The organism is Escherichia sp. MOD1-EC5950, assembly GCF_002965345.1.
Taxonomy (GTDB): domain Bacteria; phylum Pseudomonadota; class Gammaproteobacteria; order Enterobacterales; family Enterobacteriaceae; genus Escherichia; species Escherichia marmotae.
The window spans coordinates 1-57,671 of sequence record NZ_PTSR01000009.1 but is presented as its reverse complement, the minus strand read 5'-3'; the positions used below and the strand labels follow the sequence as shown (position 1 = coordinate 57,671).

General features: G+C 52.4%; 55 protein-coding genes, 1 tRNA gene and 1 pseudogene (1 of these 57 running past the window's edge). 41 read left to right on the top strand and 16 right to left on the bottom strand.

From position 1 onward, the window contains the following. Positions 1-1,896: pseudogene (locus tag BEA93_RS11750) on the top strand (autotransporter outer membrane beta-barrel domain-containing protein) (its annotated part extends 150 nt beyond the left edge of the window); the annotation flags it as partial. A 108-nt stretch (positions 1,897-2,004) separates the two neighbouring features. Here the strand turns inward: BEA93_RS11750 and narQ are convergent. Continuing rightward, entirely contained in the window at positions 2,005-3,705 is a 1,701-nt protein-coding gene (gene narQ, locus BEA93_RS11745) for a nitrate/nitrite two-component system sensor histidine kinase NarQ (RefSeq protein ID WP_010378985.1), read from the bottom strand. Positions 3,706-3,910: 205 nt separating this feature from the next. On the opposite strand from narQ, the gene aegA reads away from it, so the two are divergent. The 3 genes from aegA (at position 3,911) to BEA93_RS11730 (ending at position 7,702) form a co-directional block, all read left to right on the top strand. Next, positions 3,911-5,890, top strand: coding sequence for a formate-dependent uric acid utilization protein AegA (gene aegA, locus BEA93_RS11740; protein WP_105224831.1), 1,980 nt, complete (start codon positions 3,911-3,913; stop codon positions 5,888-5,890). Positions 5,891-5,957: 67 nt separating this feature from the next. Beyond that, positions 5,958-6,533, top strand: coding sequence for a GDP-mannose pyrophosphatase NudK (gene nudK / locus BEA93_RS11735; protein ID WP_000193712.1), 576 nt, complete (start codon positions 5,958-5,960; stop codon positions 6,531-6,533). Positions 6,534-6,658: 125 nt separating this feature from the next. Further along, entirely contained in the window at positions 6,659-7,702 is a 1,044-nt protein-coding gene (locus tag BEA93_RS11730; protein ID WP_105224832.1) for a DUF1176 domain-containing protein, read from the top strand. A 128-nt stretch (positions 7,703-7,830) separates the two neighbouring features. Here the strand turns inward: BEA93_RS11730 and tkt are convergent, their stop codons facing one another. Together tkt and tal are read right to left on the bottom strand one after the other, a co-directional pair. Next, positions 7,831-9,834, bottom strand: coding sequence for a transketolase (tkt, locus tag BEA93_RS11725; RefSeq protein WP_105224833.1), 2,004 nt, complete (start codon positions 9,832-9,834; stop codon positions 7,831-7,833). Between the two features lie 19 nt (positions 9,835-9,853). Continuing rightward, a complete protein-coding gene (gene tal, locus BEA93_RS11720; protein ID WP_061090366.1) occupies positions 9,854-10,804 on the bottom strand; it encodes a transaldolase in 951 nt (316 codons plus the stop codon). A gap of 285 nt (positions 10,805-11,089) precedes the next feature. Between tal and maeB the strand changes: the two genes are divergently transcribed. The 18 genes from maeB (at position 11,090) to eutR (ending at position 28,634) form a co-directional block, all read left to right on the top strand. Further along, complete coding sequence (gene maeB, locus BEA93_RS11715) at positions 11,090-13,369, top strand: NADP-dependent oxaloacetate-decarboxylating malate dehydrogenase (protein WP_000342663.1); 2,280 nt, start codon at positions 11,090-11,092, stop codon at positions 13,367-13,369. A 291-nt stretch (positions 13,370-13,660) separates the two neighbouring features. After that, a complete protein-coding gene (gene eutS, locus BEA93_RS11710) occupies positions 13,661-13,996 on the top strand; it encodes an ethanolamine utilization microcompartment protein EutS (RefSeq protein WP_000356954.1) in 336 nt (111 codons plus the stop codon). A 12-nt stretch (positions 13,997-14,008) separates the two neighbouring features. Continuing rightward, entirely contained in the window at positions 14,009-14,488 is a 480-nt protein-coding gene (gene eutP, locus BEA93_RS11705; protein ID WP_000820743.1) for an ethanolamine utilization acetate kinase EutP, read from the top strand. Beyond that, positions 14,463-15,164, top strand: coding sequence for an ethanolamine utilization acetate kinase EutQ (gene eutQ, locus BEA93_RS11700; protein ID WP_000733938.1), 702 nt, complete (start codon positions 14,463-14,465; stop codon positions 15,162-15,164). Before eutP ends, eutQ begins: the two co-directional genes overlap by 26 nt. Beyond that, positions 15,161-15,964 carry an ethanolamine utilization cob(I)yrinic acid a,c-diamide adenosyltransferase EutT gene (gene eutT, locus BEA93_RS11695; protein WP_105224834.1) on the top strand — a complete coding sequence of 268 codons (804 nt, stop codon included), beginning with the start codon at positions 15,161-15,163 and terminating at the stop codon, positions 15,962-15,964. The genes eutQ and eutT overlap by 4 nt, the downstream gene beginning before the upstream one ends. Then, the gene (pta, locus tag BEA93_RS11690) at positions 15,961-16,977 is read left to right on the top strand and encodes a phosphate acetyltransferase (protein WP_000583002.1); all 1,017 of its coding nucleotides are present in this window, start codon (positions 15,961-15,963) and stop codon (positions 16,975-16,977) included. The genes eutT and pta overlap by 4 nt, the downstream gene beginning before the upstream one ends. A gap of 38 nt (positions 16,978-17,015) precedes the next feature. After that, positions 17,016-17,309: an ethanolamine utilization microcompartment protein EutM gene (gene eutM / locus BEA93_RS11685; protein ID WP_000387719.1), complete on the top strand. Its 294-nt coding sequence runs from the start codon at positions 17,016-17,018 to the stop codon at positions 17,307-17,309. Between the two features lie 106 nt (positions 17,310-17,415). Beyond that, positions 17,416-17,703, top strand: a complete 288-nt coding sequence (eutN, locus tag BEA93_RS11680) for an ethanolamine utilization microcompartment protein EutN (protein ID WP_000762196.1) — start codon at positions 17,416-17,418, stop codon at positions 17,701-17,703. A gap of 11 nt (positions 17,704-17,714) precedes the next feature. Beyond that, positions 17,715-19,118, top strand: a complete 1,404-nt coding sequence (locus BEA93_RS11675) for an aldehyde dehydrogenase family protein (RefSeq protein WP_038355468.1) — start codon at positions 17,715-17,717, stop codon at positions 19,116-19,118. Positions 19,119-19,128: 10 nt separating this feature from the next. Further along, positions 19,129-19,965 (top strand): ethanolamine utilization protein EutJ, encoded by an 837-nt coding sequence (gene eutJ, locus BEA93_RS11670; RefSeq protein ID WP_000929697.1) that lies wholly within the window; start codon positions 19,129-19,131, stop codon positions 19,963-19,965. Beyond that, positions 19,955-21,142 (top strand): ethanolamine utilization ethanol dehydrogenase EutG, encoded by a 1,188-nt coding sequence (eutG, locus tag BEA93_RS11665; protein WP_105224835.1) that lies wholly within the window; start codon positions 19,955-19,957, stop codon positions 21,140-21,142. Before eutJ ends, eutG begins: the two co-directional genes overlap by 11 nt. 316 nt (positions 21,143-21,458) lie before the next feature. Continuing rightward, entirely contained in the window at positions 21,459-22,685 is a 1,227-nt protein-coding gene (gene eutH / locus BEA93_RS11660; protein ID WP_000512411.1) for an ethanolamine utilization protein EutH, read from the top strand. Further along, the gene (gene eutA / locus BEA93_RS11655; RefSeq protein ID WP_105224836.1) at positions 22,682-24,085 is read left to right on the top strand and encodes an ethanolamine ammonia-lyase reactivating factor EutA; all 1,404 of its coding nucleotides are present in this window, start codon (positions 22,682-22,684) and stop codon (positions 24,083-24,085) included. The genes eutH and eutA overlap by 4 nt, the downstream gene beginning before the upstream one ends. Positions 24,086-24,096: 11 nt before the next feature. Continuing rightward, complete coding sequence (gene eutB, locus BEA93_RS11650) at positions 24,097-25,458, top strand: ethanolamine ammonia-lyase subunit alpha (RefSeq protein WP_001516843.1); 1,362 nt, start codon at positions 24,097-24,099, stop codon at positions 25,456-25,458. A gap of 20 nt (positions 25,459-25,478) precedes the next feature. After that, positions 25,479-26,366 carry an ethanolamine ammonia-lyase subunit beta gene (eutC, locus tag BEA93_RS11645; protein ID WP_016249048.1) on the top strand — a complete coding sequence of 296 codons (888 nt, stop codon included), beginning with the start codon at positions 25,479-25,481 and terminating at the stop codon, positions 26,364-26,366. A gap of 9 nt (positions 26,367-26,375) precedes the next feature. Then, a complete protein-coding gene (eutL, locus tag BEA93_RS11640) occupies positions 26,376-27,035 on the top strand; it encodes an ethanolamine utilization microcompartment protein EutL (RefSeq protein WP_001111029.1) in 660 nt (219 codons plus the stop codon). Between the two features lie 12 nt (positions 27,036-27,047). Next, complete coding sequence (eutK, locus tag BEA93_RS11635) at positions 27,048-27,536, top strand: ethanolamine utilization microcompartment protein EutK (RefSeq protein WP_001516840.1); 489 nt, start codon at positions 27,048-27,050, stop codon at positions 27,534-27,536. A gap of 45 nt (positions 27,537-27,581) precedes the next feature. Next, complete coding sequence (gene eutR, locus BEA93_RS11630) at positions 27,582-28,634, top strand: HTH-type transcriptional regulator EutR (protein ID WP_001516839.1); 1,053 nt, start codon at positions 27,582-27,584, stop codon at positions 28,632-28,634. Positions 28,635-28,639: 5 nt separating this feature from the next. On the opposite strand, the gene hemF is transcribed toward eutR, so the two are convergent. Next, positions 28,640-29,539 carry an oxygen-dependent coproporphyrinogen oxidase gene (hemF, locus tag BEA93_RS11625; RefSeq protein ID WP_105224837.1) on the bottom strand — a complete coding sequence of 300 codons (900 nt, stop codon included), beginning with the start codon at positions 29,537-29,539 and terminating at the stop codon, positions 28,640-28,642. A 3-nt stretch (positions 29,540-29,542) separates the two neighbouring features. Next, the gene (gene amiA / locus BEA93_RS11620; protein ID WP_000102900.1) at positions 29,543-30,412 is read right to left on the bottom strand and encodes an N-acetylmuramoyl-L-alanine amidase AmiA; all 870 of its coding nucleotides are present in this window, start codon (positions 30,410-30,412) and stop codon (positions 29,543-29,545) included. A 213-nt stretch (positions 30,413-30,625) separates the two neighbouring features. On the opposite strand from amiA, the gene BEA93_RS11615 reads away from it, so the two are divergent. The 4 genes from BEA93_RS11615 to yfeX all read left to right on the top strand — a co-directional run bounded on the left by BEA93_RS11615 (position 30,626) and on the right by yfeX (position 33,116). Continuing rightward, positions 30,626-31,051: a GNAT family acetyltransferase gene (locus BEA93_RS11615; RefSeq protein WP_000405994.1), complete on the top strand. Its 426-nt coding sequence runs from the start codon at positions 30,626-30,628 to the stop codon at positions 31,049-31,051. Next, positions 31,038-31,487, top strand: a complete 450-nt coding sequence (locus tag BEA93_RS11610; protein WP_010379003.1) for a DUF2919 domain-containing protein — start codon at positions 31,038-31,040, stop codon at positions 31,485-31,487. The genes BEA93_RS11615 and BEA93_RS11610 overlap by 14 nt, the downstream gene beginning before the upstream one ends. 60 nt (positions 31,488-31,547) lie before the next feature. Further along, positions 31,548-32,123, top strand: a complete 576-nt coding sequence (locus BEA93_RS11605) for an RpoE-regulated lipoprotein (protein WP_000838961.1) — start codon at positions 31,548-31,550, stop codon at positions 32,121-32,123. A gap of 93 nt (positions 32,124-32,216) precedes the next feature. Then, positions 32,217-33,116 (top strand): porphyrinogen peroxidase, encoded by a 900-nt coding sequence (gene yfeX, locus BEA93_RS11600; RefSeq protein ID WP_000084587.1) that lies wholly within the window; start codon positions 32,217-32,219, stop codon positions 33,114-33,116. A gap of 265 nt (positions 33,117-33,381) precedes the next feature. Here yfeX and murQ read toward each other — a convergent pair whose 3' ends face one another. Continuing rightward, positions 33,382-34,278 (bottom strand): N-acetylmuramic acid 6-phosphate etherase, encoded by an 897-nt coding sequence (gene murQ, locus BEA93_RS11595; protein ID WP_001175637.1) that lies wholly within the window; start codon positions 34,276-34,278, stop codon positions 33,382-33,384. A 229-nt stretch (positions 34,279-34,507) separates the two neighbouring features. Here murQ and ucpA point away from each other — a divergent pair, with 229 nt between their 5' ends. The 6 genes from ucpA (at position 34,508) to cysM (ending at position 40,313) form a co-directional block, all read left to right on the top strand. Next, positions 34,508-35,299 (top strand): SDR family oxidoreductase UcpA, encoded by a 792-nt coding sequence (gene ucpA, locus BEA93_RS11590; RefSeq protein WP_105224838.1) that lies wholly within the window; start codon positions 34,508-34,510, stop codon positions 35,297-35,299. A gap of 157 nt (positions 35,300-35,456) precedes the next feature. Next, positions 35,457-36,473 carry a thiosulfate/sulfate ABC transporter substrate-binding protein CysP gene (gene cysP, locus BEA93_RS11585; RefSeq protein ID WP_000290223.1) on the top strand — a complete coding sequence of 339 codons (1,017 nt, stop codon included), beginning with the start codon at positions 35,457-35,459 and terminating at the stop codon, positions 36,471-36,473. After that, positions 36,473-37,306 carry a sulfate/thiosulfate ABC transporter permease CysT gene (gene cysT, locus BEA93_RS11580; protein ID WP_000458417.1) on the top strand — a complete coding sequence of 278 codons (834 nt, stop codon included), beginning with the start codon at positions 36,473-36,475 and terminating at the stop codon, positions 37,304-37,306. The genes cysP and cysT overlap by 1 nt, the downstream gene beginning before the upstream one ends. After that, complete coding sequence (gene cysW / locus BEA93_RS11575; protein ID WP_000852694.1) at positions 37,306-38,181, top strand: sulfate/thiosulfate ABC transporter permease CysW; 876 nt, start codon at positions 37,306-37,308, stop codon at positions 38,179-38,181. Before cysT ends, cysW begins: the two co-directional genes overlap by 1 nt. Further along, complete coding sequence (cysA, locus tag BEA93_RS11570; RefSeq protein ID WP_105224839.1) at positions 38,171-39,268, top strand: sulfate/thiosulfate ABC transporter ATP-binding protein CysA; 1,098 nt, start codon at positions 38,171-38,173, stop codon at positions 39,266-39,268. The genes cysW and cysA overlap by 11 nt, the downstream gene beginning before the upstream one ends. A gap of 133 nt (positions 39,269-39,401) precedes the next feature. Beyond that, complete coding sequence (gene cysM, locus BEA93_RS11565) at positions 39,402-40,313, top strand: cysteine synthase B (RefSeq protein ID WP_105224840.1); 912 nt, start codon at positions 39,402-39,404, stop codon at positions 40,311-40,313. Between the two features lie 203 nt (positions 40,314-40,516). Here cysM and BEA93_RS11560 read toward each other — a convergent pair whose 3' ends face one another. Both BEA93_RS11560 and BEA93_RS11555 read right to left on the bottom strand, forming a co-directional pair. After that, a complete protein-coding gene (locus BEA93_RS11560) occupies positions 40,517-41,251 on the bottom strand; it encodes a WGR domain-containing protein (protein ID WP_061090374.1) in 735 nt (244 codons plus the stop codon). 32 nt (positions 41,252-41,283) lie between these two features. Then, positions 41,284-41,658, bottom strand: coding sequence for a YfeK family protein (locus BEA93_RS11555; protein ID WP_000719937.1), 375 nt, complete (start codon positions 41,656-41,658; stop codon positions 41,284-41,286). Between the two features lie 104 nt (positions 41,659-41,762). On the opposite strand from BEA93_RS11555, the gene pdxK reads away from it, so the two are divergent. Further along, positions 41,763-42,614, top strand: coding sequence for a pyridoxine/pyridoxal/pyridoxamine kinase (pdxK, locus tag BEA93_RS11550; protein ID WP_016262230.1), 852 nt, complete (start codon positions 41,763-41,765; stop codon positions 42,612-42,614). A gap of 42 nt (positions 42,615-42,656) precedes the next feature. Here the strand turns inward: pdxK and crr are convergent, their stop codons facing one another. From crr to cysZ, 5 genes are all read right to left on the bottom strand, one after another. Continuing rightward, positions 42,657-43,166: a PTS glucose transporter subunit IIA gene (gene crr / locus BEA93_RS11545; RefSeq protein WP_000522247.1), complete on the bottom strand. Its 510-nt coding sequence runs from the start codon at positions 43,164-43,166 to the stop codon at positions 42,657-42,659. Positions 43,167-43,206: 40 nt separating this feature from the next. Then, positions 43,207-44,934 (bottom strand): phosphoenolpyruvate-protein phosphotransferase PtsI, encoded by a 1,728-nt coding sequence (gene ptsI, locus BEA93_RS11540; RefSeq protein WP_000623129.1) that lies wholly within the window; start codon positions 44,932-44,934, stop codon positions 43,207-43,209. A gap of 44 nt (positions 44,935-44,978) precedes the next feature. Beyond that, complete coding sequence (ptsH, locus tag BEA93_RS11535) at positions 44,979-45,236, bottom strand: phosphocarrier protein Hpr (RefSeq protein ID WP_000487600.1); 258 nt, start codon at positions 45,234-45,236, stop codon at positions 44,979-44,981. A gap of 382 nt (positions 45,237-45,618) precedes the next feature. Then, positions 45,619-46,590, bottom strand: a complete 972-nt coding sequence (cysK, locus tag BEA93_RS11530) for a cysteine synthase A (protein WP_000034402.1) — start codon at positions 46,588-46,590, stop codon at positions 45,619-45,621. A gap of 183 nt (positions 46,591-46,773) precedes the next feature. Continuing rightward, positions 46,774-47,535: a sulfate transporter CysZ gene (gene cysZ, locus BEA93_RS11520; protein WP_000626012.1), complete on the bottom strand. Its 762-nt coding sequence runs from the start codon at positions 47,533-47,535 to the stop codon at positions 46,774-46,776. Positions 47,536-47,764: 229 nt separating this feature from the next. Between cysZ and zipA the strand changes: the two genes are divergently transcribed. From zipA to BEA93_RS11505, 3 genes are all read left to right on the top strand, one after another. Then, positions 47,765-48,757 carry a cell division protein ZipA gene (gene zipA, locus BEA93_RS11515; protein ID WP_105224841.1) on the top strand — a complete coding sequence of 331 codons (993 nt, stop codon included), beginning with the start codon at positions 47,765-47,767 and terminating at the stop codon, positions 48,755-48,757. Between the two features lie 70 nt (positions 48,758-48,827). Then, on the top strand, positions 48,828-50,843 hold the full coding sequence (gene ligA / locus BEA93_RS11510) for an NAD-dependent DNA ligase LigA (RefSeq protein WP_105224842.1): 2,016 nt from the start codon (positions 48,828-48,830) through the stop codon (positions 50,841-50,843). Between the two features lies 1 nt (position 50,844). Continuing rightward, a complete protein-coding gene (locus tag BEA93_RS11505) occupies positions 50,845-51,063 on the top strand; it encodes a DUF3820 family protein (RefSeq protein WP_105224843.1) in 219 nt (72 codons plus the stop codon). On the opposite strand, the gene BEA93_RS11500 is transcribed toward BEA93_RS11505, so the two are convergent. Beyond that, positions 51,060-52,055, bottom strand: a complete 996-nt coding sequence (locus BEA93_RS11500) for a bile acid:sodium symporter family protein (protein ID WP_000765619.1) — start codon at positions 52,053-52,055, stop codon at positions 51,060-51,062. The two genes, BEA93_RS11505 and BEA93_RS11500, sit on opposite strands and share 4 nt — an antisense overlap. 89 nt (positions 52,056-52,144) lie before the next feature. Here BEA93_RS11500 and BEA93_RS11495 point away from each other — a divergent pair, with 89 nt between their 5' ends. Then, positions 52,145-53,071, top strand: coding sequence for a LysR family transcriptional regulator (locus BEA93_RS11495; RefSeq protein WP_105224844.1), 927 nt, complete (start codon positions 52,145-52,147; stop codon positions 53,069-53,071). 38 nt (positions 53,072-53,109) lie between these two features. Here BEA93_RS11495 and BEA93_RS11490 read toward each other — a convergent pair whose 3' ends face one another. Then, positions 53,110-53,874 (bottom strand): nucleoside-specific channel-forming Tsx family protein, encoded by a 765-nt coding sequence (locus BEA93_RS11490; RefSeq protein WP_000716416.1) that lies wholly within the window; start codon positions 53,872-53,874, stop codon positions 53,110-53,112. 248 nt (positions 53,875-54,122) lie between these two features. On the opposite strand from BEA93_RS11490, the gene xapA reads away from it, so the two are divergent. Genes xapA through xapR form a run of 4 tightly spaced genes read left to right on the top strand, consistent with a single transcriptional unit; the run spans position 54,123 to position 57,408 of the window. Next, positions 54,123-54,956 carry a xanthosine phosphorylase gene (gene xapA, locus BEA93_RS11485; protein ID WP_000084579.1) on the top strand — a complete coding sequence of 278 codons (834 nt, stop codon included), beginning with the start codon at positions 54,123-54,125 and terminating at the stop codon, positions 54,954-54,956. Between the two features lie 59 nt (positions 54,957-55,015). Next, the gene (gene xapB / locus BEA93_RS11480; protein ID WP_000020394.1) at positions 55,016-56,272 is read left to right on the top strand and encodes a xanthosine/proton symporter XapB; all 1,257 of its coding nucleotides are present in this window, start codon (positions 55,016-55,018) and stop codon (positions 56,270-56,272) included. A 52-nt stretch (positions 56,273-56,324) separates the two neighbouring features. Then, the gene (locus BEA93_RS11475; protein ID WP_000651752.1) at positions 56,325-56,483 is read left to right on the top strand and encodes a DUF1427 family protein; all 159 of its coding nucleotides are present in this window, start codon (positions 56,325-56,327) and stop codon (positions 56,481-56,483) included. Positions 56,484-56,523: 40 nt separating this feature from the next. Continuing rightward, positions 56,524-57,408, top strand: coding sequence for a DNA-binding transcriptional regulator XapR (gene xapR, locus BEA93_RS11470; RefSeq protein WP_001516822.1), 885 nt, complete (start codon positions 56,524-56,526; stop codon positions 57,406-57,408). A 109-nt stretch (positions 57,409-57,517) separates the two neighbouring features. On the opposite strand, the gene BEA93_RS11465 is transcribed toward xapR, so the two are convergent. Further along, positions 57,518-57,593, bottom strand: a tRNA-Lys gene (locus BEA93_RS11465). Between the last annotated feature and the right edge of the window lie 78 nt (positions 57,594-57,671).

Sequence of the window (57,671 nt, the reverse complement as noted above, 5' to 3'; positions counted from 1 at the left end):
CTGGACGGTACGCTGAATATTACTGGGGTGGGTAATATTCAGGAGCCGCTCAGCCATGATCCCTACACCTTCACGCTGATCGACACCGATGGCACCATCAACGGCGACTTTGACGACCTGACCGTCGCCGGAATGAAGACGAGAGCGATCGACTTCCTGACGGTCGCGGGTCGTATTAACCCCACGGATAACTCGCAGTACGAGCTCGCTACCTCGCTGTCCTGGTACGCAGATGAAAACAGTGCGGTCACAGATGCTCACGGAACCTTCACCCTGAGCGATCCCGATGGCAGCTTTACGCTGAACACCATACTGGCCGATGTTGCCCCGAACGACGCCACTCGCTGGGATGGTTCAACGCTGACCAAAGCGGGTGACGGCACGTTGATCCTGAACACTGCCAACACTTACAGCGGTGAAACTCGCGTCACCGAAGGCACATTGTGGCTGACGGATACCGGAGTAATTGGCGTGCCGGATGCGTCTGGCCAGGGGGCTGTAAATGTTGACTCTGGTGCCACTTTCGGCGGCAGCGGCGTAGTGAACGGCGATGTCTACAACAGTGGCAAGATTGCTATGAGCCATGAAGGCGAAACGGGCAACACACTAACCATCAACGGTAACTACACTGGCGACAACGGTAATCTGTATTTCAACACGCAACTGGGCGACGACAGTTCACCAACCGATAAACTGGTCATCTCCGGTGATACTTCGGGTAACACGACGGTCTATGTTGCTAACGTCAATGGTAAAGGCGCACAGACGAAAAATGGTATTGAAGTGATCGATGTCGGCGGCCAGTCAGAAGGTGCCTTTACCCAGGGTAACCAGGTGCAGATTGGGCTGTATGAATACCGTCTGTATGAAGATGAAGGCGACTGGTATTTACGCTCACAATCCACCGTTCCACCGGAACCGGATGATAGTGGCGATGTCCCGGTAACGCCGCAATATCGCCCTGATATCGGCGCTTACCTCGGTAACCAGTGGATGGTGCGTAACCTGCAAATGCAGACGTTGTACGATCGCGAAGGTAGTCAGTACCATAATGAAGATGGCAGTGTCTGGATGCGTTTCAAGGCGGGTAATGCCGGGTCGCAGGCGGCTGACGGCAATGTTGATATCAACAACAACTATTCGCAGTTTCAGTTGGGCGGCGATATCCTGGCGTGGGATAACGACAGGCAGAGTCTGAAAGTCGGCGTGATGGCCAGTTACATCAACGCAGACACCGACAGCGAGGGTAATCGTGGCGCGGACGGCAGTCGGTTCAGCGCGACAGGTAATGTTGATGGCTACAATCTCGGAGTATATGCGACCTGGTTTGCTGATGCGCAAAACCATCAAGGGGTTTATGTCGATAGCTGGTATCAGTATGGCTTCTACAACAACAGCGTGAGTAACGGTGACGTAGGTTCTGAGGGTTATGACTCCACGGCACATGCCATCTCGCTGGAGACGGGCTACCGCCACGATATTGCGCTGAGTAACCAGAATACAGTGAGCCTGATACCACAGGCGCAGGCGACCTGGCAGAAGTATGATGCTGACAGCGTTATCGACAATAACGGCACTCGTATTGACGATCAGGATAGTGATAGCTGGACCACCCGTCTGGGGCTGCGTGTGGATGGTAAATTGCACAGGAACGCAACATCCATGATCCAGCCATTTGCCGAAGTGAACTGGTTGTACACTAGCGGTGATGTTTCAGTTTCGTTCGATGGCGCGGAGATGAAACAGGATAGCCCGACTAACCGGGCGCAGGCGAAAGTAGGGATTCAGGCGAACCAGGACTGCCAGTGGAGTATTACTGGCCAGGTTGTTGGTGAGACAGGAAGCCATAACTATAACGATCTTAATGGCAGTCTGAACCTGCGTTACAGTTGGTAAAATACAGAGGGCTTACCCGGTGTTGTTTCGCCGCCGGGTAAGTAAATGTATCAGGCTTATATCAGTCGTAGAGCCTTATTTAAAGTCGGCTTATTTCGAGCATGGATGTCAAATAAGCTGGCTTTCCTCACCCTCCGCAGAGCGAAAGCTAATACTCACTAACGTGCCACCGCCAGAAGGTTGCGAAAAAGTCAGCGTACCACCCAGCCGTTCTGCACGCTCGCGCATGATATTCAGACCATAATGACCTTCGGGTTCTTTCGGTTCACCGATGCCGATACCGTTATCACGGATATAGACCGTGTGATTGCCGTCCGGCGCGGTGACGCAACTGACGGCAATTTCGCTGGCGTTGGCGTGCTTCATCGCATTCAGCACCGCCTCGCGAATAATTTGCAACAAATGCACTTGCATTTGTGCATCCAGCGCCAGGGTTGGCAGACGGCAGTCGAGCGTCAGTCTGGCACTGGTTTGGTTTTGCAACGCATCCAGCATTTCACGCAGCGCAGAGGGGAGATCCGCCTGCTGGAGTGTCAGACGGAAAGTGGTCAACAGCTCGCGCAACTGCCGATAAGCATCATTCAACGCCTGGGAAAAATCGGCCATGATACTTTGTGCGGTGGCGTTATCTTCCGGTATCGAACGCTTCAGTAATGTCAACTGGATACGTAAGTAAGAAAGCACCTGTGCCAGCGAGTCGTGCAACTCGCGGGCGATGGTTGCGCGTTCTTCCATCAACAGCAACTGCTGAAAATGCTTCTGCGCCTGATTAAAGTACAAACCACGGCCCAGCATCGACGAAACGCTGTTAAGCAGCGGTTCTGACGCTGACACGTTACTATTTTGCCAGTGTAGTTCGCCATACACTGTCTCTTGCATGGTCACCGGCAAAATTTGCATCGGCAGTTCAGGGTTTGGCTTTCCTTCGCTAATCCGCCAGTTTTCACCAACGTTAAGCTCCAGGTAATCAGCCGCTTCATTGTCGCGAACAATCTGCAAAATATGACGGAAACAATGTACATCAATCTGGCTGGTATTTAGCGCCTGCGAGCATTGGTACAGCACTTCCAGACGGCGCTTCGCTTCGTGGAGATCGCGGGTTTTTTCTTCTACTGACGCCTCCAGCGAGCGGTACAACTTATGCAGCTCGCTCGACATCTGGTTAAAGGTTTTTGCAAGCAGCCCCAGTTCATTCGGCAGGCTGGTATCCAGTGGCGGTGAGTCGAACTGCCCGTGTTCAATACGCTGACTGGCGGTCACCAGATGATTCAGCGGAGCAACCACCTGATGGCGTATGCGGCGCAGAGTAAAAAAGACCAGCGTGAAAATACCGATGCCGCCAGCCAGAGAAATCGCCACCACCAGCAGCATTTTGCGTTCAGCGTAGTGCTGCAAAGCCAGCACGAACAGGTCTATCTGATTGACATAACTATTGATATTAGCCTGATACCACGGCAAATCGCCGTTAATGAGCCGGTTATTCATCTCCAGCCAGTTGGCATTTAAATGCGCATAGCGAGTTTTTACCGCTTCTGGCACATACCAGACGTTGAGATTGGTTAATACCGGTGAATGCAGTGCCTGCTGGAACAGTTGGCGATGCGCATTGAGCTGCGGGCTGCCGCGTTGCAGATCGTAACCCAAACGATAACTTTGCATACGTAGCGATCCGGCAATATTGATCGCTTCGGCATCGCGCAAACTGCTCGCCAAAGTTAGCAGAGCAATACCAGTGGAAAGGATCGACAGCAGCACAATGTAAAAAAAGGCCCGGGCCAGACTGGCCGAGACGGGTCGTTTGACAATCACACGCGTCTTCTCCACATAAAATAATTAATGTTTCAGGTCGCTGAAACGCAATTTAATAAGCGATGAGATTATTTGATCTGCCACAGTTTATAGCGAAATAGTTACTTGCCCTGGGCAAATGAATATTGCCGATTCCCCTGTAAGTCGGGTAATAACAACACTCATATAAAGAATAAGGTTTTTACAACCAAAAAAGAAGGTCGTTATGAATCGTTTTATTATGGCCAACAGTCAGCAATGTCTGGGTTGTCATGCTTGTGAAATCGCCTGTGTCATGGCTCACAATGATGAACAACATGTCTTGAGCCAACACCATTTTCACCCCCGAATTACGGTTATTAAACATCAGCAACAGCGTAGTGCGGTAACCTGCCATCACTGCGAAGATGCGCCCTGTGCCCGTAGCTGCCCCAATGGCGCGATCAGCCATGTTGATGACAGTATTCAGGTCAATCAACAAAAGTGCATTGGCTGTAAATCCTGCGTGGTGGCCTGTCCGTTTGGCACCATGCAAATCGTCCTGACCCCCGTCGCTGCGGGTAAAGTGAAAGCTACAGCGCATAAATGCGACCTGTGCGCAGGGCGAGAAAACGGCCCCGCCTGTGTCGAAAACTGCCCGGCGGATGCGTTGCAACTGGTCACCGACTCCACATTATCCGGCATGGCGAAATCCCGCCGCTTACGCACCGCTCGTCAGGAACATCAACCCTGGCATGCCAGTACAACGGCACAAGAAATGCCGGTGATGAGTAAAGTTGAGCAAATGCAGGCAACGCCCGCGCGCGGCGAGCCGGATAAACTGGCAATTGAAGCGCGTAAAACTGGCTTTGATGAGATTTATCTACCGTTTCGTGCCGATCAGGCGCAGCGAGAAGCCTCGCGCTGCCTGAAGTGCGGTGAACACAGCGTCTGTGAATGGACTTGCCCGCTGCATAACCATATTCCACAGTGGATTGAACTGGTGAAAGCCGGAAACATCGACGCAGCGGTCGAGCTTTCTCACCAGACCAACACCCTGCCAGAAATTACCGGGCGTGTCTGCCCGCAAGACCGCCTGTGTGAAGGTGCCTGCACCATTCGCGATGAACACGGCGCGGTAACCATCGGCAACATTGAACGCTACATTTCGGATCAGGCGCTGGCGAAAGGCTGGCGGCCTGACTTAAGCCACGTCACCAAAGTCGACAAGCGGGTGGCGATTATCGGCGCGGGGCCGGCGGGGCTGGCTTGTGCGGATGTCCTGACGCGTAACGGTGTTGAGGTGACGGTGTACGATCGCCATCCGGAAATCGGCGGCCTGCTCACCTTTGGCATTCCTTCTTTTAAACTGGATAAATCTCTGCTGGCGCGTCGTCGGGAAATCTTCAGCGCGATGGGAATTCACTTCGAACTCAATTGTGAAGTGGGCAAAGATGTCTCTTTGGATGCGTTGCTGGAACAGTATGATGCGGTTTTCGTTGGCGTAGGTACTTACCGTTCCATGAAAGCGGGCTTACCCAATGAAGATGCGCCGGGCGTTTATGACGCTCTGCCGTTCCTCATTGCTAACACCAAACAGGTGATGGGGCTTGAAGAATTACCGGAAGAGCCGTTTATCAATACCGCCGGACTAAATGTCGTGGTACTGGGCGGTGGCGACACCGCAATGGACTGTGTGCGCACCGCGTTGCGTCACGGCGCGAGTAACGTCACCTGTGCCTATCGTCGTGACGAAGCTAACATGCCTGGCTCGAAAAAAGAGGTGAAAAACGCCCGCGAAGAGGGAGCGAACTTCGAATTTAACGTCCAGCCGGTGGCGCTTGAGCTGAATGAACAAGGTCACGTTTGCGGAATTCGTTTCCTGCGCACGCGTCTTGGTGAAGCGGATGCACAAGGACGTCGACGTCCGGTGCCGGTTGAAGGCAGTGAATTTGTCATGCCAGCCGACGCGGTGATTATGGCGTTTGGTTTTAACCCGCACGGGATGCCGTGGCTGGAGTCGCACGGTGTCACTGTGGATAAATGGGGCCGCATTGTGGCGGACGTTGAAAGCCAGTACCGTTACCAGACGACGAACCCGAAAATCTTCGCCGGTGGCGACGCCGTGCGTGGTGCGGATCTGGTGGTTACCGCAATGGCGGAAGGGCGTCATGCGGCGCAGGGAATTATTGACTGGCTGGGGGTAAAATCAGTCAAATCTCACTAATTTCATACACAGACAAACCCGACTTCACAGCGTAAGATAACAGTTCATTTCGCGCTGTGGAGTCGGTATGACGCAACAAATCACCCTCATCAAAGACAAAATTCTCTCCGATAACTATTTCACCCTGCACAACATTACTTATGATCTTACGCGCAAAGATGGCGAAGTGATCCGCCATAAACGTGAGGTTTATGATCGCGGTAATGGCGCGACGATCCTTCTGTACAACGCGAAGAAAAAGACCGTGGTGCTGATTCGTCAGTTCCGCGTTGCCACCTGGGTTAATGGCAATGAAAGTGGGCAGTTGATTGAAACCTGCGCCGGGCTGCTGGATAACGATGAACCGGAAGTCTGTATTCGCAAAGAAGCGATTGAAGAGACGGGTTATGAAGTTGGTGAAGTACGCAAATTATTTGAACTGTATATGTCGCCTGGCGGTGTGACCGAGTTAATCCACTTTTTTATCGCGGAATACAGTGACAGTCAGCGCGCTAACGCGGGTGGCGGCGTAGAAGATGAAGATATTGAAGTGCTCGAGCTGCCGTTCAGCCAGGCGCTGGAGATGATCAAAACTGGCGAGATACGTGACGGTAAGACGGTGTTATTGCTTAACTATTTGCAAGCGTCACATTTAATGGACTGAAAAGTAACAATAATATTTCGCTGATTATTATTGGCTCAATCCGATAAATCCGATTGAGCCGCGCTATCTGCGCAACGAAGATACGACTTGTGCTGTTTGTTTGAACTTCTGGGGTCGTACCGTCCATGCGCTATCGCATTTTCCTTCTCATGTTTATCGCTTTGTTGCCGACGTCTTTAGCGTGGGCAGCACCAGCGCAACGGACGTTTTCCGACTGGCAGGTCACTTGTAATAATCAAAATTTCTGCGTAGCGCGCAACACAGGCGATCACAATGGGTTGGTGATGACTCTTAGCCGCAGTGCCGGGGCGCATACCGACGCCGTTTTACGTATTGAGCGTGGTGGTTTGAAATCACCGGATGCGTTGGAAGAGGAGATAGCGCCACGACTACTATTAGATGGCAAGCCGCTGGCATTAATAGGAGATAAGTGGCGAATTTCGCCGTGGTTATTAGTGACCGATGATACGGCGACCATCACCGCGTTTTTAAAGAGGGTTCAGGATGGGAAGGCAATCACCTTACGTGACGGCGAGCAGACCATTTCTTTGAGCGGTTTAAAAGCGGCGTTGATATTTATTGATGCCCAACAAAAGCGCGTTGGTAGTGAAACCGCGTGGATCAAGAAAGGGGATGAGCCGCCGCTTAGCGTGCCGCCTGCGCCTGCACTGAAAGAGGTCGCAGTAGTGAATCCAACGCCAACGCCACTCTCACTTGAAGAACGTAATGATTTGCTGGATTACGGTAACTGGCGGATGAAGGGGCTGCGTTGTTCGCTTGACCCGTTGCGTCGTGAAGTGAGCGTCACGGCGCTGACCGACGACAAGGCATTAATGATGATTGGCTGTGAGGCTGGCGCGTATAACACCATTGATCTGGTGTGGATCGTTTCGCGTAAAAAACCGCTGGCATCGCGCCCGGTAAGGTTGCGCTTACCGTTCAACAACGGTCAGGAGACGAATGAACTGGAGTTGATGAACGCGACATTTGATGAAAAGTCGCGTGAACTGGTGACGTTAGCGAAAGGGCGTGGGTTAAGCGATTGTGGTATCCAGACTCGCTGGCGTTTTGACGGCCAGCGCTTTCGTCTGGTGCGTTACGCCGCAGAGCCAACTTGCGATAACTGGCATGGACCAGACGCCTGGCCCACGTTGTGGATCACCCGTTAAACATCATGGCGGGAACATGTAAGCCTGATAAGACGCGCCAGGCCGGATAAGACGCGGTAGGCCGGATAAGACGCGTCAGCGTCGCATCCGGCAATCAGCATCCGGCAATCAGCATCCGGCAATCAGCATCAGACGCCTTTTACCCCAAGCACCTTATGCGCTTTTTCCACAATATTCTCGGCAGTAAAGCCAAAGAACGGGAATAGTTTATCCGCCGGAGCAGATTCGCCATAACCTGTCATTCCGACAATCGCCCCTTTCAGACCGACATATTTGTACCAGTAATCGGCAATACCTGCTTCTACCGCTACGCGGGCAGAAACGTTTGAGGGCAGCACCGACTCACGATATTCCTCATCCTGGGCGTCAAAAATATCCGTCGAGGGTAAGGAAACCACGCGCACATTGCGTCCTTCGCCCGCCAGTTTCTCTGCCGCTTGCAGGGTAATCTCCATCTCTGAACCGGTAGCAATCAAGATAATATCCGGCTTGCCGCCGCTGTCTTTCAACACATAACCGCCACGAGCAATCTCTTTCACCTGCTCCGGAGTGCGTTCCACCTGGGCCAGATTTTGTCTGGAGAGGATCAGCGCCGTCGGTCCGTTATGGCGCTCAACCGCCAGTTTCCAGCCCACCGCCGCTTCTACCTGATCGCACGGTCGCCAGGTGCTGAAATTCGGCGTTAAGCGCAAACTGGCCAGTTGCTCAACCGCCTGGTGCGTCGGGCCATCTTCCCCCAGACCAATCGAGTCATGGGTATAAACCATAATCTGCCGCGCTTTCATCAGTGCCGCCATACGCGCGGCGTTGCGGGCATATTCAACAAACATCAGGAACGTTGCGGTATACGGTACAAATCCACCGTGGTGCGCGATGCCGTTGGCGATAGCGGTCATACCAAATTCACGCACCCCGTAGTGAATATAATTCCCTGCCGGATCTTCCTTCAGCGACACAGAACCTTTCCAGATGGTGAGGTTGCTGGGAGCCAGATCCGCTGAACCGCCAAGCAGCTCCGGCAGCATTGGGCCGTAAGCGTTAAGCGTATTTTGCGAGGCTTTGCGGGTCGCGATTTTCGCCGGATTCGCCTGCAACTCATTGATATATTTCTGAGTCGTTTTCTCCCAGTCTTTCGGCAAACCGCCACTCATCCGGCGGGTAAACTCTTCTGCCAGTTGTGGATGGGCTTTTTTATACGCGGCAAACTTCTCATTCCAGCTCTGCTGCGCTTTTTCGCCTTTTTCGCGGCCATCCCAGGCGTGGTAAATCTCTTTGGGGATCTCAAAGGGTGGATGATGCCAGCCCAGTTTTTGCCGTGCCAGCGCCACTTCTTCTTCACCCAGTGGGGCGCCGTGCGCCTCTTCTTTACCCGCTTTATTAGGCGAGCCAAAGCCAATCACCGTGCGGCAGATAATCAGCGACGGCTTATCTTTCACGCTTTGTGCTTCGAGAATAGCTTCCTTCACCGCTTGCGGATCGTGACCGTCGATTTCGTGGACAACATGCCAGTGATAGGCTTCAAAGCGTTTTGCCGTATCGTCGGTAAACCAGCCTTCAGTTTCACCATCAATCGAAATCCCGTTGTGATCGTAAAAACCAATCAGCTTACCGAGTCCCAGCGTTCCCGCCAGTGAACAGACCTCATGGGAGATGCCTTCCATCAGGCAACCATCACCCATAAACACATAAGTGAAGTGATCGACAATCTCATGATCCGGCTGGTTAAACTGCGCCGCCAGCGTGCGTTCTGCTATCGCCAGTCCGACTGCGTTCGCCAGCCCCTGACCCAGCGGCCCCGTGGTGGTTTCTACGCCCGGCGTATAGCCAATCTCCGGGTGACCTGGTGTTTTTGAATGTAGCTGACGGAAGTTCTTCAGCTCTTCCAGCGGCAGGTCATAACCGGTCAGATGCAGCAAACTGTAGAGCAGCATCGATGCGTGACCGTTAGAGAGAATAAAGCGGTCGCGATCATACCAGGTCGGGTCGGTGGGGTTATGTTTAAGAAAATCGTTCCACAGCACTTCGGCAATATCGGCCATGCCCATCGGCGCGCCGGGATGACCAGAATTGGCTTTTTGCACCGCATCCATACTGAGCGCGCGAATCGCATTGGCAAGGTCTTTTCGGGACATAGAACACTCCGTGGCTGGTTTACAGTTTGGCGGCAAGAAGATCTTCCAGTTTGCGTTGATCGACAGCGAACAGGCGGATGCCTTCAGACAGTTTTTCTACCGCCATCGCATCCTGATTGTGTTCCCAACGAAATTCCGCTTCGCTCATAGGGGTAGGGCGCGGGAAATGCTGAGAAGGCGGGATTAATTTACGTACCACCGGCGAGACTTTTTCCTGCAACTCTTTCAGCAAGTTCGGCGCGATGGTCAGACGGTCACAACCGGTTAAAGCGAGGATTTGCTCGGTACGGCGGAAACTTGCGCCCATCACGATGGTTTCGTAACGGTGCTGTTTATAGTAGTCGTAGATATTGCGTACTGATTTGACGCCCGGATCTTCTTCTACCACATATGGGTCCATTGGTTTGCGCGCCTGATACCAGTCATAAATACGGCCCACAAACGGTGAAATCAGAAAAACGCCTGCTTCTGCGCAGGCTCGTGCCTGAGCAAAGGAAAACAGCAGCGTCAGATTGCAATTAATACCTTCTTTTTCCAGCTCTTCTGCCGCGCGAATTCCTTCCCATGTCGAAGCCAACTTGATCAGAATGCGTGACTTCTCAACGCCCTGCTGCTGGTACAAATCCACCAGATGGCGCGCTTTCTCAATACTCTTTTCTTTATCAAAAGAGAGGCGTGCATCAACTTCTGTCGACACACGACCGGGTACGATTTGGAGAATTTCTGTACCGAAATTGACCGCCAGTTTGTCACAGGCCGCGACGACTTGTTGTTCCTGGGTTTGACCGTTTTTTTTACCCCAGGCAATAGCATCGTCTATTAAATGCTCATATTGTGATAATCCGGCAGCCTTGAGTAACAGCGAAGGATTGGTGGTGGCATCCTGAGGATGGTAGTGACGAATGGACTCAATATCGCCACTGTCTGCCACGACCGTGGTGAACTGTTTGATGCCGTCTAACTCGTTCATAGGAAATACTCCTTGAAAAGTAAAGTGTTAGATGAGTGCGTTAATTCACACTTCTGACAAATTTCGCGAAACGCATCAAAAAAGCATAGCAGACAGGCATGGTATTGCTGGATTAAGCAGGTAACATCAGTGTTATAGGATTATTACCGAAACATTATTTCGATGTGGAGAGTTTGGACTTGCTCAAAGTCTGAAAGCTCCGGCAAGGTGATAATGTGCGCCACGTTGTGGGCGAAGGCAGCAACCCACACATTTTTGTGAACGTTACGTGAAAGGAACAACCAAATGGATGACCAGTTAAAACAAAGTGCACTTGATTTCCATGAATTTCCAGTCCCAGGGAAAATCCAGGTTTCTCCGACCAAACCTCTGGCAACGCAGCGTGATCTGGCGCTGGCCTATTCGCCTGGCGTCGCCGCGCCTTGTCTTGAAATCGAAAAAGATCCGTTAAAAGCCTACAAATATACAGCGCGCGGTAACCTGGTGGCGGTGATCTCTAACGGTACGGCAGTGCTGGGGCTCGGTAACATTGGAGCACTGGCAGGCAAACCGGTAATGGAAGGCAAGGGCGTTCTGTTTAAGAAATTCGCCGGGATAGATGTGTTTGACATCGAAGTTGATGAGCTGGACCCGGATAAATTTATTGAAGTGGTCGCCGCACTCGAACCGACGTTCGGTGGTATCAACCTTGAAGACATTAAAGCGCCAGAATGTTTCTACATTGAGCAGAAACTGCGCCAGCGAATGAACATTCCGGTATTCCATGACGACCAGCACGGTACGGCAATCATCAGCACCGCCGCCATCCTCAACGGCTTGCGCGTGGTGGAGAAAAATATCTCCGACGTAAGGATGGTGGTTTCTGGCGCAGGTGCAGCGGCAATCGCCTGTATGAACCTGCTGGTGGCGCTGGGTCTGCAAAAACACAACATCGTAGTTTGCGACTCAAAAGGCGTTATCTATCAGGGGCGCGAGCCGAACATGGCGGAAACCAAAGCGGCATATGCAGTTGTGGATGACGGCAAACGTACCCTCGACGATGTGATTGAAGGCGCGGATATTTTCCTCGGCTGTTCCGGCCCGAAAGTGCTGACCCAGGAGATGGTGAAGAAAATGGCTCGCGCGCCGATGATTCTGGCGCTGGCGAACCCGGAACCGGAAATTCTGCCGCCGCTGGCGAAAGAAGTGCGTCCGGACGCCATCATCTGTACCGGTCGTTCCGACTATCCGAACCAGGTCAACAACGTGCTTTGCTTCCCGTTCATCTTCCGTGGCGCGCTGGACGTTGGCGCAACGGCCATCAACGAAGAGATGAAACTGGCAGCGGTACGCGCAATTGCTGAACTGGCTCATGCGGAACAGAGCGAAGTGGTTGCTTCTGCCTATGGCGATCAGGATCTGAGCTTTGGCCCGGAATACATTATTCCTAAACCGTTCGATCCACGTCTGATCGTCAAGATCGCGCCAGCGGTGGCAAAAGCGGCAATGGAGTCCGGTGTGGCGACGCGCCCGATTGCCGACTTTGACGCCTACATCGACAAGTTGACCGAGTTCGTTTACAAAACCAACCTGTTTATGAAGCCGATTTTCTCCCAGGCTCGCAAAGCGCCGAAGCGCGTTGTCCTGCCTGAAGGGGAAGAGGCGCGCGTTCTGCACGCGACTCAGGAACTGGTAACGCTGGGACTGGCAAAACCAATTCTTATTGGTCGTCCAAATGTGATCGAAATGCGCATTCAGAAACTGGGTTTGCAGATCAAAGCGGGCGTTGATTTTGAGATCGTCAATAACGAATCCGATCCGCGCTTTAAAGAGTACTGGAGCGAATACTTCCAGATCATGAAGCGTCGTGGTGTAACTCAGGAACAGGCGCAGCGTGCTCTGATCAGCAACCCGACTGTGATCGGCGCGATCATGGTTCAGCGTGGCGAAGCCGATGCAATGATCTGCGGTACGGTGGGCGAATATCACGAACACTTCAGCGTGGTGAAAAATGTGTTTGGCTATCGCGATGGTGTTCACACCGCTGGCGCAATGAACGCGCTGCTGCTGCCGAGTGGTAACACCTTTATTGCTGATACTTACGTCAATAATGAGCCAGATGCAGAAGAGCTGGCGGAGATCACCTTGATGGCGGCAGAAACGGTCCGTCGTTTCGGTATTGAGCCGCGCGTTGCTCTGCTGTCGCATTCCAACTTCGGCTCTTCTGACTGCCCGTCGTCAAGCAAGATGCGTAAAGCGCTGGAGCTGGTGAGAGAACGTGCTCCTGAACTGATGATTGATGGTGAAATGCATGGTGACGCGGCGCTGGTAGAAGCGATTCGCAACGACCGTATGCCGGACAGCCCTTTGAAAGGTTCCGCCAATATTCTGGTGATGCCGAACATGGAAGCCGCCCGCATTAGTTACAACTTGTTGCGCGTTTCCAGCTCGGAAGGTGTGACGGTCGGCCCGGTGCTGATGGGCGTGGCAAAACCGGTTCACGTATTAACGCCAATCGCGTCAGTGCGTCGTATCGTTAACATGGTGGCGCTGGCCGTGGTTGAAGCGCAAACTCAACCGCTGTAATTCTTAATGTTAAATCACGCTTACCCTGAATTATTCGGGGTAAGCGATTTGCCGCAATATATCAGAAAGGATTATTACTGGTTTTTCGAATAATAAAGTACGCCATATAAAAATAAATCAATATCAATTTAATTATATTCATGTGCTGCACGTGAAAATTTATGCATTACATAAAATATCTCCCCATTCTTAGTGATCTACCTCACCTTTCAAACTCGCTTGCCGAATTTTGTTATTTACTCTGACGAAAAATTGTCACGATAGCCGCAAGTTTTTCACAGGCGGCGACTCATGGATAAAGAACGCATCATTCAGGAATTTGTGCCCGGGAAACAGGTCACGCTGGCACATCTCATTGCGCACCCTGGCGAGGAACTGGCGAAGAAAATCGGTGTTCCGGATGCAGGTGCAATCGGCATTATGACGCTAACTCCCGGCGAAACGGCGATGATTGCCGGTGATTTAGCATTGAAAGCCGCCGACGTACACATTGGTTTTCTCGACCGCTTCAGTGGTGCTCTGGTGATTTATGGCTCGGTGGGCGCAGTGGAAGAAGCTTTATTACAAACCGTTAGCGGTTTAGGGCGCTTATTAAATTATACGCTGTGTGAAATGACGAAAAGTTAATACGAGGCATTCATGAAACGAATCGCGTTTGTGGGGGCCGTCGGGGCAGGAAAAACAACGCTTTTTAATGCTTTGCAGGGGAATTACGCTCTCGCCAGAAAAACGCAGGCTGTGGAATTTAATGATAAGGGTGATATTGATACTCCAGGTGAATATTTTAGCCATCCCCGCCTGTATCACGCCTTAATTACCACGCTACAGGATGTGGACATGCTGATCTATGTCCACGGCGCGAATGACCCGGAAAGCCGATTACCTGTCGGGTTGCTGGATATTGGCGTTATTAAACGGCAAATCGCCGTCATCAGTAAAACGGACATGCCAGATGCTGACATCGCCGCTACGCGACAGCTATTGCTTGAGACGGGCTTCGAAGAACCGATTTTCGCGCTAAACAGCCACGACCCGCAAAGCGTGCAGCAACTGGTGGATTATCTGGCATCTCTCACCGAACAGGAGGAAGCAGGTGAAAAAACTCATCACAGCGAATGATATTCGTGAAGCACATTCACGCGGCGAACAGGCAATGTCCGTGGTTCTGCGTGCCAGCATTATTACCCCGGAAGCGCGAGAAGTGGCGGCCCTGCTGGGGGTTACCATCATCGAGTGCGATGAATCGACGCCGGTAACGGCATCCGTTCCCGCCAGTGCTCCAGCCGATAAAACCGAAAACCAGCGCATCCGCGAAACCATCATCGCCCAGTTACCGGAAGGCCAGTTTACCGAAAGCCTGGTCGCGCAACTGATGGAAAAAGTGATGAAGGAAAAACAGTCGCTGGAGCAGGGCGCAATGCAGCCGAGCTTTAAATCGGTGACCGGCAAAGGCGGCATCAAAGTGATTGATGGCGGCAGCGTGAAATTTGGTCGTTTCGATGGCGCACAACCGCACTGCGTGGGCTTGACTGATCTCGTGACCGGAGACGACGGCAGCAGCATGGCCGCCGGTTTTATGCAGTGGGAAAACGCCTTCTTCCCGTGGACCCTGAACTACGACGAAATCGACATGGTACTGGAAGGGGAACTGCATGTTCGCCACGAAGGCGAAACCATGATCGCCAAAGCGGGCGATGTGATGTTTATCCCGAAAGGTTCCAGCATCGAATTTGGTACGACATCCAGCGTGAAGTTCCTGTATGTCGCCTGGCCGGCGAACTGGCAATCCCTATGAAAGATTTCATCACCGAAGCATGGCTAAGAGCAAACCATACGCTCAGCGAAGGCGCAGAGATCCATCTCCCTGCGGACAGTCGCCTGACGCCCTCTGCCCGGGAGTTGCTGGAAAGCCGCCATCTGCGCATCAAGTTTATTGATGAGCAGGGGAGTTTGTTTGTTGACGATGAACTGCAGCAGCCGCAGCGTGTTCACGGGTTGACCAGTAGCGATGAATATCCGCAAGCGTGCTGCGAACTGTGTCGCCAGCCGGTGGCAAAAAAGCCTGACACGCTGACTCACCTGTCGGCGGAAAAAATGGTCGCTAAAAGCGATCCGCGCCTGGGTTTTCGCGCTGTCCTCGACAGCACCATTGCGCTGACAGTGTGGCTGCAAATTGAACTGGCGGAACCGTGGCAGCCGTGGCTGGCGGATATCCGTTCGCGTCTTGGCAACATTATGCGTGCCGATGCGTTGGGGGAACCGCTGGCCGATCAGGCGATTGTCGGGTTTTCTGACGAAGAGCTGCATCGGCTTTCTCACCAGCCGCTGCGTTATCTCGACCACGATCATCTGGTGCCGGAAGCCAGCCACGGACGCGATGCGGCGTTGCTGAACCTGCTGCGAACCAAAGTGCGGGAAACCGAAACCGTCGCGGCGCAGGTGTTTATTACCCGCAGTTTTAACGTACTGCGTCCGGACATCTTGCAGGCGCTGAACCGCCTTTCCAGCACGTTTTACGTGATGATGATTTTGAGCGTAACGAAGCAGCCGCTAACGGTGAAACAGATCCAACAACGACTGGGGGAAACGCAATGATTATTGAACGCTGTCGTGAACTGGCGTTGCGAGCGCCCGCCAGAGTGGTTTTTCCGGATGCGTTAGACCAGCGTGTGCTGAAAGCTGCGCAATATCTGCATCAGCAAGGCCTGGCGACGCCCATTCTGGTCGCCAGTCCGTTTGAACTTCGCCAGTTTGCGTTCACTCATGGTGTGGCGATGGATGGACTACAGGCCATTGATCCGCATGGCAACCTCGCAATGCGGGAAGAATTTGCCCAGCGCTGGCTGACCCGTGCGGGAGAAAAAACGCCGCCGGATGCGCTGGAAAAACTCACCGACCCGTTGATGTTCGCCGCCGCGATGGTTAGCGCCGGTAAAGCGGATGTCTGTATCGCGGGCAATCTCTCTTCCACGGCGAATGTGTTGCGTGCCGGATTACGCATTATTGGTTTGCAACCTGACTGTAAAACGCTCTCCTCCATTTTCCTGATGTTGCCGCAGTACAGCGGCCCGGCGTTGGGTTTTGCCGATTGCAGCGTAGTGCCGCAACCAACGGCGGCGCAACTGGCTGATATCGCGCTTGCCAGCGCCGAAACATGGCGGGCTATCACCGGAGAAGAGCCGCGCGTGGCGATGCTGTCATTTTCCAGCAACGGCAGCGCCCGCCACCCCTGCGTTGCTAACGTTCAGCAGGCGACAGAAATAATCCGTGAACGCGCGCCACAACTGGTAGTGGATGGCGAGTTGCAGTTTGACGCCGCCTTTGTGCCGGAAGTGGCAGCGCAAAAAGCGCCTGCCAGCCCGCTTCAGGGCAACGCCAATGTGATGGTTTTTCCGTCGCTAGAGGCGGGAAATATTGGCTACAAAATCGCACAACGACTTGGCGGATATCGTGCCGTCGGGCCATTGATACAAGGACTTGCCGCGCCGATGCACGATCTCTCGCGTGGTTGTAGCGTGCAGGAAATTATCGAGCTGGCGCTGGTGGCCGCCGTACCGCGTCAGACAAAAGTGAACCGCGAAAGCAGTTTACCCACACTGGTTGAATGAACGGTCCCGTTCTGGACCCCTATAAAGAGGAAAACACAATGGAAGCATTAGGAATGATCGAAACCCGGGGCCTGGTTGCACTGATTGAGGCTTCTGATGCGATGGTGAAAGCCGCGCGCGTCAAACTGGTTGGTGTTAAGCAGATTGGTGGCGGTCTGGTGACTGCAATGGTTCGCGGTGATGTTGCTGCCTGTAAAGCCGCGACCGATGCCGGTGCCGCAGCGGCACAGCGTATTGGCGAGCTGGTATCCGTACACGTTATCCCGCGTCCGCACGGCGACCTGGAAGAAGTCTTTCCGATCGGCCTGAAAGGCGACAGCAGCAACCTGTAATCACCCTGTGTGACGTCGATTCGGGCGTCACGCTCTCTCCTTGTTCATTTTACCTTCTGCGGAGGGTAGGGGGAGCTTTTACCTGAAATACGCCACGGAGGCGGGTATGAAACTGGCTGTCGTCACTGGGCAAATTGTTTGCACCGTGCGCCATCACGGACTGGCGCATGACAAATTGCTGATGGTGGAAATGATTGATCCACAGGGAAATCCCGATGGGCAGTGTGCCGTCGCTATCGACAATATTGGCGCAGGAACCGGAGAGTGGGTGTTGCTGGTGAGTGGCAGTTCCGCCCGCCAGGCGCATAAAAGCGAAACGTCGCCGGTCGACTTGTGCGTGATTGGCATTGTCGATGAGGTGGTGTCTGGCGGTCAGGTCATTTTCCACAAATAAGGCAGAACATCATGAATCAACAGGATATTGAACAGGTGGTGAAAGCGGTGCTGCTGAAAATGCAAAGCAGTGATACACCGCCCGCCGCCGTTCATGAGATGGGCGTTTTTGCTTCCCTGGATGACGCCGTTGCGGCTGCTAAAGTGGCGCAACCTGAGTTAAAAAGTGTGGCGATGCGCCAGTTAGCCATTGCTGCTATTCGTGAAGCAGGTGAAAAGCACGCCAGAGATTTAGCGGAACTTGCCGTTAGTGAAACCGGCATGGGTCGCGTTGAAGATAAATTTGCCAAAAACGTCGCTCAGGCGCGCGGTACGCCGGGTGTTGAATGCCTTTCTCCGCAGGTGCTGACCGGTGATAACGGCCTGACCTTGATTGAAAACGCACCCTGGGGCGTGGTGGCTTCGGTGACACCGTCAACCAATCCGGCGGCAACTGTAATTAATAACGCCATCAGCCTGATCGCCGCGGGCAACAGCGTCATTTTCGCCCCACATCCGGCGGCGAAAAAAGTCTCTCAGCGGGCGATTACGTTACTCAACCAGGCGATTGTCGCCGCAGGCGGGCCAGAAAATTTACTGGTTACCGTGGCAAATCCGGATATCGAAACCGCGCAACGCTTGTTCAGGTTTCCGGGCATTGGCCTTTTGGTGGTGACAGGTGGCGAAGCGGTAGTGGAAGCGGCGCGTAAACACACCAATAAACGCCTGATTGCCGCAGGTGCCGGTAATCCGCCGGTGGTGGTGGATGAAACCGCCGACCTCGCCCGTGCCGCGCAGTCCATCGTCAAAGGCGCTTCTTTCGATAACAACATCATTTGTGCCGATGAAAAGGTACTGATTGTCGTTGATAGCGTAGCCGATGAACTGATGCGCCTGATGGAAGGCCAGCACGCGGTGAAACTGACCGCAGAGCAGGCACAGCAACTGCAATCTGTGTTGCTGAAAAATATCGACGAGCGCGGAAAAGGCACCGTCAGCCGTGACTGGGTAGGTCGTGACGCGGCGAAAATCGCGGCAGCAATTGGCCTGAACGTCCCGCAAGAAACGCGTTTGCTGTTTGTGGAAACCACTGCAGAACATCCCTTTGCCGTTACCGAGCTGATGATGCCGGTGTTGCCTGTCGTGCGCGTCACCAACGTGGCTGATGCCATTGCGCTGGCGGTGAAACTGGAAGGTGGTTGCCACCACACGGCGGCAATGCACTCGCGCAATATCGACAACATGAACCAGATGGCAAACGCCATTGATACCAGCATTTTCGTCAAGAACGGGTCGTGCATTGCCGGGCTGGGGCTGGGCGGAGAAGGCTGGACCACGATGACCATCACCACGCCAACCGGTGAAGGGGTAACCAGCGCGCGGACGTTTGTTCGTCTGCGCCGCTGTGTATTAGTCGATGCGTTTCGCATTGTTTAAGGAGTAACAGATGGCGCACGACGAACAATGGCTCACCCCACGTCTGCAAACAGCGGCAACGTTGTGTAACCAGACGCCAGCGGCGACGGAATCTCCGCTGTGGTTGGGGGTGGATCTGGGCACCTGCGATGTGGTGTCGATGGTCGTCGACTGCGACGGTCAGCCGGTGGCGGTATGCCTCGACTGGGCCGATGTGGTCCGCGACGGCATCGTCTGGGATTTCTTCGGCGCAGTCACCATTGTTCGTCGCCATCTTGACACCCTTGAGCAGCAATTGGGTCGCCGTTTTAGTCATGCGGCGACGTCATTTCCCCCGGGGACGGATGCGCGTATTTCCATCAACGTGCTGGAATCTGCCGGACTGGAAGTGAGTCATGTGCTGGATGAGCCAACGGCGGTGGCAGACCTGCTGCAACTGGACAACGCTGGCGTAGTGGATATCGGCGGTGGCACCACCGGTATTGCCATTGTGAAACAGGGCAAAGTGACTTACTCGGCAGATGAAGCGACTGGCGGACATCATATCTCTCTGACCCTCGCCGGAAATCGTCGCATTCCGCTGGAAGAGGCGGAGCATTACAAGCGCGGTCACGGCAAAGAAATTTGGCCTGCGGTGAAGCCGGTATACGAAAAAATGGCGGACATTGTCGCCCGACATATCGCAGGACAGGGCATTACTGATTTATGGCTGGCGGGTGGTTCCTGTATGCAATCGGGCGTGGCGGAACTGTTTCGCAAACAATTCCCGGCATTACAGGTGCATTTACCGCAGCACAGTTTGTTTATGACCCCGCTGGCGATAGCCAGTAGCGGGCGAGAGAAAGCGGAGGGGATCTATGCAAAATGAATTGCAAACGGCGCTCTTTCAGGCATTCGATACCCTGAATCTGCAACGGGTAAAAACATTTAGCGTTCCGCCAGTGACGCTCAGCGGTCTGGGCGCGGTGAGCGGTTGTGGACAACAAGCGCAAACCCGTGGCCTGAAACATCTGTTTGTAATGGCAGACAGCTTTTTACATCAGGCGGGGATGACCGCTGGCCTTATGCGTAGTCTGGCCGTCAAAGGAATTGCCATCACGCTCTGGCCGTGTCCGGTGGGCGAACCGTGTATTACTGACGTTTGTGCGGCTGTGGCGCAACTGCGTGAATCGGGTTGTGATGGGGTGATCGCGTTTGGCGGTGGCTCGGTGCTGGATGCGGCGAAAGCCGTTGCGTTGCTGGTGACGAACCCCGATAGCACACTGGCCGGGATGTCAGAAAACAGCGTTCTGCAATCACGCCTGCCGCTGATTGCCATTCCAACGACTGCCGGAACCGGCTCTGAAACCACTAACGTGACGGTGATTATCGACGCAGTGAGCGGGCGCAAGCAGGTATTAGCACATGCTTCGCTGATGCCGGATGTTGCCATTCTCGACGCCGCGCTGACCGAAGGCGTGCCGTCGCATGTCACGGCGATGACCGGTATCGACGCGTTAACTCATGCCATTGAAGCGTACAGCGCGCTGAACTCCACACCGTTTACCGACAGTCTGGCGATTGGCGCAATCGCGATGATCGGTAAATCGTTGCCGAAAGCGGTGGGCTACGGGCATGACCTTGCTGCGCGCGAGAGCATGTTGCTGGCTTCATGTATGGCCGGAATGGCGTTTTCCAGCGCGGGGCTTGGGTTGTGTCACGCGATGGCGCATCAGTCGGGTGCGGCGCTGCATATTCCGCACGGTCTGGCGAACGCCATGTTGCTGCCAACGGTGATGGAGTTTAACCGAATGGTTTGTCGTGAACGCTTTAGCCAGGTTGGTCGGGCGCTGCGAACTAAAAAATCGGACGATCGTGACGCTATTAACGCGGTAAGTGAGCTGATTGTGGAAGTTGGGATTGGTAAACGGCTGGGCGATGTTGGTGCGACATCTGCGCATTACGATGCATGGGCGCAGGCCGCGCAGGAAGATATTTGTCTGCGTAGCAACCCGCGTACCGCCAGCCTGGAGCAGATTGTCAGCCTGTACGCAGCGGCGCAATAAACGCCGGATGCGACGCTTGTCGCGTCTTATCCGGCCTACAGGATTGCACATGTAGGGCGGATAAGGCGTTCACGCCGCATCCGCCAGTGGCGCGGTACAAGTGCCGGATGCGACGCTTGCCGCGTCTTATCCGGCCTACAGGATTGCATATGCAGGGCGGATAAGGCGTTCACGCCGCATCCGCCAGTGGCGTGGTACAAGTGCCGGATGCGACGCTTGTCGCGTCTTATCCGGCCTACAGGATTGCATATGTAGGGCGGATAAGGCGTTCACGCCGCATCCGCCAATAAATAATAACTAACAGGGAGTAAAGGCGATGGGAATTAATGAAATCATCATGTACATCATGATGTTCTTTATGCTGATAGCTGCCGTAGACAGGGTTCTGTCGCAGTTCGGCGGTTCAGCGCGTTTCCTCGGTAAATTCGGTAAAAGCATTGAGGGATCGGGCGGCCAGTTTGAAGAAGGCTTTATGGCAATGGGCGCTCTGGGTCTGGCGATGGTCGGTATGACCGCGCTTGCGCCTGTACTGGCACACGTACTTGGGCCGGTAATCATCCCGGTTTACGAAATGCTCGGCGCAAACCCGTCAATGTTCGCCGGAACACTGCTGGCGTGCGATATGGGCGGCTTCTTCCTCGCCAAAGAACTGGCGGGCGGCGATGTGGCAGCGTGGCTATACTCTGGGTTAATTCTCGGGTCGATGATGGGGCCAACGATTGTGTTTTCCATTCCGGTGGCGCTTGGCATCATCGAACCGTCTGACCGCCGTTATCTCGCACTCGGCGTGCTGGCCGGTATTGTGACCATTCCGATTGGTTGTATCGCCGGTGGTCTGGTGGCGATGTATTCCGGTGTGCAGATCAACGGCCAGCCGGTGGAATTTACCTTCGCGCTGATCCTGATGAATATGATCCCAGTGATCATTGTCGCGATTCTGGTGGCGCTGGGGCTGAAATTCATCCCGGAAAAAATGATCAACGGTTTCCAGATCTTCGCCAAATTTCTCGTGGCATTAATCACCATCGGTCTTGCCGCTGCGGTGGTGAAATTCCTGCTTGGCTGGGAACTGATCCCCGGTCTTGATCCCATCTTTATGTCTCCTGGCGACAAACCCGGCGAAGTGATGCGCGCCATTGAAGTGATCGGATCGATTTCCTGCGTTCTGTTGGGGGCGTACCCGATGGTGCTGCTGCTGACCCGCTGGTTTGAAAAACCGCTGATGAGTGTCGGTAAGCTACTGAATATGAACAATATTGCGGCGGCGGGTATGGTGGCGACGCTTGCCAACAATATCCCGATGTTCGGCATGATGAAGCAGATGGATACCCGCGGCAAAGTGATCAACTGTGCCTTCGCCGTTTCCGCTGCCTTTGCCCTGGGCGACCACTTAGGTTTCGCCGCTGCCAACATGAACGCCATGATCTTCCCGATGATTGTCGGCAAGCTGATCGGCGGTGTTACGGCGATTGGCGTGGCGATGATGCTGGTGCCAAAAGAAGATGCGACCACGGCTAAAACCGAAGCGGAGGCGCAATCGTGAACACTCGCCAGCTACTGAGCGTCGGTATCGATATCGGCACCACCACCACCCAGGTGATCTTCTCCCACCTGGAACTGGTTAACCGTGCGGCAGTGTCGCAGGTGCCGCGTTACGAATTCATCAAACGCGAAATTAGCTGGCAAAGCCCGGTGTTCTTTACCCCTGTCGACAAACAGGGCGGATTAAAAGAAGCGGAACTGAAAACTTTAATCCTTGAGCAATATCAGGCTGCGGGCATTGCACCGGAGAGCGTCGATTCCGGTGCCATTATTATCACCGGCGAAAGCGCGAAAACCAGCAATGCCCGTCCGGCGGTGATGACGCTCTCTCAATCGCTGGGCGATTTTGTCGTCGCCAGTGCCGGACCGCATCTCGAATCGGTGATTGCCGGGCACGGTGCCGGAGCGCAAACCCTCTCTGAACAACGGTTATGTCGGGTGCTGAATATCGATATCGGTGGCGGCACGGCGAACTACGCCCTGTTCGATGCCGGAAAAATCAGCGGGACTGCCTGCCTCAACGTCGGCGGTCGGCTGCTGGAAACCGACTGCCAGGGGCGCGTGATTTACGCTCATAAACCGGGGCAGATGATTGTGGATGAGTGCTTCGGCACAGGCACTGACGCCCGTTTACTGACCGGTGCGCAGTTGGTGCAGGTTACCCGGCGGATGGCGGAACTGATTGTCGAAGTGATTGAAGGAACGCTCTCGCCGCTCGCGCAGGCATTGATGCAAACCGGTTTGCTGCCCGCAGGCGTTACGCCCGAAATCATTACTCTTTCTGGCGGCGTGGGCGAATGTTATCGCCATCAGCCCGCTGACCCGTTCTGTTTTGCCGATATTGGGCCGCTGCTGGCAACAGCGCTGCATGACCATCCGCGCCTGCGTGAGATGCGCGTGCAGTTTCCGGCGCAAACCGTGCGCGCCACGGTGATTGGCGCGGGTGCGCATACCCTTTCGCTCTCTGGCAGCACTATCTGGCTGGAGGGCGTGCAACTGCCGCTGCGCAATTTGCCGGTGGCGATCCCGATTGATGAAACGGATCTGGTGAATGGCTGGCAACAGGCGCTGATTCAGCTCGATCTTGATCCCAACTCTGACGCGTACGTGCTGGCGCTTCCCGCCGGGCTTCCCGTGCGTTACGCCGCGGTACTGACGGTCATCAACGCGCTGGTCGATTTCGTCGCGCGTTTTCCGAATCCGCATCCCCTGCTGGTGGTGGCCGGGCAGGACTTTGGTAAAGCTCTGGGCATGTTGTTGCGCCCACAGCTACAACAACTCCCGTTGGCAGTCATTGACGAAGTGATTGTTCGCGCGGGGGACTATATCGACATTGGTACGCCTCTTTTTGGCGGATCGGTTGTGCCGGTGACGGTGAAATCACTCGCATTTCCTTCCTGAGGGAACGACTTATGAAACTAAAGACCACATTGTTTGGCAATGTTTATCAATTCAAGGATGTAAAAGAGGTGCTGGCGAAGGCCAACGAACTGCGTTCGGGGGATGTGCTGGCGGGGGTTGCGGCAACAAGCTCGCAGGAGCGGGTAGCGGCAAAGCAGGTGTTGTCGGAAATGACCGTGGCGGATATCCGCAATAACCCGGTGATTGCCTATGAAGAAGACTGCGTGACGCGGCTGATTCAGGATGACGTTAACGAAACGGCCTACAACCAGATTAAAAACTGGAGCATCAGCGAGCTGCGTGAGTACGTTCTGAGCGACGAAACCAGCGTTGATGATATTGCCTTTACCCGTAAAGGGCTGACCTCGGAAGTGGTCGCGGCGGTGGCGAAGATTTGCTCTAACGCGGATCTGATCTACGGCGCAAAGAAAATGCCGATTATCAAAAAGGCCAATACCACCATCGGTATTCCAGGCACTTTCAGCGCCCGTTTGCAGCCAAACGATACCCGTGATGACGTACAAAGTATCGCCGCGCAAATCTATGAAGGGCTTTCCTTCGGGGTAGGCGATGCGGTGATCGGCGTCAACCCGGTGACGGACGATGTGGAAAACTTAAGCCGCGTGCTGGACACCATCTACGGGGTGATCGACAAATTCAACATTCCGACTCAGGGCTGCGTGCTGGCGCACGTCACCACCCAGATTGAAGCGATTCGTCGCGGCGCACCGGGCGGGCTGATTTTCCAGAGTATTTGTGGCAGCGAGAAAGGGCTGAAAGAGTTCGGCGTGGAACTGGCAATGCTGGACGAAGCCCGCGCAGTGGGCGCAGAGTTCAACCGTATCGCCGGGGAAAACTGCCTCTACTTCGAAACCGGACAAGGTTCTGCACTCTCCGCTGGTGCCAACTTCGGTGCAGATCAGGTGACGATGGAAGCGCGTAACTACGGGCTGGCGCGTCATTACGATCCGTTTATCGTCAACACCGTGGTCGGTTTTATTGGGCCGGAGTATCTCTACAACGACCGGCAGATTATCCGTGCGGGCTTAGAAGATCACTTTATGGGCAAGCTGAGCGGCATTTCTATGGGCTGTGACTGCTGCTACACCAACCACGCTGACGCTGACCAGAACCTCAACGAAAACCTGATGATCCTGCTCGCTACCGCAGGCTGCAACTACATCATGGGGATGCCACTGGGTGACGACATCATGCTCAACTACCAGACCACGGCGTTCCATGACACCGCTACTGTGCGTCAGTTACTGAATCTGCGTCCGTCACCGGAGTTTGAACGCTGGCTGGAAAGCATGGGCATTATGGCAAACGGTCGCCTGACCAAACGGGCGGGCGATCCGTCACTGTTCTTCTGATGACGCGGAGATAACACATCATGGATCAAAAACAGATTGAAGAAATTGTACGCAGCGTGATGGCGTCAATGGGACAAGCTGCCGCCGCGCCGTCAGAAGCAAAATGCGCCACCACAACCTGTGCAACACCGGTGACCTCGGAAAGCTGCGTGCTGGATTTAGGTTCTGCTGAAGCGAAGGCGTGGATTGGCGTTGAAAATCCGCATCGCGCAGACGTATTAACCGAACTGCGCCGCAGCACCGTGGCCCGCGTCTGTACCGGTCGTGCCGGTCCGCGTCCGCGTACCCAGGCGCTGTTGCGTTTCCTGGCCGACCACTCGCGCTCTAAAGATACGGTGCTGAAAGAGGTGCCGGAAGAGTGGGTGAAAGCGCAGGGGCTGCTGGAAGTACGTTCTGAAATTAGCGACAAAAACCTTTATCTGACGCGCCCGGATCTGGGACGTCGTCTGTGTGCGGAAGCCGTCGAGGCTTTGAAAGCGCAATGTGTCGCCAATCCTGACGTGCAGGTCGTTGTCTCCGATGGTCTGTCTACGGATGCCATCACCGTGAACTACGAAGAAATTCTGCCGCCGCTGATGGCGGGCTTGCAACATGCGGGGCTGAAAGTCGGCACGCCGTTTTTTGTGCGTTATGGTCGCGTGAAAATTGAAGACCAGATTGGCGAGCTTCTTGGCGCGAAAGTGGTGATCCTGCTGGTGGGCGAACGTCCGGGGTTAGGGCAGTCAGAGAGCCTCTCCTGCTACGCCGTTTACTCACCGCGTATGGCAACTACCGTGGAGGCCGATCGCACCTGTATCTCTAACATTCACCAGGGTGGCACGCCGCCGGTTGAAGCCGCAGCCGTCATTGTGGATTTGGCGAAACGTATGCTGGAGCAGAAAGCATCCGGCATCAACATGACCCGATAAGGAGGCATCATGCCAGCTTTAGATTTGATTCGACCGTCGGTCACTGCCATGCGGGTGATTGCCTCCGTTAACGCTGATTTTGCGCGTGAACTGAAATTGCCGCCGCATATTCGTAGCCTCGGGCTGATTTCCGCCGATTCTGATGATGTCACCTACATTGCGGCTGATGAAGCGACAAAACAGGCGATGGTTGAAGTGGTGTATGGTCGCTCGCTGTATGCCGGCGCGGCGCACGGCCCGTCACCGACTGCCGGTGAAGTATTGATTATGCTCGGCGGGCCAAACCCGGCGGAAGTGCGTGCCGGTCTGGATGCGATGGTAGCGCATATTGAAAACGGCGCGGCGTTCCAGTGGGCGAACGATAAGCAAGATACGGCATTCCTCGCTCATGTGGTTTCGCGTACCGGTTCTTATCTCTCTTCCACTGCAGGCATTACGCTCGGTGATCCGATGGCGTATCTGGTGGCACCGCCGCTGGAAGCGACCTACGGCATTGATGCTGCGTTGAAATCTGCTGATGTGCAACTGGTGACTTATGTTCCGCCACCGTCAGAAACCAACTATTCAGCGGCATTTTTGACCGGTAGCCAGGCAGCGTGTAAAGCGGCCTGTAACGCCTTTACTGATGCAGTGCTGGAAATCGCGCGTAATCCAATCCAACGTGCGTAACGGAGGTTGCCGATGAACAATGCACTGGGTTTGTTGGAAGTTGACGGCATGGTCGCCGCAATCGATGCGGCAGATGCCATGCTGAAAGCGGCAAACGTGCGTCTGCTCAGTCATGAAGTGCTTGACCCCGGTCGCTTAACGCTGGTGGTGGAAGGCGATCTGGCGGCGTGTCGTGCGGCGCTGGATGCCGGTTATGCCGCCGCAATGCGTACCGGGCGAGTTATCAGCCGCAAGGAAATTGGTCGACCTGATGATGACACCCAGTGGCTGGTTGCTGGCTTTAACCGACAGCTAAAGCAACCTGGCGCGCCAGCGATCGTCACGGAATCTGCCGACGAGTTGTTGGCGTTGTTAACATCAGTACGTCAGGGAATGACGGTCGGAGAAGTTGCCGCCCACTTTGGCTGGCCGCTGGAAAAAGCCAGAAATGCGCTCGAACAGCTCTTTTCTGCCGGGACGTTGCGTAAACGCAGTAGTCGTTATCGTCTCAAGCCCCATTAACCTGTCGGAGGTGCCGGGTGTCATATAACACCCGGCATTAACATCATGAAAAAGACCCGTACAGCCAACTTGCACCATCTTTATCATGAACCCTTACCCGAAAATCTGAGGCTCACGCCGAAGGTTGAAGTGGATAATGTTCATCAACAACAGACAACAGATGTCTATGAACATGCTTTGACAATTACCGCCTGGCAGCAGATTTATGATCAACTGCATCCGGGAAAGTTTCATGGTGAATTTACGGAAATCCTGCTTGATGATATTCAGGTTTTCCGTGAATACACCGGTCTGGCGCTGCGCCAGTCGTGTCTGGTCTGGCCGAACTCATTCTGGTTTGGTATTCCGGCGACGCGCGGTGAACAGGGATTTATCGGTTCGCAATGTCTGGGAAGCGCAGAAATAGCTACGCGGCCTGGCGGCACTGAGTTTGAATTAAGTACGCCGGACGATTACACCATTCTTGGCGTGGTGATCTCGGAAGATGTCATTTCCCGTCACGCAAACTTTCTGCATAACCCGGAAAGGGTGCTGCATATGTTGCGTAATCAGTCGGCGCTGGAAGTGAAGGAGCAGCATAAAGCCGCACTGTGGGGCTTTGTTCAACAGGCGCTGGCGACGTTTTGCGAGAACCCGGAGAACTTACATCAATCCGCTGTGCGTAAAGTGCTTGGCGATAACTTGTTGTTGGCGATGGGAGTGATGCTGGAAGAAGCGCAGCCAATGGTGACGGCGGAAAGCATCAGCCATCAGGGCTATCGACGATTGCTTTCCCGCGCCCGCGAATATGTGCTGGAGAATATGTCCGAACCGGTAACGGTGCTGGACTTGTGCAATCAACTGCACGTCAGTCGCCGCACCTTACAAAACGCATTTCACACTATTTTGGGCATTGGCCCGAACGCGTGGCTGAAACGCATTCGCCTGAACGCCGTGCGCCGCGAGCTGATAAGCCCGTGGTCGCAAAGTCTGACGGTAAAAGACGCCGCCATGCAGTGGGGATTCTGGCATCTTGGGCAATTTGCGACGGATTATCAGCAACTGTTTGCCGAGAAGCCATCACTGACGCTGCATCAGCGGATGCAGGAGTTAGGGTGATGAAATTACACCCAATCCCTGACCTGAATAAATTTACTCAACGCCGCTTCCGGGCTGCCTTCTTCCGGTTGATAATCGTACTCCCAGCGTACCAGTGGCGGCATTGACATCAGGATTGATTCGGTGCGCCCGCCGGTTTGTAAGCCAAACAGCGTACCGCGATCCCAGACCAGGTTGAATTCGACATAACGACCGCGACGGTAGAGCTGGAAATTGCGCTCGCGCTCGCCATATGCCATTGCTTTACGTCGCTCAACAATCGGCAAGTATGCGTCGGCGTAACCTTTGCCTACCGCCTGCATAAAGGCGAAACAGTAGTCGAAGTCTGGCGTGTTCAGGTCATCAAAGAACAGCCCGCCAATGCCGCGTTGTTCATTGCGATGTTTAAGGTAGAAGTATTCGTCGCACCACTTTTTGTAGCGTGGATAAACATCGTCGCCAAATGGCAGGCACAGGTCGCGGGCGGTGCGGTGCCAGTGAATGGCGTCTTCTTCAAAGCCATAGAAAGGGGTTAAGTCAAAACCACCGCCAAACCACCAGACGGGATCGACACCCGGTTTTTCGGCAATAAAAAAGCGCACATTGGCGTGGCTGGTGGGAACATACGGATTATGCGGATGCACTACCAGCGATACACCCATCGCCTCGAAACTGCGCCCGGCAAGTTCCGGGCGATGAGCAGTGGCAGAAGCGGGCATCGCGTCGCCGTGGACGTGAGAAAAGTTGACGCCCGCCTGTTCGAAAACACCACCATTACGCAACACCCGGCTACGCCCGCCGCCACCAGCTTCGCGCTGCCAGCTATCTTCGGCAAACTGTGTGCCATCTACGGCGCTCAGTTGCTGGCAAATTGTATCCTGAAGGTTGAGCAGGAACTGTTTAACCTGGTGTGCGTCGGGCTTCATAACTTACCGTTTTTTCGAGTGTGCTTTCTGGTTGTCAAACCAATGGAAATAACTGATCACGCCTTCGGCAATGGCAGAGGCGATTTTCTGACGAAACGCCGCCGTGCCTAACAGTCGCTCTTCTTCCGGGTTGGTGATAAATGAGGTTTCCACCAGCACCGAAGGAATCGACGGTGATTTCAACACCACAAACGCGGCTTGTTCGGTGTTGCGGCTGTGCAGCTTATGCACTGGTTTAATCTTCTTCAGAATATGCGAGCCAAGCGTCAGGCTGTTTTTAATGGTATCTGTTTGCACCAGATCAAACAGCACTTGCTGCAATAGATGATCCCTGTCAGTCGCTTTTTTCCCGGCGACTTCATCAGCGCGGTTTTCGCGTTCCGACAAATATTTTGCCATCGCACTACTCGCGCCACGGTTGGAGAGGGCAAAGACCGATGCCCCCGCGGCTTTCGGGTTGGTGAAGCCGTCGGCGTGAATTGACATAAACAGATCTGCGCCATGCTTATGGGCGATTTCAACGCGATCGTACAGTGGAATAAACGTATCGCCAGAACGCGTTAAACGCGCATCAATGCCATGATTGCGCAAAATAGAACGGACATTTTTGGCGATTGCCAGCACCACGTGTTTTTCTTTTGATCCGTTGCGACCAATCGCACCGGTATCAATCCCGCCGTGACCTGGATCGAGAACGACTACCCGTTTGCCTCCGGCTTTTTTGGCTTTCGGCTTACTGTGTCCGTTACTGGTTTTTAAAGGCTCTTCTTTGGCGATGGCTTGCGACATTCCTGACAACGTCAGGGCAGCCAATCCGGCTTTCAGCACCTGGCGGCGCGAAGTGAGTGTTTTTAGTGGTTTAAAAGTGCTCATACGGCCTGAGTTGTAATAATAAAGTTCCAGATGTTATATCGTATCGCGTAATCCGTTACGACGGTTTGCTGGTGAGAATTGTTTTACTTTTCATTTCAATAAATGACAACGCGTCATTATGCCACTTTTTCAACCGATTTTCGTCAGATATTGGCTAATTCGGTCGTTCACGCCATAATCACCCTTTTAACCCCCAAAAAGGTAACTCATACCATGGAGATACGCGTATTTCGCCAGGCAGATTTCGAAGAGGTCATCACCCTTTGGGAGCGTTGCGACTTGCTGCGTCCGTGGAACGATCCGGAAATGGACATCGAGCGCAAGATGAACCATGACGTCAGTTTGTTCCTGGTCGCGGAAGTTAACGGCGAAGTAGTGGGAACGGTGATGGGCGGTTATGACGGGCATCGCGGGTCTGCTTATTATCTTGGCGTGCATCCGGAGTTTCGCGGGCGTGGAATTGCCAATGCATTGCTTAATCGGCTGGAGAAAAAGCTTATTGCTCGCGGCTGCCCGAAAATTCAGATCAATGTACCGGAAGACAACGATATGGTACTCGGAATGTACGAACGCCTGGGATATGAACACGCCGATGTGCTGAGTCTGGGTAAGCGTTTGATTGAAGATGAAGAGTACTGAGTTTCATCCTGTCCATTATGATGTGCACGGACGCCTGCGTTTACCCTTCCTCTTCTGGTTTGTGCTATTGCTTCAGGCGCGAACCTGGGTGCTGTTTGTCATTGCCGGTGCGTCGCGCGAGCAGGGCACTGCGCTGCTGAATCTGTTTTATCCCGATCACGATAATTTCTGGCTGGGGTTGATACCGGGCATTCCGGCGGTGCTGGCATTCTTACTGAGTGGTCGGCGGGATACGTTTCCCCGTATCTGGCACGTGCTCTATTTTCTGTTGCTGTTGGCGCAGCTCGTTTTGCTTTGTTGGCAACCGTGGCTGTGGCTAAATGGTGAATCCGTCAGCGGTATCGGTCTGGCGCTGGTTATCGCGGATATTGTGGCGTTAATCTGGCTGTTGACCAATCGACGTTTACGCGCTTGTTTTGTGGAAGAAAAAGAATAACGGCACTTTTTTGCAAATTCGCACTCCAAGCAACGTTATTGAATAACCAAAGGAAGTGACATGAAATCGCTGCGTTTAATGTTATGCGCTATGCCGTTGATGCTGACCGGCTGTTCCACCATGTCGTCAGTTAACTGGTCTGCCGCTAATCCGTGGAACTGGTTTGGCTCGTCCACTAAAGTGAGCGAGCAAGGCGTTGGCAAATTAACGGCGTCCACGCCACTACAAGAACAAGCCATTGCCGATGCGCTTGATGGTGATTATCGGCTGCGCAGCGGAATGAAAACCGCGAACGGTAATGTGGTGCGCTTTTTTGAAGTGATGAAGGGCGACAGCGTGGCGATGGTTATCAACGGTGATCAAGGTACAATCAGCCGCATTGATGTCTCAGATAGCGATATTCCTGCTGACACGGGGGTTAAAATCGGTACACCGTTTAGTGACCTTTACAGCAAAGCATTTGGCAATTGCAAAAAAGCAGACGGTGATGATAATCGTGCCGTCGAATGTAAAGCCGAAGGCAGTCAACATATTAGCTACCAGTTTAGCGGTGAGTGGAGTGGTCCTGAAGGGTTAATGCCTTCTGACGATACCCTGAAAAACTGGAAAGTCAGTAAAATCATCTGGCGGCGTTAATTTGCGTCTGAACAAACCGTCGCCACAAAAAACACGTAAAATAGCGCTCAACAATGCCACGGATTGCGTGGCATTCTTATTTCAGGAGGAACAATGTCTCAGGTTCAGAGTGGCATTTTGCCAGAACATTGCCGCGCGGCGATTTGGATCGAAGCCAACGTAAAAGGGGAAGTTGATGCCCTGCGTGCGGCCAGTAAAAACTTTGCCGATAAACTGGCAACCTTTGAAGCAAAATACCCGGACGCGCATCTTGGCGCGGTTGTCGCCTTTGGCAACAACACCTGGCGTGCTCTGAGCGGCGGCGTGGGAGCCGAAGAGCTAAAAGATTTTCCGGGTTACGGAAAAGGTCTTGCGCCGACGACCCAGTTCGATGTGTTAATCCACATTCTTTCTCTGCGTCACGACGTAAACTTCTCCGTGGCCCAGGCGGCGATGGAAGCCTTTGGCGGCTGCATTGAGGTAAAAGAAGAGATCCACGGCTTCCGTTGGGTGGAAGAGCGTGACCTGAGCGGCTTTGTTGACGGCACGGAAAATCCGGCGGGTGAAGAGACGCGTCGCGAAGTGGCGGTCATCAAAGACGGTGTGGATGCGGGCGGCAGCTATGTGTTTGTGCAGCGCTGGGAACACAACCTGAAGCAACTCAACCGTATGAGCGTTCACGATCAGGAAATGATGATCGGCCGTACTAAAGAAGCCAACGAAGAGATCGATGGCGATGAGCGTCCGGAAACTTCTCACCTGACCCGTGTTGATCTGAAAGAAGATGGCAAAGGCCTGAAGATTGTTCGCCAGAGCCTGCCATATGGCACCGCCAGCGGCACGCACGGCCTGTACTTCTGCGCTTACTGTGCACGTTTGCATAACATTGAGCAGCAGTTGCTGAGTATGTTTGGCGATACCGATGGCAAACGTGACGCAATGTTACGTTTTACCAAACCAGTCACTGGCGGCTATTACTTTGCACCGTCGCTGGACAAACTGATGGCGCTGTAAGTTTTACTCACGCACTTGTAGCGTCTTGCCGGATGCGGCGTAAATGCTTAATCCGGCGTGTAAGATCGTTCAAACTTAATAAATTGCAGTCAACCTGTAGGCCCGATAAGCGTAGCGCATCGGGCTGTTTTGTCTCTAAGCTACTGCTTAGTCCAGATTGACGTTATGGCAGCCAAAGAGCGTGGTGTAAACAGCACGGCACAACTGAGCGGATCACTGCTCAGGTGTATGAATAGCCAGGAGATGTCTTCAAATTTGTCATGGGTTATTCCCTGTCTAAAACCTGACGAATAAAGCCATTGTATTGATCCAGTTGTTTTTTCGCTTCTGCGGCATCGAGATTTTTCAGCACCATCACAATGGCCGTTTTGCAGTGACGGTCGCAGGCAATCAATGCCGCTTCCGCTTGTTCCTCGCTACATCCGGTCGCGTTTTTGACGATATTAATCTGGCGCACGTGCAATTTTTCGTTGGTGGCGACCACATCGACCATCAGGTTGCCAAACACTTTGCCTGACTTAATCATCAGCCCGGTGGAGAGCATGTTGAGCACCAGTTTCTGCGCCGTACCTGCTTTCATCCGCGAAGAACCGGTAACCACTTCAGCCCCGACGACTGGCGTAATAGCAAACTCTGCGGTGGTGGAAACCGCGCTTCCCGGATTACAGGAAATACCGACCGTACGGCAACCCAACTGGCGCGCGTATTCCAACCCGGCAATCACATATGGCGTGCGTCCACTGGCGGCAATACCAACCACCACATCCTGCGCCGTTAAAGTAATATTTTTCAGATCGTTGATGCCGCCTTCCCGGCTGTCTTCCGCGCCTTCCACCGCGTGCTGGATGGCATATTCGCCGCCAGCAATCAAACCAACGACCAGACCTGGTTTCACGCCGTAAGTGGGGGGGCACTCGCTGGCATCGAGAATACCCAGACGACCGGAAGTTCCCGCGCCGAGATAAATCAGACGACCGCCGCCGCTCACCTGGGTGTGGATAACATCAATCGCCGCTGCGATATCCGGTAGTACGCGCTCAACGGCGAGCGGTACGGTTTTATCTTCTTCGTTAATGATCCGACACATTTCCAGCGTCGATACGCGGTCAATTTCAGCAGAGGCATTGTTGGAGCCTTCAGTAATCATCTTTTCAAGTTGCATAGGCAATCACCTTAAATATTTGTCTTCAAATAATTTCATCTGGCGTGAATCATATCTCCCTGCCTGATTATGTACAGCAGTGAATTCGCGCAATGGCTGAGTTGTGGTTATGGGTGATTTTACTTAAGATTTCCCTGAATTTAGATCCACTCCTCAGCATTGATCTGTCATTCAGGTATGGTAGGGACAATAGGGCGTAATGCTCTGTATTCAAAAGGAGAAACTTGAAATGGGTAAACTCACGGGCAAGACAGCACTGATTACGGGCGCATCGCAAGGTATTGGCGAAGGTATTGCCAGAACCTTTGCGCGTCATGGCGCAAACCTAATCTTGCTGGATATCTCCCCTGAGATTGAAAAGCTGGCAGACGAGCTGTGTGGTCGCGGTCATCGCTGTACGGCGGTAATTGCCGATGTACGCGACCCGGCGTCGGTTACGGCAGCGATCAAGCGCGCGAAGGAAAAAGAAGGGCGCATTGATATTCTGGTGAATAACGCAGGTGTTTGCCGTCTGGGTAGTTTTCTGGAAATGAGCGATGACGATCGCGATTTCCATATTGATATCAATATCAAAGGCGTGTGGAACGTCACGAAGGCAGTCCTACCGGAGATGATTGCCCGCAAAGATGGTCGCATTGTGATGATGTCTTCGGTTACTGGCGATATGGTGGCCGATCCGGGCGAAACGGCGTATGCCTTGTCGAAAGCGGCGATTGTTGGCCTGACCAAATCGCTGGCAGTGGAGTATGCTCAGTCGGGGATTCGCGTTAACGCAATCAGCCCTGGTTACGTGCGCACGCCAATGGCGGAAAACATCGCTCGCCAGTCGAATCCGCAAGATCCGGAATCAGTACTGACTGAAATGGCGAAAGCAATTCCGCTGCGTCGCCTCGCTGATCCGCTGGAAGTAGGCGAGCTGGCAGCCTTTCTGGCGTCGGATGAGTCCAGCTATTTAACGGGTACACAGAATGTGATCGATGGCGGCAGCACACTGCCAGAGACGGTCAGCGTCGGCATCTGATTCACCTCTGTTTCCTCCCTGCATCAGTGGGGGGGATTTCGCCTTATTCTCTTTTTAACTTCCAAATCACCAAACGGTATATAAAACCGTTACTCCTTTCACGCCCGTTATAAATATGATGGCTATTAGAAAGTCATTAAATATATAAGGGTGCGCAATGGCCGTTAACTTACTGAAAAAGAACTCTCTCGCGCTGGTCGCTTCTCTGCTGCTGGCTGGCCACGTGCAGGCAACGGAACTGCTGAACAGTTCTTATGACGTCTCCCGCGAGCTGTTTGCTGCCCTGAATCCGCCGTTTGAGCAACAATGGGCAAAAGATAACGGCGGTGACAAACTGACGATAAAACAATCTCATGCCGGGTCATCAAAACAGGCGCTGGCGATTTTGCAGGGCTTAAAAGCAGACGTTGTAACTTATAACCAGGTGACCGACGTACAAATCCTGCATGACAAAGGCAAGCTGATCCCGGCGGACTGGCAGTCGCGCCTGCCGAATAATAGTTCGCCGTTCTACTCCACCATGGGTTTCCTGGTGCGTAAGGGCAACCCGAAGAATATCCACGACTGGAACGACCTGGTGCGCTCCGACGTGAAGCTGATTTTCCCGAACCCGAAAACGTCCGGTAACGCGCGTTACACCTATTTAGCCGCGTGGGGCGCAGCCGATAAAGCGGACGGCGGCGATAAAGCCAAAACCGAACAGTTTATGACCCAGTTCCTGAAAAACGTTGAAGTCTTCGATACCGGCGGTCGTGGCGCGACCACAACCTTTGCCGAGCGTGGCCTGGGCGACGTGCTGATAAGTTTTGAGTCGGAAGTGAACAACATCCGCAAACAGTATGAAGCGCAGGGTTTTGAAGTGGTGATTCCGAAAACCAATATTCTGGCGGAATTCCCGGTGGCATGGGTGGATAAAAACGTGCAGGCCAACGGTACGGAAAAAGCCGCAAAAGCTTATCTGAACTGGCTCTACAGCCCGCAGGCGCAAACCATCATCACCGACTATTACTACCGCGTGAATAACCCGGAAGTCATGGACAAGCTGAAAGATAAATTCCCGCAGACCGAACTGTTCCGCGTGGAAGATAAGTTTGGCTCCTGGCCAGAAGTGATGAAAACCCACTTTACCAGCGGCGGTGAGTTAGACAAGCTGTTGGCTGCGGGGCGTAACTGATGTTTGCAGTTTCTTCAAGACGCGTGCTGCCGGGCTTTACCTTAAGCCTTGGCACCAGTCTGTTGTTTGTGTGCCTGATATTGTTACTGCCGCTTTCCGCGCTGGTGATGCAGCTTTCTGAGATGAGCTGGGCGCAGTACTGGGAGGTGATCACCAATCCGCAGGTGGTCGCGGCCTACAAAGTGACGCTGCTGTCAGCGTTTGTGGCATCGATTTTTAACGGCGTTTTCGGTCTGTTAATGGCGTGGATCTTAACCCGCTATCGCTTTCCGGGGCGCACGCTGCTTGATGCGCTGATGGATTTACCCTTCGCGCTACCGACAGCGGTCGCGGGTTTAACCCTGGCGTCGCTCTTTTCCGTGAACGGTTTTTACGGCGAATGGCTGGCGAAGTTTGATATCAAAGTGACCTATACCTGGCTGGGGATCGCGGTGGCGATGGCCTTTACCAGCATTCCGTTTGTGGTGCGAACCGTGCAGCCGGTACTGGAAGAATTAGGGCCGGAATACGAAGAAGCGGCAGAAACGCTCGGCGCAACACGTTTACAGAGTTTCCGCAAAGTGGTGCTGCCGGAGCTTTCTCCGGCGCTGGTGGCGGGCGTGGCGCTGTCGTTTACCCGTAGTCTTGGTGAGTTTGGCGCGGTGATATTTATCGCCGGGAACATCGCCTGGAAGACGGAAGTAACGTCGCTGATGATTTTTGTTCGCTTACAGGAATTTGATTACCCGGCGGCGAGCGCGATTGCTTCGGTGATCCTCGCAGCATCGCTGTTGCTGCTGTTTTCTATTAACACTCTGCAAAGTCGCTTCGGTCGGCGTGTGGTAGGTCATTAATGGCGGAAGTTACACAGTTGAAGCGTTATGACGCGCGCCCGATTAACTGGGGCAAATGGTTTTTGATTGGCACCGGGATGCTGGTGTCGGCGTTCATCCTGCTGGTGCCGATGATTTACATCTTTGTGCAGGCATTCAGCAAGGGGATCATGCCGGTATTACAGAACCTGGCAGACCCGGACATGCTGCACGCCATCTGGCTGACGGTGATGATTGCGCTGATTGCTGTGCCGGTGAACCTGGTGTTCGGCATCCTGTTGGCCTGGCTGGTGACGCGTTTTGATTTTCCGGGGCGTCAGTTGCTGCTGACGCTGCTGGATATTCCGTTTGCGGTGTCGCCGGTAGTCGCCGGTCTGGTGTATCTGCTGTTCTACGGCTCCAACGGCCCGCTGGGCGGCTGGCTTGACGAACATAATCTGCAAATTATGTTCTCCTGGCCGGGAATGGTGCTGGTGACTATCTTCGTGACGTGTCCGTTTGTGGTGCGTGAACTGGTGCCGGTGATGTTAAGTCAGGGCAGCCAGGAAGACGAAGCGGCGATTTTGCTTGGCGCGTCTGGCTGGCAGATGTTTCGCCGCGTTACGTTGCCGAACATCCGCTGGGCGCTGCTGTATGGTGTGGTGCTGACTAACGCCCGCGCGATTGGCGAGTTTGGTGCGGTATCGGTGGTTTCCGGCTCGATTCGCGGCGAAACCCTGTCGCTGCCATTACAGATTGAATTGCTGGAGCAGGACTACAATACCGTCGGCTCCTTTACCGCCGCCGCGCTGTTGACGCTGATGGCGATTATCACCCTGTTTTTAAAGAGTATGTTGCAGTGGCGTCTGGAGAATCAGGAAAAACGCGCGCAGCAGGAGGTACATCATGAGCATTGAGATTGCCAGGATTAAGAAGTCATTTGGTCGCACCCAGGTGTTGAACGATATCTCACTGGATATTCCTTCTGGTCAGATGGTCGCGTTACTGGGGCCGTCCGGCTCCGGGAAAACCACGCTGCTGAGGATTATCGCCGGGCTGGAGCATCAAACCAGCGGGCATATTCGCTTCCACGGCACCGACGTCAGCCGCCTGCACGCGCGCGATCGTAAAGTGGGATTTGTGTTCCAGCATTACGCGCTGTTCCGCCATATGACGGTGTTCGACAACATCGCCTTTGGCCTGACGGTGCTGCCGCGTCGAGAGCGCCCAAATGCGGCGGCGATCAAAGCGAAAGTCACCCAGTTACTGGAGATGGTGCAGCTTGCTCATCTGGCAGATCGTTATCCGGCGCAGCTTTCTGGTGGTCAGAAACAGCGTGTGGCGCTGGCGCGTGCGCTTGCCGTGGAACCGCAAATTCTGTTGCTTGATGAACCGTTTGGCGCGCTGGATGCGCAGGTGCGTAAAGAACTGCGTCGCTGGCTGCGTCAGCTTCACGAAGAGTTGAAATTTACCAGTGTGTTCGTCACTCACGATCAGGAAGAGGCGACTGAAGTTGCCGATCGTGTGGTCGTGATGAGCCAGGGCAATATCGAACAGGCGGATGCGCCGGATCAGGTCTGGCGTGAACCGGCGACCCGCTTTGTGCTCGAATTTATGGGCGAAGTGAACCGCTTACAGGGAATTATTCGCGGCGGGCAGTTCCACGTTGGCGCGCATCGCTGGCCGCTGGGGTATACGCCTGCATATCAGGGGCCGGTGGATCTCTTCCTGCGTCCGTGGGAAGTGGATATCAGTCGCCACACCAGCCTCGATTCGCCGCTGCCGGTACAGGTACTGGAAGCCAGTCCGAAAGGACACTACACCCAATTAGTCGTACAACCGCTGGGGTGGTACAACGAACCGCTGACAGTTGTGATGCATGGCGATGACGCCCCGCAACGCGGTGAGCGTTTATTCGTTGGCCTGCAACATGCGCGCTTGTATAACGGCGATCAGCGTATTGAAACCCGCGATGAGGAGCTTGCTCTCGCACAAAGCGCCTGATAGGTTGAGTAAATGTTAAACGCCCGGAGGCGCATCCCGCGATCCGGGCTTTTTAATGGCAAGGTTTATAACCTGTAGGCCTGATAAGACGCGCAAGCGTCGCATCAGGCAACACCACGTATGGACAGAGATCGTGAGTACATTAGAACAAACAATTGGCAATACGCCTCTGGTGAAGTTGCAGCGAATGGGGCCGGATAACGGCAGTGAAGTGTGGTTAAAACTGGAAGGGAATAACCCTGCGGGTTCGGTGAAAGACCGCGCGGCATTATCAATGATTGTCGAGGCGGAAAAGCGTGGGGAAATTAAACCCGGTGATGTGTTAATCGAAGCCACCAGTGGTAACACAGGCATTGCGCTGGCAATGATCGCCGCGCTAAAAGGCTATCGCATGAAATTGCTGATGCCCGACAACATGAGCCAGGAACGTCGCGCGGCGATGCGTGCCTACGGTGCGGAACTGATTCTTGTCACTAAAGAGCAGGGCATGGAAGGCGCACGCGATCTGGCGCTGGAGATGGCGAATCGTGGTGAAGGCAAGCTGCTCGACCAGTTCAATAACCCCGATAATCCTTATGCGCATTACACCACCACCGGGCCGGAAATCTGGCAGCAAACCGGCGGTCGCATTACGCATTTTGTCTCCAGCATGGGGACGACTGGCACCATCACCGGCGTGTCACGGTTTATGCGCCAACAATCCAAACCGGTAACGATTGTTGGCCTGCAGCCGGAAGAGGGTAGCAGCATTCCGGGGATTCGCCGCTGGCCAGCGGAATATCTGCCGGGCATCTTTAACGCTTCTCTGGTGGATGAGGTACTGGATATTCACCAGCGCGACGCGGAAAACACCATGCGCGAACTGGCGGTGCGGGAAGGGATTTTCTGCGGCGTCAGCTCCGGCGGCGCGGTTGCCGGTGCGATACGCGTGGCAAAAGCCAACCCTGGCGCAGTGGTGGTAGCGATCATCTGCGATCGTGGCGATCGCTACCTTTCCACCGGGGTGTTTGGCGAAGAACACTTTAGCCAGGGGGCGGGGATTTAAGGATTAATAGCATTGGAGGCTGATGACAAACGCAAAACAGCCTGATGCGCTACGTTTATCAGGCCTACAAGGTTCCTGTAATATATTGCATTAGCAATATTTTGTAGGCCGGATAAGGCGTTTACGCCGCATCCGGCTAAACAAAGTGCACTTTGTCAATAATCTGATTTGTCGGCAGTTGTTGCTGCCGACAAATGCAGTTTTTAATTTTCGTGTGGAAAAGCAGTAAGGTCATCAATCATTTTTTGAAGTATTGGTGAGTCCTGACCGTCACCCCATTGAAGAATTTTTGCGGTAAGCTGATGACGCGCTAGTGCATTGAGTCCCATCTTTTTAAGTTTATGGGAGATTTTACCCATGACTTTAATCTGACCGAATGCAGTCGCGTAGGTAATCATATTGCTCTGGATAGTGCTCATTTCATCGGCTAGTAATTGCGCACGAACATCCTCTTCAAGAATACTTTCCATAGCGATGTATTTCATACCCCAGATAGTTTCAATTAACATTTGAGGGAAATCAGCACAGTCCAGATCCGGCTTTTTACGGAGGCTATTTTCAAGAACGTTTAGAGCATCAGCACCTTCATCGCTGCCAAAAGGAGATTCTTCATCCCAGCAACACATATAAAGTGGATCAGTAAAATGGCACTGGAAGTTTGGGTGTGACGTTTTAACATGTAACCCAATTTCTTCATCATCAAAATAGCAGCGATCCATGAAGTTAAAGTTTGGATCTTCTTGATAGCCTTTCTTCATTTTTGCGGCAATCAATTTATTGGCTTCTTTCAGACACTGTTCTTCATTATCGAACTCTTTTGTCTGGAATTTACCAATACTACCTACCTTGCCATAGTTGACAGCTAAACTATCCCCTTCGTAATCTATCCACCAAAATTTACTCGATTTTTCATCGTTATAAATAAAGCATTTTTTCATGTTACCTCCTGTAAATGCCTTGCCAAAGCGGATTAATTCCCTTCCTCAGGCACTGTTTTATCCGTCTGCGCAATCAGCGCATGTAAAAAAGGTTGCGCATTTTCATCGCTCTTACCGGGCATCTTCACGATGTAAGGCTTCCCGGTAATGGATGACGACGAAGCAACCTTATCAATGAATTGCTCGGCAGTATCAATGCGGTTACGGGTATTACCCAGCTTCAAGCGCAGATGAGAAACTGCTTCATCACAAGTATGTTGATCGCCATTGCGTATGAATATCAAATCCTTATGCTGCGCTAATCCCTCCAGCATGGCGTTAATTCGGACTTCTTCGTGGGCAGTTAACTTCGCGTAAGCGGGGAGTGCCATCAGCAGTGTGATGACCAGACAAATGATTTTCTTCACTGAATTGCCTTATCCTTGTGTTGTATTAGCCGATTTGACTGCCAGAATCAGGTAAAGTTTCGGTTGGGGTACGATGGGGATCATCGGCAAGGAGAAATTATTAAATGAGTAGTTTGTTGTTGTTTAACGATAAGAGCAGGGCGTTGCAGGCGGATATCGTCGCCGTGCAGTCGCAGGTGGTGTATGGCAGCGTAGGCAACAGCATTGCCGTGCCTGCCATTAAACAGAACGGCCTGAATGTCTTTGCCGTACCGACCGTGTTGCTGAGTAATACGCCGCATTATGACACGTTCTACGGTGGTGCGATTCCGGACGAGTGGTTTAGCGGTTATTTGCGCGCACTGAAAGAGCGTGATGCGCTGCGTAAGTTACGTGCGGTGACTACGGGCTATATGGGGACAGCGTCACAAATTAGAATCCTTGCCGAATGGCTGACAGTCTTACGCGAAGAGCATCCTGACTTGCTGATTATGGTCGATCCGGTGATTGGCGATATTGATAGTGGTATTTACGTCAAACCTGACCTTCCCGATGCGTATCGGCAATATTTACTGCCACTGGCGCAGGGGATTACGCCAAATATCTTTGAGCTGGAAATCCTGACCGGTAAAAACTGCCGCGATCTCGACAGCGCCATTGCCGCAGCAAAAAGTTTGCTTTCAGAGACATTAAAATGGGTGGTTATTACCAGCGCTTCCGGCAATGAAGACAATCAGGATATGCAGGTGGTGGTGGTCAGTGCCGATAGCGTGAATGTCATTTCCCACTCTCGGGTAAAAACGGATCTTAAAGGTACTGGCGATCTGTTTTGCGCTCAACTTATCAGTGGATTACTGAAAGGGAAGGCGTTAACCGACGCAGTGCACAGCGCAGGTTTACGCGTGCTGGAGGTGATGTGTTATACCCAGCAGTATGAAAGCGATGAATTGATTTTGCCGCCGCTGGCGGAAGCATAAAAAAATGGCGCCCACGGGCGCCATTTTTCACTGTGGCAAGAATTACTTCTTGATGCGGATAACCGGGGTTTCACCCACAGTCACGCTACCGGACAGTTTGATCAGTTCTTTGATTTCGTCCATGTTGGAGATAACAACCGGAGTCAGGGTTGACTTGGCTTTCTCTTCCAGCAGCGGCAGATCGAATTCAATAACAGTATCGCCAACTTTTACGCGCTGACCTTCTTCAGCAATACGCTTGAAGCCTTCGCCTTTCAGTTCAACGGTGTCGATACCGAAGTGGACGAACAACTCAACGCCGCTATCAGATTCGATAGAGAACGCGTGGTTGGTTTCAAAGATTTTACCAATGGTGCCGTCAACCGGAGCTACCATTTTGTTGCCAGTTGGTTTGATAGCAATACCATCACCAACGATTTTTTCCGCAAAAACGACATCCGGCACGTCTTCGATATTGACGATCTCGCCAGAGAGCGGAGCAATGATCTCAATAGTTCCGGTATCTTTTTTGTCATCAGAAACCAGAGATTTCAGTTTATCGAACAAACCCATGATCTTCTCCTAAGCAGTAAATTGGGCCGCATCTCGTGGATTAGCAGATTGTTTTTTCTTCAATGAACTTGTTAACCAGCGTCATTAACTCGTCCGTTGTCGGTTGAGCAAGAGCCTGCTCTGCTAACACCTTCGCATCTTCGAAGTTCGTGTTACGGATAATCTTCTTAATGCGCGGGATAGAAATGGCGCTCATAGAGAATTCGTCCAGACCCATCCCCAGCAACAGAAGTGTAGCACGTTCATCGCCAGCAAGCTCACCACACATGCCAGTCCATTTGCCTTCAGCATGAGAAGCATCAATAACTTGCTTGATCAAGTTCAGCACGGACGGTGACATTGGCTGGTAAAGGTGTGAAATCATATCATTACCACGGTCAACTGCCAGAGTGTACTGCGTTAAATCATTGGTGCCGATACTAAAGAAATCAACTTCTTTGGCTAAATGACGCGCAATTGTTGCGGCAGCCGGTGTTTCCACCATCACGCCAATTTCAATTGATTCGTCAAACGCTTTACCTTCGTCGCGCAGTTCCTGTTTGTAGATTTCAATCTCTTTGCGCAGTGCGCGTACTTCTTCAACAGAGATGATCATCGGGAACATGATGCGCAATTTGCCGAAAGCAGAGGCACGCAGGATAGCGCGGAGCTGATCGCGCAGAATCTCTTTACGATCCATCGCGATACGGATAGCACGCCAGCCGAGGAACGGGTTCTCTTCTTTCGGGAAGTTCATGTACGGCAGCTCTTTGTCGCCGCCAATGTCCATGGTACGAACAATAACCGCCTGCGAGCCACACGCTTCAGCCACAGCTTTGTAGGCCGCGAACTGTTCTTCTTCAGTCGGCAGCGCGTCGCGGTCCATGAACAGGAATTCGGTGCGATACAGACCAACGCCTTCAGCGCCATTACGTTCTGCACCTTCAACGTCACGAACAGTACCGATGTTAGCGCACACTTCTACCTGGTGACCGTCCAGCGTAATGGCTGGCAGATCTTTCAGCTTAGCAAGCTCTGCTTTTTCAGAAGCTACTTGCTCCTGAACAGCGCGCAATTTATCGATAACTTCGTTGGTTGGATTGACGTAAACCTGATTATTTACGGCATCCAGAATCAGATAGTCGTCATTTTTCACCTGAGAGGTGACGCTACCAGTACCCACAATGGCTGGCAGTTCCAGAGAGCGTGCCATGATTGAGGTGTGGGAAGTACGGCCACCCGCGTCGGTGATGAAACCCAGTACCTTCTTCAGGTTCAACTGTGCGGTTTCGGACGGCGTCAGGTCAGCGGCAACCAGAATGACTTCATCCTGAATCGCGCTCAGGTCGATAATCTTCAGACCCAGGATGTTGCGCAGCAGGCGCTTACCGATATCACGCACGTCAGCCGCACGTTCTTTCAGGTATTCATCATCCAGTTCTTCCAGGGCAGAAGCCTGACCTTCAATAACTTCATGAGCAGCAGCGTCAGCCGTCATGTGCTTATCTTTAATCAGGGCTATGATTTCCTGCTCCAGCTCCTCATCTTCGAGCAGCATGATATGCCCTTCAAAGATGGCTTCTTTTTCTTCACCGAACGTTTCACCAGCTTTCGTTTTGATCGTTTCAAGCTGGGCTGATGCCTTGGCACGACCGCTCAGAAAACGTTCAACTTCCTGATCAACCTGGTCGGCAGAAATTTTTTTCCGGTCAATGACGATTTCGTCTTCTTTCAGAAGCAGAGCTTTACCGAAAGCGATACCCGGGGATGCTAAAATGCCTGAAATCATAACCCTACCTTACTTGTGACTGATTTTTAAAAGAACCCGGGAAATTACTCGAGTTCCGCCATCAGTTTAACCAGATGTTCAACCGCTTTCTGTTCGTCTTCGCCTTCAGCGGAGATAGTCACAACGGTCCCTTGAGTCAGGCCCAGAGTCTGCAGTTTAAACAGGCTTTTTGCGCTGGCGCTTTTGCCGTTGGAAGTCACAGTAATTTCAGAAGTGAAGCCCTTAGCTTCTTTTACAAACTGGGCAGCAGGGCGGGTGTGCAGACCGTTCGGAGCGGTAATGGTAACTTCTTGCTGGAACATTGTATTTCCCCAACTTATAGGTTTAGTGTTGTGGAACTAAAGTCTAGCCTGGCGGTTTGACTTTAGCCTGTATTGTTAGCGCCAGTTTTAACAGACGCGACGCACGAAGTGTTCTATGCAGTCCATTGCTGGCGGATGTTGGCCGCTGACGTTTCGTTCATCATTAAACATTATGCCGCTAAAGGAAGAATTGAACCAAATCATAAAATCGATTCAGCTAAGGCTTTTCCTGTAACGATTAATTTCGCGCATCAAAATAATTAGTCAGGTTAAATACCAGTTCCGACAGGCTGAATCAATGCCAGGAGGGGCGAAAATTTGAAGTAGGCCACAAAAAAGCACCTAAAAAGGTGCTTTTTTACGCATTTCTAACAACCTGGCATTACTGTTGCAATTCTTTCTCGGTAAAGAGATCGGCAAATAATGCAGTGCTTAAATAACGTTCACCCGATGATGGCAGAATAACCACAATATTCTTATTGGTAAAGCTTTCATCTTCTTGCAGCTTCAATGCAGCGGCAACCGCCGCGCCAGAAGAGATCCCAGCAAGAATGCCTTCTTCTTCCATCAGACGACGTGCGGTAGAGATAGCTTCTTCATTGGTGATGCCAATAACTTTATCGACCAGTTTAAGATCAAGGTTAGCCGGGATAAAGCCAGCACCTATGCCCTGGATTTTATGCGGGCCGGGTTTGATTTCTTCACCTGCCAGCGCCTGGGCGATAACGGGAGAGTCGGTTGGCTCAACGGCGACAGAGATGAGATCAGTCTTGCCTTTGGTGCCTTTAATGTAGCGGCTGACGCCGGTCAGCGTACCGCCAGTACCGACACCAGCAATAAATACATCAACCTGACCATCGGTATCTTCCCAGATCTCCGGACCGGTGGTTTTTTCATGAATTTCTGGATTCGCCGGGTTGCTGAATTGTTGCAGCAGCAGATATTTTTCTGGGTTGCTGGCGACAATTTCTTCTGCTTTTTGAATTGCGCCTTTCATGCCTTTCGCGCCTTCGGTCAACACCAGGTTTGCGCCCAGAGCTTTCAGCAGTTTGCGGCGTTCAATACTCATGGTTTCTGGCATAGTCAGGGTGAGTTTGTAACCGCGAGCGGCAGCCACATAAGCCAGAGCAATACCTGTGTTGCCGCTGGTTGGTTCAACCAATTCAACGCCGGGTTTCAGCACGCCGCGTTTTTCGGCATCCCAAATCATATTGGCACCGATACGGCACTTAACGCTGAAGCTGGGGTTACGAGATTCCACCTTCGCCAGAATACGTCCGTTACCGATGCGATTCAGGCGAACCAGCGGTGTGTGACCGATAGTCAGCGAGTTATCTTCAAAAATCTTACTCATGGCCTGTCCTTAACTGTATGAAATTGGGATACAACAGGTAGCATACCCGCTCAGAGAATATGCGGAAGTAAGGATTTAGCATATCTATATGCAGAAGGGAAATAATGGCTTGCAAGATGGAATAAGGGTGGCATAAGCCACCCCTCTTCCATACAAAAAGTTTACAAAATAACCAGGAGACTGTTACTTCCACAATGCATGTTTAGCGCGATAACAATCGACCCACATTGCTGTCGCGCCACAGACGGCCACTGGCATGATGAACAGGTTGAGCACCGGGATCATCGTGAACAGGCTGGTTAATGCGCCAAACTGCATATTGGTGATTTTGCGCGTGCGCAGGGCAGTGCGCATCTCTTTGAACGGCACTTTGTGGTTGTCGAACGGATAGTCGCAGTACTGAATGGCTAACATCCAGGCACTGAACAGGAACCACAGTACTGGCGCGACGGTTTGCCCGATGCCCGGGATGAAGTAGAGGATCAGCAATACGATGGCGCGTGGCAGATACCAGGCAAATTTTTGCCATTCGCGTTTCATAATTCGCGGCACATCTTTCATGATGCCAAAGATGCCGGTATCCGGCGGCGTAGCGCCTGTCAGCCTGGCTTCCAACTGTTCAGCCAATAAACCGTTAAACGGTGCGGCAATCCAGTTCGCAATAGTTGAGAAAAAATAGCCAAAAACCAGTAGAACGGAGATAACCGCGACAGGCCACAGCAAATAGCTCAACCATTGCAGCCAGTCAGGCACGTGGCTCATTAATGATGGGATCCAGGCATCCAGTTGAGTAAAGAGCCACCAGAATGCACTTCCCATCAACAAAATATTGACCAACAGAGGTAAAATAACAAAACGCCGAATCCCGGGTTGCGAGACGAGCTTCCAGCCTTGCGCAAAATAGTAAAAACCGCTGCGTGGGGAAGATGTGAATGTTGAAATCATAATCAGGATATGCTCCTTTTGACCAATCCCAGGAAAATTCTGCGTATTTTACCGGGTAATTGCGCAATGGACAGTTAGGATATGTTCGAAAAAACAGCAAAAAGCACGATTTCATCTATCTTTGTGCTGTGAAAGTTAAGAGTGCACTTGCACTTGAGGTAATCGGCAAATACTCTTAGTGAGTAAATGTTTGCCGTGGTGGCAAGGTGTTAGAACAACAGAGAATATAATGATGCAGGATTTGCGTCTGATATTAATCATTGTTGGCGCGATCGCCATAATCGCTTTACTGGTACATGGTTTCTGGACCAGCCGTAAAGAACGATCTTCTATGTTCCGCGATCGGCCATTAAAACGAATGAAGTCAAAACGTGACGACGATTCTTATGACGAGGATGTCGAAGATGATGAGGGCGTTGGTGAGGTTCGTGTTCACCGCGTAAATCATGCCCCGGCTAACGCCCAGGAGCATGAGGCTGCTCGTCCGTCGCCGCAACACCAGTACCAACCGCCTTATGCGTCTGCGCAGCCGCGTCAACCGGTTCAGCAGCCGCCTGAAGCGCAGGTATCGCCGCAACATGCTCCGCATTCAGCGCATCCTGTTCAGCAACCACAGCCAGTACAGCAGCCGGCCTACCCGCCGCAGCCTGAACAGCCTGTTGCTTCGCAGGTACAGTCAGCTCCGCAGCCGACACAGCCAGCGCCACAACCGGCGCAGCAGGCTTTCCAGGCTGCGGAACCCGTAGCAGCACCGCAGCCTGAGCCTGTGGCTGAACCGGTGCCTGTCATGGATAAGCCGAAGCGCAAAGAAGCGGTGATCATTATGAACGTCGCAGCGCATCACGGTAACGAGCTGAATGGTGAACTGCTTCTTAACAGCATTCAGCAGGCGGGCTTTATCTTTGGCGATATGAATATTTACCATCGTCATCTTAGCCCGGACGGCAGTGGCCCGGCGTTATTCAGCCTGGCGAATATGGTGAAACCGGGAACATTTGATCCTGAAATAAAGGATTTCACTACACCGGGTGTCACTATCTTTATGCAGGTGCCGTCTTATGGTGATGAACTGCAAAACTTCAAGCTGATGCTGCAATCTGCGCAGCATATCGCTGATGAAGTGGGCGGCGTGGTGCTTGATGATCAGCGCCGTATGATGACTCCGCAGAAACTGCGCGAGTATCAGGACATCATCCGCGAAGTGAAAGACGCTAACGCCTGATACACTTAAATTAAATCAACTTCTCTTCGAACCCCCGCTTGTCGGGGGTTTTTAGCATTGATGGTGCGATATGGAATCAATCGAACAACAACTGACAGAACTGCGAACGGTGCTTCGTCATCATGAATATCTTTATCATGTGATGGATGCGCCGGAAATTCCTGACGCTGAATACGATCGCCTGATGCGCGAACTGCGCGAGCTGGAAGCCAAACATCCAGAACTGATTACCCCTGATTCACCCACTCAACGTGTAGGTGCAGCACCGTTAGCGGCTTTCAGCCAGATCCGTCATGAAGTACCGATGCTGTCGCTGGATAACGTTTTTGATGAAGAGAGTTTTCTTGCTTTCAACAAACGCGTTCAGGATCGTCTGAAAAGTAACGAAAAAGTGACCTGGTGCTGTGAGCTGAAGCTCGATGGCCTTGCCGTCAGCATACTGTATGAGAATGGCGTACTGGTGAGTGCAGCAACCCGTGGCGATGGCACTACCGGGGAAGACATCACATCTAACGTCCGTACTATTCGCGCCATTCCGCTGAAACTACACGGTGAGAATATCCCGGCGCGTCTGGAAGTGCGTGGTGAAGTGTTCCTGCCGCAGGCGGGCTTCGAAAAGATCAACGAAGATGCGCGACGCACGGGCGGAAAAGTGTTTGCTAACCCACGTAATGCGGCGGCAGGTTCATTGCGTCAGCTTGATCCGCGTATCACAGCCAAGCGGCCGCTCACTTTCTTCTGCTACGGCGTTGGCGTGCTGGAAGGCGGTGAGCTGCCAGATACTCATCTTGGTCGTTTACTGCAATTTAAAAAGTGGGGATTACCGGTCAGCGATCGCGTCACGTTATGCGAATCGGCGGAAGAGGTGCTGGCGTTCTACCATAAAGTAGAAGAAGACCGCCCGACGCTGGGCTTTGATATCGACGGCGTGGTAATTAAGGTCAACTCCCTGGCGCAGCAGGAACAGCTTGGCTTTGTTGCGCGCGCCCCTCGTTGGGCAGTGGCGTTTAAATTTCCGGCACAGGAGCAGATGACTTTTGTGCGTGACGTCGAGTTTCAGGTTGGGCGTACTGGCGCGATTACGCCTGTTGCACGTCTCGAACCTGTCCATGTCGCGGGTGTGCTGGTGAGCAACGCCACCCTACACAATGCCGATGAAATCGAACGTCTTGGCTTACGTATTGGCGATAAAGTGGTGATTCGCCGTGCTGGCGACGTGATCCCGCAAGTGGTTAACGTGGTGCTTTCTGAACGCCCGGAAGATACTCGTGAGGTAGTATTCCCGACGCATTGCCCGGTATGCGGTTCTGACGTGGAACGAGTGGAAGGCGAGGCTGTGGCTCGCTGTACTGGTGGTTTGATTTGCGCCGCTCAGCGTAAAGAGTCGCTGAAACACTTTGTTTCCCGTCGCGCGATGGACGTTGACGGTATGGGAGACAAAATCATCGACCAGTTGGTTGAAAAAGAATATGTCCATACGCCTGCGGATCTGTTCAAGTTAACGGCGGGTAAGCTCACCGGGCTGGAGAGAATGGGGCCGAAATCGGCGCAAAACGTGGTTAACGCACTGAAAAAAGCGAAAGAAACCACCTTTGCCCGCTTCCTTTATGCGCTTGGCATCCGCGAAGTCGGTGAGGCAACGGCATCAGGTCTGGCGGCATATTTCGGCACGCTGGAAGCGCTGGAAGCGGCTTCGATTGAAGAGCTGCAAAAAGTGCCCGATGTTGGAATTGTCGTCGCATCTCATGTGCACAACTTCTTTGCCGAAGAAAGTAACCGTAATGTCATCAGTGAACTGCTGGCGGAAGGCGTTCACTGGCCTGCGCCGGTAGTCATCAACGCGGAAGAGATCGACAGCCCGTTTGCTGGTAAAACGGTGGTGCTCACGGGTAGCTTAAGTCAGATGTCGCGTGATGACGCTAAAGCTCGCCTGGTCGAACTGGGCGCGAAAGTGGCGGGCAGCGTGTCGAAGAAAACCGACCTGGTGATTGCCGGAGAAGCCGCAGGTTCTAAACTGGCGAAAGCGCAGGAACTGGGCATTGAAGTGATCGACGAAGCTGAAATGCTGCGTTTGCTGGGCAACTGAGATGGAAAAAGAGCAGTTGCTTGAAATAGCCAATACGATAATGCCGTTTGGCAAGTACAAAGGGCGTCGCTTAATTGACCTGCCGGAGGAGTATCTGCTGTGGTTTGCCCGCAAAGATGAATTTCCGGCAGGGAAACTCGGTGAGCTAATGCAAATCACGCTGCTGATTAAAACGGAGGGGCTGACGCAACTGGTCCAGCCCCTGAAACGCCCGCTTTAAACCTTTCCGTGGCTTTCCTGCTGCGACTGTAACTGCCCGGTCTGGCGCTTGTAACGACGCGCCAGTACCGCGCAAACCATCAGTTGGATCTGATGGAAAATCATCAATGGCAGCACCATCATACCGATCACCGATGTCGGGAACAGAATGTTTGCCATTGGGATACCATTCGCCAGACTCTTTTTCGAGCCACAGAAGACGATAGTGATTTCATCCGCCTTATTGAAACCCAGTCGGCGCGCCATAAAGACGTTAATCACAATCACAATAGCCAACAGCACGCAACTAACCACCACAATAAACAATAGCGATCCCCAGCCGACTTTATGCCAGATACCGTTAACGACTGCTTCGCTAAATGCCGTATAAACCACCAACAGAATGGATGTTTGATCGGTTTTCGCAATCCACTTTTTATTGCGCGCCACCCAGTTACCAATCCACGGGCGGGAAAGATGCCCCAACACAAACGGCAGCAACAGTTGCAGCATAATCTTACCGACCTGCTCGAGGCTACCCTCTGCACCGTGAACATTCATCACCACACCAACCAGCAACGGCGAAAGGAAAATCCCCAGCAGACTGGATGCTGACGCAGAGCAAACTGCAGCCGCGACATTACCACCCGCCATTGAGGTAAAGGCAATTGCGGACTGCACGGTAGCCGGAAGAATGCACAGATAGAGAAAACCGGAGTAGAGCATCGGGTCGACATTTACCGGTTTCCACCAGGCAAACAGTACGCCCAGAATTGGGAACAGCACGAAGGTGCTGCACATTACCCACAAATGTAGCCGCCAGTGACTACCGCCAGCGATAATCGCTTCACGCGACAATTTTGCGCCGTGCATAAAGAACAGCAGGGCAATAGCTGCCGTAGTCAGATTTTCAAAGAACGGGACGAAATCGCCTCTGGCCGGGAAGAAGGAAGCCAGTAATACCACTGTGATCAGGGTTAAGGTGAAAGGATCGAGGATACGAAAAAGTTTCATAAAGACTCCAGATGATCGATGGTTCTATTGTGCTTCTTCCAGTTTGAGAAATAAAATTGATTTATTGCATCCATTTATGAAGAAAATAGATGAATTATTCTTTAAAACAATTAAAGGTTTTCGTCACAGTAGCGCAGGAGAAAAGTTTTAGTCGCGCAGGAGAGCGTATTGGCCTGAGCCAGTCGGCAGTGAGTCACAGTGTGAAGGAGCTGGAAAACCATACAGGTGTTCGCCTGCTGGACAGAACCACGCGTGAAGTGGTGCTTACAGATGCAGGGCTGCAGTTGGCTTTGCGTCTTGAGCGACTGCTGGATGAACTAAACAGCACGTTGCGCGATACCGGGCGTATGGGGCAACAACTGAGCGGAAAAGTTCGGGTCGCTGCCAGCCAGACCATTTCCGCGCATCTTATTCCGCAATGCATTGCTGAAAGCCATCGCCGCTATCCAGATATTCAGTTTGTCCTGCACGATCGTCCGCAGCAGTGGGTGATGGAAAGTATTCGCCAGGGAGATGTCGATTTTGGCATCGTCATCGATCCAGGCCCAGTGGGCGATCTGCAATGTGAAGCGATTCTTTCCGAGCCTTTCTTCTTGCTTTGCCATCGCGATAGCTCTCTGGCCGCGGAAGATTATGTAGCCTGGCAGGCATTACAGGGAGCGAAACTGGTGTTGCAGGATTACGCGTCAGGCAGCCGACCGCTGATTGATGCAGCGCTGGCGCGCAACGGTATTCAGGCGAATATTGTGCAGGAGATTGGTCATCCGGCGACGTTGTTCCCGATGGTAGCCGCAGGCATCGGCATCAGTATTCTTCCCGCACTGGCGCTGCCATTACCTGAAGGTAGCCCACTGGTGGTAAAGCGTATTACGCCGGTGGTGGAACGCCAGTTGATGTTGGTGTGCAGGAAGAACCGTTCACTTTCCACTGCCGCTGAAGCGTTATGGGATGTGGTACGAGACCAGGGTCATGCGCTAATGGCTGAGCGGGAAGGGGATCCGTTGTATCAGATATAGAATGAATTCATACTGCCGGGAGCCCCGGCAGTAATCAATCAGAAGTTAAATTTGATGGAGTAGATTATCGCATCCTGGTAAAAATCTTCGCCCAGTTTGTCATCCGCATATCGATACTGAATCCCCGTAGTGATGTGTGATGTTGCATTCCACCACAGTGCAACTGCGCCGTTCAGCCCTTCTTTACCGCCATTACCCGTCGCATAGGTAGCGTCACGGTCAAACTCGTACTCGTTCCAGTTGGTGAGAGTGAATTTCTCACTGCCCAGCATAAAGTTGTAACCTGCAACCCAGCCGGCTACATAGCCGTTGTTGCCAGTGTAATAGGTTTGATCTGTATAACGCTTAGCAAAGAACGGTTTGAACCACCAACCGCTGCCGGTGAAATTGTAGCCGACACCGTACAGGAACATATCGTCGTGGAAATTCACGCGATTTGCAGATCCGTAGGTACCATACGCGTGCAGGTAAAGATTAAATCCGGTGTCACCCAGGTAAATACGGTTGGTATTTTTAAAGGTATAACGCTGCTCGCTACCTGGTTTATTATGGCGACCGTTATAGAAGTTTTCCCAGTCGAAGAACCCGTACATTTCTCCCCAATTAAAGTTAGCGCCACCTTCAATTTCAAGATAACCAAAATCATCTTTGTGTGATTTTGTTGACGATTTTTCGGTAGTCCGACTGGTCCAGTCCAGATAATGCACGCCGATATCTGCAAAACCGCCTTTAAATTCTGCATGAGATATAACAGGTATCGCTAATATAGAGGATAGAGTCAGAGTTAAAAGATGTTTTTTCATAGCATAAATCCCTATGCTGATCGTTATTAGTAGATTGCTTAATAAAGTGGTTTGTTAAAAACGATATATTGTTAATGCAAAGGAATTAATATCGCCAATACAGTTTTTACCATTGATTAATAGAGAAAAGATATAAATCCATCGATATCGAATCGCTATTGAATGCGTGAGAAAAGTGTATTGGTAAGAACCGGGACAACCTCGCTATAAAAAGGCGTTAGATTCCACCCTACAGAAAAAGGATATATATGTCTCAGGTTCAATTTTCTCATAACTCGCTGTTTTGCGTAGATATTATCAAGACTTATAAACCTAATTTCACGCCACGAGTGGCCTTTATTTTAGGTTCCGGGCTGGGCGCGCTGGCCGATCAGATTGAGAACGCTGTCGCAATTTCCTACGAAAAGCTGCCAGGTTTCCCGGTAAGTACGGTACATGGTCATGCGGGGGAGTTAGTGCTGGGCCATCTCCAGGGCGTACCGGTGGTATGTATGAAAGGTCGCGGACATTTCTACGAGGGTCGTGGAATGACCATCATGACTGACGCAATTCGTACCTTTAAGCTGCTGGGCTGCGAGCTACTGTTCTGCACCAATGCGGCAGGCTCACTGCGTCCGGAAGTGGGGGCAGGCAGCCTGGTCGCATTGAAAGATCATATCAACACCATGCCAGGTACGCCGATGGTGGGTCTTAACGATGATCGTTTTGGAGAGCGTTTCTTCTCACTGGCAAATGCCTACGATGCGGAATACCGCGCACTGTTACAAAAAGTGGCGAAAGAAGAGGGATTCCCTCTGACGGAGGGCGTGTTCGTCTCGTATCCGGGGCCGAATTTCGAGACTGCGGCGGAAATTCGCATGATGCAAATTATTGGTGGGGATGTTGTTGGTATGTCTGTGGTGCCTGAGGTTATTTCAGCTCGCCATTGCGACCTTAAAGTAGTTGCGGTCTCTGCGATTACCAATATGGCGGAAGGTTTAAGCGATGTGAAATTGTCACATGCCCAAACGCTGGCGGCTGCGGAGCTCTCTAAGCAGAACTTCATCAACCTTATTTGCGGCTTTCTGCGCAAAATTGCCTGAGAAAAACAATAAGAAACGGCCTCGCGGGTGAGGCCATATGATGCGACAAGGAAACGATTATGAGCATCGCTATGCGCTTAAAGGTAATGTCCTTTTTGCAATATTTTATCTGGGGGAGCTGGTTGGTTACCCTTGGATCTTACATGATTAATACCCTTCATTTCACCGGCGCGAACGTCGGTATGGTCTATAGCTCCAAAGGTATCGCTGCGATCATTATGCCCGGTATTATGGGGATCATCGCGGACAAATGGCTGCGCGCTGAACGTGCATATATGCTGTGTCATCTGGTGTGCGCTGGTGTACTTTTTTATGCGGCGTCGGTGAGTGATCCGGATACGATGTTTTGGGTGATGTTAATTAATGCGATGGCATTTATGCCGACTATCGCATTATCGAACAGCGTCTCGTATTCCTGTCTTGCTCAGGCAGGGCTTGACCCCGTATCTGCTTTCCCGCCCATTCGCGTTTTTGGTACGGTAGGATTTATTGTCGCGATGTGGGCGGTCAGCTTACTGCATCTGGAATTGAGCAGCCTGCAGTTGTATGTTGCGTCTGGTGCGTCATTGCTGCTGTCGGCTTATGCGCTGACTTTGCCTAAGATTCCGGTTGCGGAGAAAAAATCGACCACGTCGCTTGCCAGCAAGCTGGGTCTGGATGCTTTCGTGCTGTTTAAAAATCCACGCATGGCCATCTTTTTCCTCTTTGCCATGATGCTGGGTGCGGTACTGCAAATTACCAACGTTTTTGGTAATCCATTCCTGCATGATTTCGCCCGTAACCCGGAGTTTGCTGATAGCTTCGTGGTGAAATATCCCTCCATTTTACTGTCAGTTTCACAGATGGCTGAAGTCGGTTTCATTTTGACGATTCCGTTCTTTTTGAAGCGTTTTGGCATCAAAACCGTCATGCTGATGAGTATGGTGGCCTGGACGCTGCGCTTTGGCTTCTTCGCCTATGGAGATCCGTCACCAACCGGCTTTATTTTGCTGCTGCTGTCGATGATTGTTTACGGCTGTGCATTTGATTTCTTCAATATTTCTGGTTCGGTATTTGTCGAACAGGAAGTTGATTCCAGCATCCGTGCCAGCGCGCAGGGGCTCTTTATGACCATGGTAAATGGTGTCGGCGCATGGGTTGGCTCGATTCTGAGTGGTATGGCAGTAGATTACTTCTCGGTAGATGGCGTAAAAGACTGGCAAACTATCTGGCTGGTGTTTGCAGGATATGCTCTTTTTCTCGCAGTGATATTTTTCTTTGGGTTTAAATATAATCATGACCCTGAAAAGATAAAGCATCAAGCGGTGACTCATTAAAAGGATTCGCAGCTCTGCTCTTCAGAGCTGCTTTTATGATAAAGGTTAATTAGTGAAAGATATTTTATTTTCTTCCGGCGTTGGTTTTGGTATTGGTGCTTTATTTACAATCGTGCGCTTGCCTATTCCTGTACCAAATGTATTACCGGGTATATTATCCATTGTGTTTATGTATGTCGGATATCTGGTGGTGAAATACTTTATGCCATGATAATTTAATACGATGTATTTATTATATGGAGCACTTAATTATGGAACGCGTATACAGAACAGATCTTAAGTTGCTCCGTTATTTTCTTGCCGTAGCGGAAGAGTTGCATTTTGGCCGCGCAGCAGCGCGTTTAAATATGTCTCAGCCTCCGCTCAGTATTCATATTAAAGAGCTGGAAAATCAACTCGGCACGCAGCTTTTTATTCGCCATTCGCGCAGCGTCGTACTGACACACGCGGGCAAAATCTTGATGGAAGAATCGCGTCGATTGCTGGTGAATGCAAATAATGTATTGGCTCGGGTTGAACAAATAGGTCGGGGAGAAGCAGGGCGGATTGAACTCGGCGTAGTGGGAACGGCAATGTGGGGACGGATGCGCCCGGTTATGCGGCGATTCCTCAGGGAAAATCCTAACGTTGAAGTTCTTTTTCGCGAAAAGATGCCCGCGATGCAAATGGCCCTGCTGGAACGACGTGAACTCGATGCCGGGATCTGGCGAATGGCGACAGAACCACCGGCAGGTTTTACCAGCTTACGGTTGCATGAATCGGCGTTTCTGGTGGCGATGCCTGAAGAGCATCATCTCTCATCATTTTCCACCGTCCCACTGGAGGCGCTACGTGACGAGTATTTTGTTACAATGCCGCCTGTGTACACTGACTGGGATTTTTTGCAGCGAGTTTGCCAGCAGGTGGGATTTTCACCGGTTGTTATTCGCGAAGTTAATGAACCGCAAACGGTACTCGCCATGGTCAGTATGGGTATTGGTATCACATTGATAGCGGACAGCTACGCACAAATGAACTGGCCAGGTGTCATTTTCCGTCCGCTCAAAGAGCGCATCCCTGCGGATTTATATATTGTTTATGAAACACAGCAGGTGACGCCTGCGATGGTTAAGCTGTTGGCAGCATTGACACAGTAGGTGAGGGGACAGGAATTGCCGGAAATAGTAGGTGTGATAAGTGAAGCGCATCAGGCAATTTCGCAAATCACAGATAGCAAAAAAGCGCCTTTAGGGCGCTTTTTTACATTGGTGGGTCGTGCAGGATTCGAACCTGCGACCAATTGATTAAAAGTCAACTGCTCTACCAACTGAGCTAACGACCCGAAGTGGTGGGTGATGACGGGATCGAACCGCCGACCCCCTCCTTGTAAGGGAGGTGCTCTCCCAGCTGAGCTAATCAC

Bases quoted from the DNA above. Each gene is read 5' to 3' on its own strand.
- aegA (WP_105224831.1), top strand. From the start codon at position 3,911: ATGAATCGTTTTATTATGGCCAACAGTCAGCAATGTCTGGGTTGTCAT.
- nudK (WP_000193712.1), top strand. From the start codon at position 5,958: ATGACGCAACAAATCACCCTCATCAAAGACAAAATTCTCTCCGATAAC.
- BEA93_RS11730 (WP_105224832.1), top strand. From the start codon at position 6,659: ATGCGCTATCGCATTTTCCTTCTCATGTTTATCGCTTTGTTGCCGACG.
- tkt (WP_105224833.1), bottom strand. From the start codon at position 9,834: ATGTCCCGAAAAGACCTTGCCAATGCGATTCGCGCGCTCAGTATGGAT.
- tal (WP_061090366.1), bottom strand. From the start codon at position 10,804: ATGAACGAGTTAGACGGCATCAAACAGTTCACCACGGTCGTGGCAGAC.
- maeB (WP_000342663.1), top strand. From the start codon at position 11,090: ATGGATGACCAGTTAAAACAAAGTGCACTTGATTTCCATGAATTTCCA.
- eutS (WP_000356954.1), top strand. From the start codon at position 13,661: ATGGATAAAGAACGCATCATTCAGGAATTTGTGCCCGGGAAACAGGTC.
- eutP (WP_000820743.1), top strand. From the start codon at position 14,009: ATGAAACGAATCGCGTTTGTGGGGGCCGTCGGGGCAGGAAAAACAACG.
- eutT (WP_105224834.1), top strand. From the start codon at position 15,161: ATGAAAGATTTCATCACCGAAGCATGGCTAAGAGCAAACCATACGCTC.
- pta (WP_000583002.1), top strand. From the start codon at position 15,961: ATGATTATTGAACGCTGTCGTGAACTGGCGTTGCGAGCGCCCGCCAGA.
- eutM (WP_000387719.1), top strand. From the start codon at position 17,016: ATGGAAGCATTAGGAATGATCGAAACCCGGGGCCTGGTTGCACTGATT.
- eutN (WP_000762196.1), top strand. From the start codon at position 17,416: ATGAAACTGGCTGTCGTCACTGGGCAAATTGTTTGCACCGTGCGCCAT.
- BEA93_RS11675 (WP_038355468.1), top strand. From the start codon at position 17,715: ATGAATCAACAGGATATTGAACAGGTGGTGAAAGCGGTGCTGCTGAAA.
- eutJ (WP_000929697.1), top strand. From the start codon at position 19,129: ATGGCGCACGACGAACAATGGCTCACCCCACGTCTGCAAACAGCGGCA.
- eutG (WP_105224835.1), top strand. From the start codon at position 19,955: ATGCAAAATGAATTGCAAACGGCGCTCTTTCAGGCATTCGATACCCTG.
- eutH (WP_000512411.1), top strand. From the start codon at position 21,459: ATGGGAATTAATGAAATCATCATGTACATCATGATGTTCTTTATGCTG.
- eutB (WP_001516843.1), top strand. From the start codon at position 24,097: ATGAAACTAAAGACCACATTGTTTGGCAATGTTTATCAATTCAAGGAT.
- eutC (WP_016249048.1), top strand. From the start codon at position 25,479: ATGGATCAAAAACAGATTGAAGAAATTGTACGCAGCGTGATGGCGTCA.
- eutL (WP_001111029.1), top strand. From the start codon at position 26,376: ATGCCAGCTTTAGATTTGATTCGACCGTCGGTCACTGCCATGCGGGTG.
- eutK (WP_001516840.1), top strand. From the start codon at position 27,048: ATGAACAATGCACTGGGTTTGTTGGAAGTTGACGGCATGGTCGCCGCA.
- eutR (WP_001516839.1), top strand. From the start codon at position 27,582: ATGAAAAAGACCCGTACAGCCAACTTGCACCATCTTTATCATGAACCC.
- hemF (WP_105224837.1), bottom strand. From the start codon at position 29,539: ATGAAGCCCGACGCACACCAGGTTAAACAGTTCCTGCTCAACCTTCAG.
- amiA (WP_000102900.1), bottom strand. From the start codon at position 30,412: ATGAGCACTTTTAAACCACTAAAAACACTCACTTCGCGCCGCCAGGTG.
- BEA93_RS11615 (WP_000405994.1), top strand. From the start codon at position 30,626: ATGGAGATACGCGTATTTCGCCAGGCAGATTTCGAAGAGGTCATCACC.
- BEA93_RS11610 (WP_010379003.1), top strand. From the start codon at position 31,038: ATGAAGAGTACTGAGTTTCATCCTGTCCATTATGATGTGCACGGACGC.
- BEA93_RS11605 (WP_000838961.1), top strand. From the start codon at position 31,548: ATGAAATCGCTGCGTTTAATGTTATGCGCTATGCCGTTGATGCTGACC.
- yfeX (WP_000084587.1), top strand. From the start codon at position 32,217: ATGTCTCAGGTTCAGAGTGGCATTTTGCCAGAACATTGCCGCGCGGCG.
- murQ (WP_001175637.1), bottom strand. From the start codon at position 34,278: ATGCAACTTGAAAAGATGATTACTGAAGGCTCCAACAATGCCTCTGCT.
- ucpA (WP_105224838.1), top strand. From the start codon at position 34,508: ATGGGTAAACTCACGGGCAAGACAGCACTGATTACGGGCGCATCGCAA.
- cysP (WP_000290223.1), top strand. From the start codon at position 35,457: ATGGCCGTTAACTTACTGAAAAAGAACTCTCTCGCGCTGGTCGCTTCT.
- cysT (WP_000458417.1), top strand. From the start codon at position 36,473: ATGTTTGCAGTTTCTTCAAGACGCGTGCTGCCGGGCTTTACCTTAAGC.
- cysW (WP_000852694.1), top strand. From the start codon at position 37,306: ATGGCGGAAGTTACACAGTTGAAGCGTTATGACGCGCGCCCGATTAAC.
- cysA (WP_105224839.1), top strand. From the start codon at position 38,171: ATGAGCATTGAGATTGCCAGGATTAAGAAGTCATTTGGTCGCACCCAG.
- BEA93_RS11560 (WP_061090374.1), bottom strand. From the start codon at position 41,251: ATGAAAAAATGCTTTATTTATAACGATGAAAAATCGAGTAAATTTTGG.
- pdxK (WP_016262230.1), top strand. From the start codon at position 41,763: ATGAGTAGTTTGTTGTTGTTTAACGATAAGAGCAGGGCGTTGCAGGCG.
- crr (WP_000522247.1), bottom strand. From the start codon at position 43,166: ATGGGTTTGTTCGATAAACTGAAATCTCTGGTTTCTGATGACAAAAAA.
- ptsI (WP_000623129.1), bottom strand. From the start codon at position 44,934: ATGATTTCAGGCATTTTAGCATCCCCGGGTATCGCTTTCGGTAAAGCT.
- ptsH (WP_000487600.1), bottom strand. From the start codon at position 45,236: ATGTTCCAGCAAGAAGTTACCATTACCGCTCCGAACGGTCTGCACACC.
- cysK (WP_000034402.1), bottom strand. From the start codon at position 46,590: ATGAGTAAGATTTTTGAAGATAACTCGCTGACTATCGGTCACACACCG.
- cysZ (WP_000626012.1), bottom strand. From the start codon at position 47,535: ATGATTTCAACATTCACATCTTCCCCACGCAGCGGTTTTTACTATTTT.
- zipA (WP_105224841.1), top strand. From the start codon at position 47,765: ATGATGCAGGATTTGCGTCTGATATTAATCATTGTTGGCGCGATCGCC.
- ligA (WP_105224842.1), top strand. From the start codon at position 48,828: ATGGAATCAATCGAACAACAACTGACAGAACTGCGAACGGTGCTTCGT.
- BEA93_RS11505 (WP_105224843.1), top strand. From the start codon at position 50,845: ATGGAAAAAGAGCAGTTGCTTGAAATAGCCAATACGATAATGCCGTTT.
- BEA93_RS11500 (WP_000765619.1), bottom strand. From the start codon at position 52,055: ATGAAACTTTTTCGTATCCTCGATCCTTTCACCTTAACCCTGATCACA.
- BEA93_RS11495 (WP_105224844.1), top strand. From the start codon at position 52,145: ATGAATTATTCTTTAAAACAATTAAAGGTTTTCGTCACAGTAGCGCAG.
- BEA93_RS11490 (WP_000716416.1), bottom strand. From the start codon at position 53,874: ATGAAAAAACATCTTTTAACTCTGACTCTATCCTCTATATTAGCGATA.
- xapA (WP_000084579.1), top strand. From the start codon at position 54,123: ATGTCTCAGGTTCAATTTTCTCATAACTCGCTGTTTTGCGTAGATATT.
- xapB (WP_000020394.1), top strand. From the start codon at position 55,016: ATGAGCATCGCTATGCGCTTAAAGGTAATGTCCTTTTTGCAATATTTT.
- xapR (WP_001516822.1), top strand. From the start codon at position 56,524: ATGGAACGCGTATACAGAACAGATCTTAAGTTGCTCCGTTATTTTCTT.